The organism is Nesterenkonia haasae (genome assembly GCF_010119385.1).
GTDB lineage: Bacteria > Actinomycetota > Actinomycetes > Actinomycetales > Micrococcaceae > Nesterenkonia > Nesterenkonia haasae.
This window is the reverse complement of record NZ_VFIE01000024.1, coordinates 89,371-142,245: the sequence shown is the minus strand read 5'-3', so window position 1 is coordinate 142,245 and position 52,875 is coordinate 89,371. Positions and strand designations below refer to the sequence as shown.

Genomic DNA, 52,875 nt, shown 5'->3' with positions numbered 1-52,875 from the left:
TAGTGCCCGTCTACGATTCCATTCTCCAGCGCCTCACGTACTCGTTGGGATTCTGGCATCTGGGCCATGCGGCACCTCCTTGAGTGTCGAGCTTAGCTGTTCGGGGCGACCGCTTGCCGGCGTCTCAGCACAGGATGAGCATTTTTTGCCGCATGTGGCACAGGTCACTTGTATGCGTTAGGCTCGCTGTTGTATACATCACAAAAGTCCAGATATGTATCACGAGATGAGGATTTCAGTGGGACGAAACGACCGGTGGCTGTTGGCGGACCTCTTCCGCGTCCTTGGCGGCCAACGTCGGGAGGATGACCGAGTTCCAGAGGCGCAGGCGTCACCCGCCGAACAGTTGAGGGCCGCTTGCGAGGTGCTTGTGAGCGATATCGGTGAAGCCTCAATACGCGCAGTCGCCGAACGCGCTCTCGACAGCTACGCGCAGCTGTCAGATTCAGAGAAGTCCAGTTTCTTCCACCACCTGTTGGACGCCTACGGGGTGGATGCTGATCGGCTGCAGAGCGCCTACCGCACGTGGGAACAGCACCGCGGTCACCAAGATCTCACTGAGCTGTTCGTCGCAGTAGAACCCCGCCGGCAACAGTTGCTGCGCCGGATCAACCACGCGCCCAATGCCACGCTGGCACTGGTGAACATGCGCGCTGATTTGCGCAGACTCCTGAGGGCGCACCCTGAGCTCGCCCCCGTCGATGCGGATTTCCAGCATCTCCTGGCCTCCTGGTTCAATCGCGGCTTTTTGCGGATGGAAGAGATCACCTGGGACTCACCCAGAGAAATTCATGACCACCTCGTCAGGTATGAAAAGGTCCACCCAATGAGGCGCCGGCGCGATCTTCGGGACAGGCTCCAGCCCAAAGACCGCACCATGTACGCCTTCTTCCACCCCGCGACAGGTAACGTTCCCCTGATCTTCGTCGAGGTCGCCCTGGTCCGCGGGGTTCCCGCGCATATCAGCCCCCTTCTGCATCCGGATTCAGCAATCAATCCTGCCAGGGCAGACACCGCCGTTCTCTACTCCATCAACAATGCGCTGGACGGGCTGGCGGGAGTCTCGTTCGGAAACCTCCTTATCAAACAGGTGATCGACCACGTCCGAGACCAGCTTCCGCACCTGGAGAACTACGTGACGCTCTCCCCGATCCCCGGTTTTCGACAGTGGTTTGACGCTGAAGCAGAGCGGCGTGCCGACCTGGGTGACGCCAGCTACGCGCAGTTGAAGGAAGACATCGAGTCCCTCGGCGGCAAACTTGACAGCTCGCAGAACGACGACGCTAGGGCCCGGTTACTGGGGGAGAAGCCTAAACTGCCCAAGGACACGGTGGAGAGGCTACGCAGCCGACTCTTCCCAGTGGTCGCCACTTACATTGCTGAGAGCCGACGCAGCGACAGAAAGCCACTGGACCCGGTAGCACGCTTCCACCTTGGCAACGGCGCCATGGCATGGGAGCTGCAGTGGCCGGCGAATCCGGAATCTGCAGCCTGGAAGCAGTCCTATGGCGTGATGATCAATTATCGCTATCAACCCGAAAAGTTGGAGAGGCTCCATGAAGAGTTTGCCCGGCACCGGGCAATTGCACTCAGCCCGCAGATGTTGGGTCTGCTGAACGATGGCGAGACCACGCGGGAGGAACCCGAATACACCACAATGAAAGGACATTCGCCCATGTCAGAACCCTTCACCACCATTTACCAACAATTTCTTAGACGCGTGGAAGAGTCCCCGAGCAAGCCGCTCTTTCTGCTGCCTAATGACAGGACGATCAGCTACACCCAGACGTTGGAGACCGTGCAGCACATTGCAGCCACACTCATTGATGACGGGGTCGAACCTGGTGATCGGGTGGCAATGCAGGTGGAGAAATCACCGGAAGCCATTGCGCTGTACCTGGCTTCACTGCAGATCGGTGCAGTGTTTCTTCCGCTGAACACGGCATACACCAGTAAAGAGATGGACTACTTCATCGCCGATGCCACGCCACGGGTTCTCGTGTGCTCACCCGAGGCGGCGACGGAGCATGCACACCGCCAGGGTGTGGTTGTGGAGACCCTGGGCACCGACCAGGATGGCACATTGCTCAGGGCCAATCGACGGCATACAGGGATTTTCGAAGCAGGGCCGGATAACCTCGCCTCCATTCTCTACACCTCTGGGACCACAGGACGTTCCAAGGGTGCAATGCTCACTCACCAGAATCTGGCCTCCAACTGCCAAGCACTTCTGGAGACCTGGGAGTACACCGCTGAGGACGTCCTCATCCACGCCCTGCCCATCTTCCACATTCATGGACTTTTTGTAGCAGCGAATATGACTTTGGCGGCCGGTGCATCGATGCACTATCTGCCAAAGTTTGACGCAGAGGAGGTCATTGACCTTTTCTCACAGGCGACGGTCCTGATGGGTGTCCCCACCTTCTACACCAGGCTGCTGAAGAATCAGCGGCTTACAGCCGAGGCGTGTACCGCCATGCGGCTCTTTGTTTCTGGCTCCGCGCCCCTGTTGGCCAGTGACCACGAAGCTTTCCAGGAACGCACCGGTCACGCCATCGTGGAGCGCTACGGAATGACAGAGACCGGGATGAACGCCACCAACCCGTATTCGGGTGGACCTCGTAAGCCTGGCACTGTGGGCACCCCCTTCCCAGGAATCGACATTCGCGTGGTCGACCGCGAATCACACAGTCCAGTCCAAGACGGGGACGTCGGATTAGTAGAGGTGCGCGGCCCCAATGTCTTCAGCGGCTATTGGCAGATGCCAGAAAAAACCGTCGAAGAGTTTCGGGAAGACGGTTTCTTCATCACGGGAGATCTCGGACGCATAGACGAGGACGGGTACCTATGCATCGTGGGCAGGGATAAGGATCTGGTGATCTCGGGTGGTTACAACGTGTACCCCAAAGAGGTGGAAGAGCACCTCGACGCTCATCCCGACATTCAGGAATCAGCGGTGATTGGTGTGCCGCACCCTGACCTGGGTGAGGCAGTGGTGGCTGTGGTGGTGCCAGTCGCAGGCAAGGATCCGCAAGGTGATGACATCGTCGCGTTCATCGCAGATGACTTGGCGCGGTTCAAGCAACCCAAAGCTGTGCAAATCATCGACGTCCTGCCCCGCAACGTCATGGGCAAGGTTCAAAAAGTCGCTCTTCGTGAACGGTTTGCCGACCTTTTCAACTCAACCGGCGTCTGACCGACCGCAAATATCTGAAGGAGGCACATCATGGTGCTCTATGGAGTAGCAGCACTCGCGCTGTGCATGCTGGTAGGAATGATCATTGGAGATCTCATCGGGGTCTTCGTCGGCGTCGATGCGAATGTCGGCGGTGTCGGCTTCGCCATGATCATGCTCGTATTGGTCAGCGCATGGCTGCGCAGGAAGGGGCTATTCCCCAAACCGACCGAACAAGGTGTGCTCTTCTGGAGCGCCCTCTACATCCCCATCGTGATTGCCATGGCAGCTACACAGAACGTCGCGGAGGCCATCGAGGGTGGTCCCATGGCCATCCTTGCCGGAGTCGCCGCACTGGCCGCTGGAGCAGCCCTGGTGCCTGTCATCTCACGGATTGGTGAGCGATCTGAACCTCTGCCGCCGATGACCGAAGAAGAAAAGATGGAGGCCTGAGATGGATCTCATTGCAGGCGTTCTTGAACGCAACGGACTGCTCTTTGCCTTCGTCGTCGTCGGAGCCATGATGCTCGTCTCCGGCTGGCTTTCGAAGACCCTCACTCGAGGCCGACTCCAAGGCTCGGCCATCGCCATCATCCTGGGACTCGTCCTCGCCTATTTTGGAGGAATCCAAACAGGCGGCGAGGCTGGCATGGCCGATATTGCCATCTTCAGTGGCCTCGGCCTCATGGGTGGAGCCATGCTGCGGGACTTCGCGATCGTCGCCACGGCCTACGGCGTCGATCTTCAGGAAATCAAGAAGGCCGGAGCCGCGGGAGGGTTGGCCCTGATCCTTGGGGTGTTCGTCTCGTTTATCGCCGGTGCCGCTGTCGCCGCTGCCTTCGGTTACACGGACCCAGAGTCAATGGCTACCGTCGGCTCAGGGGCAGCCACCTACATCGTGGGCCCAGTGACGGGGACTGCTGTCGGGGCGAGCTCAGATGTGATTGCCCTATCCGTGGCGGCTGGTCTGGTGAAAGCCGTAATCGTGATGGTAGGTACGCCCATGATCGCGCCACTGATTGGCCTCAACAACCCTAAAGCGGCGATGGCCTATGGGGGTCTGATGGGCACCACATCCGGGGTAGCAGGAGGGTTGGCTGCCACTGATAAGCGCCTGGTGCCTTATGGAGCGATGACAGCAACTTTCTACACCGGCCTCGGGTGCCTCCTGGGGCCGAGCGTCTTCTACTTCGCGCTCAGGTTCCTGTTCGGCGGATAACGGATCTGACAGAATTCTTTGAGTCGCTCGGCGAACTCGGTCAATGTGCCGTGAGCGTGGTGTCCGGCTCTCCATGCGGCGTAGAGATGTATCTGGAGCGGTTGGCCCTGATGGTGGATCAGCAGTGGTTGAAGGCCGTAGCGGGCGTCGTCGGTCAGGATCGCAACACCGCGTCCGGCAGCTGCTAGCGCTTGCGCCACTTGGCTGTGTCGAGTCTCCAACGTCGTCACAGGTCTGAGCTCGGCATGATCGAGTGCCGCTTCAAAGACGCGTCTGGCCTTGAAACGCATGGTGGGCAGAATGAGAGTCTCGTCCACAAGGGCTTCCAGGTTCACGTGCTGCTGACCAGCCCACCGGTGGTGGGGCGGTACGTAAGCCCATACCGGAAGACTGGCCAAATGGGGCGCATGGGCGCTCTGCGGCCACCTCACCGGAGCAATGACCATGTCATAGCTGCCTAGGGTGCGGGCGGTTTCGGAATCGATCGCTATCTCGCTGACTGAGGGCACAGGGTCCTCGGGTCGGAATGTGGCCACGAAAGGGGCGACGATGTCAGTCAGTGTTGTGGTCGGTGCCGCCAGGGAGATCCTTGCCATACGACCATTCGCCAGCTGTGCAGCGTATTCGGCCGCCTCGCGATGCCGGTGCAGCAGATCCTTCGCCGTCTCGAGGAACTCGCGGCCTTCCGTGGTCAGATGCAGCCGACCACTTTGCCGGAGAAACAGCCTCAGGTTCAGCTCACGTTCCAGTTGCCGGACCTGTCGTGACAGTGAGGGTTGTGTCATATGAAGCTGCTGAGCGGCTGCTGACACCGTGCCGGATTCGACGACGGTGACGAAGTACCGCAGCAAACGAGTATCCATGCTTACCAAGCATACTATCCAGCACATCCAGGTATTGGACGGCATGAATACCAGGTGTGAAGCTGGAATCGCCCTCCTCCACGCCAAGCCCACATTGGAGCGTTGATGACCACTCGATCAACCTTTTCTGTCACCAATCCTGCAACTGGGAAGCTCCTCGAAGAGGTGGTGGACCTGACCGCCGAGCAAGCGCTCGCACAGGTACAGGAAGCGCATGAGGCGTTTCAGCACTGGAAGAACGTAGCCCCCCGGCACCGTGCTGACGTGCTGAACAAGGCTTACGACTTGATGATTGCCGATGTGCAGCGACTGCGGGACCTCATCGTTGCTGAAAACGGTAAGTCCCAGGCTGATGCCGAAGCCGAAGTTCGGTACGCTGCGGAATTCTTCCGCTGGTATGCCGAAGAGGCCGTGCGGCTTAGCGGTGAGTACACCACGGCTCCTGCGGGAGGGGTGCGCAACGTCGTCACCCACCATCCAGTCGGTGTGGCTCTGCTGATCACGCCATGGAACTTCCCTGCTGCCATGGCGACCCGAAAGATGGGGCCCGCCCTGGCGGCCGGCTGCACAGTCGTCCTCAAGCCGGCCCGCGAAACCCCCCTGACAGCGATCGCGATCGCCGAAATCCTCATTCAGGCCGGAGTGCCGGAGGGTGCGGTCCAGGTGGCAACCACCACCGCGACCCGCGAGGTCGTCACCGCGCTGCTGGGCGACGACCGAATCAAGAAACTCTCCTTCACCGGCTCGACCCCGGTAGGCCGCACTCTCCTGGCCCAGTGCGCAGAACGGGTGGTCAATGCCTCTATGGAGCTCGGCGGAAACGCTCCGTTCATCGTCACAGCTGACGCCGATGTGAAGGCTGCGGTCGAAGGCGCGATGGTGGCCAAGTTCCGCAACTCAGGTCAAGCCTGTACCGCCGCCAATCGCTTCTACGTCCACGCGGAGGTAGCTGAGGAGTTTATCGAGGCCTTCGGTACGCGGATAAGCCAGCTGAAAGTCGGTGATCCGGCCCAGGGTGCGCAGATTGGTCCGCTGATCCACGATCAGGCCGCCGTTGGAGTGCGGCAGCTGCTCGATTCAGCGCAGAACGACGGCGCCACAATCGCCTACCAGGCCCAGCTGCCTGAGGAGCTGGCAACTGAGGCCTTCGTTGCGCCCACCTTGCTGCGCGATGTGCCTGCCGATGCGGACATCCTCTCAGAGGAGATTTTCGGTCCCGTGGCCCCGGTGGTGGTCTGGGACGACACCGAGGAGATGCTTGCACAGGCCAACGCAGCAGAAGTCGGCCTTTCCTCCTACGTCTACGCCGGCAACCTCCAAGATGCTCTACGCATCGGGGAGCGCCTGGAGGCGGGCATGGTCGGAGTCAACCGCGGCATCGTCTCGGACCCCAGCGCGCCCTTCGGAGGAGTTAAACAGGCTGGCCTCGGGCGCGAAGGCGGCCACTGGGGCATTGAAGAGTTCACTGAACCCCAGTACCTGTCAGTGGATTGGCCGCAGTGATCAGCGTTGGCAAGCAGCTGAAGGGCGGGTCAAGACGATCGTGCTTCCCTCACGAATAGTGACTAGCATGGTGCTCGCTGGCTAGGGGGTGGCTGGCTACTTCTTCGTCCAGGGGGCCTCATCCGGCTGTGGTGAGTTCCGGCTAGTGGAAGGATGTCTATCCAATCTCATGCCTCGCAGGCAGGCTAGCGGTGTGATGCTAGTCACGCTGCTAGGAGGTACATCTCGTGACTCAACCTAGCCAGGCGAGTGCGAACCCCGGCTCCTCGGTCGCTGGTGATTTCCGGCCCTCACCTTCACGGGTGAAGATCTCGATTGACGGGGTCTCGAAGACTTTTCAGGTCAAGAAGCAGCGCACCGAGGCCCTAAAGGACATCAATCTGCAAATCGCCGAAGGGGAGACGGTTTCGTTAATCGGAAGGTCTGGCTGCGGTAAGTCCACCCTTTTGCGTGTTATGGCTGGCCTGTTACCTCCGAGTAGCGGAAATATCCTCGTAAATGGCAGTCCACTGTGGCGACGATCGCAGGTGGATACTAGTGTGATCGAGCAGCTCGGCGTCGTGTTCCAGGAAGCGAACCTCTTCCCGTGGTTCGACGTGACAGACAACATCGCTCTGCCGCTCAAGCTGCGCGGTGTGAATAAGACAGAGCGTCGCAAGCGCGCCCGCGAGCTTGCTGACCTGGTGGGTCTTGGAGGCTTCTTCAACTCCTATCCCCGGGAGCTCTCGGGCGGTATGCGTCAGCGTGTTGCGATCGCCCGAGCTCTTTCGCGGGGGCCAGAACTCCTGCTCATGGATGAGCCTTTCGGGGCCCTGGATGCGATGACGAGAGAAAAGATGAACCTCGAGCTGCAGCGTATCTCTCTGGCGACTCAAGTTACCGTCGTCTTCGTCACCCACGATATCTCCGAAGCGGTATTTCTCGGCGACAGGGTCATTCAACTCTCCCCGCGGCCAGGCCGTATCGAAGAAATTACTGATGTTGGCATCGCCCGCCCGCGCTCCGTCGATGTGCAGACGACGCCGGCCTTCGGCGAACGGATACGCAAGCTCCGTGACGCTTTGGAAGGGTAACTTTGAATATGCGGAATTCCACCCTGCAGAAGTACCTTTCCTGGATCGGCGCCCCCGCCGTCATTGTGCTGTTATGCCTGATCTGGGAGGTCTCAGTACGGGTGATGGAAGTGTCCACTCTTATCCTCCCGCCGCCTTCGATGATCGGTAACCGCCTGATCGAGCTCGTACAGGAGTCCGATACCTGGAACCACACGATGACCACGGTCACCGAGGTAGTCATCGGATTCACCTTGGCCGTACTCCTTGGTGTTTTCTTTGGTGTGCTGCTGGGCAAGATCGTGTGGTTGGAGTTGACTCTGCGGCCCGTATTTGTGCTGCTTTACATTATTCCCAACATCGCGTTCGTCCCGCTGTTCGTGATCTGGTTCGGCTTCGGGATGGGCTCCAAAATCGTGATAGCTACTGTGCTGGCCTTCTTTCCGATCATGCTCAACGTGCTCCTGGGTGTGAAATCGGTGGACCCGGGCCACCGGGACGTGATGAGCTCGCTCAACGCCACTAAGGCTCAGCGTTTCTCCAACCTCGAGGTCCGCTCCGTGATGCCCTATCTCTTGGCCGGAATGGAGACTGGCGTGGTGCTTGCCGTCATCGGCGCCATTGTAGGTGAGTACTTGGGAGGAAATGAGGGTCTCGGTTACCTCATTGTCCGGACGCTGAACCAGATGGACGCTCCTGGACTGTTCGCGGTAATCGTGATCCTTTCGGTAGTCGGCCTCATCTTCTACGGGATGGTCTTCCTGCTCAAGCGGTTCCTGATCCCGTGGCACGAGTCGGTCTATGCCTCACGGGGAGTCAGCGTATGAGTGCAGTGTCGCCAGAGCGAAGACAAGCTGATGCCCGGCAGGCGGTAGGCACCTCGCGCACACAGAGTGATATAGGACGTAGTTCTGCTATGAATGCCAACCAGCGTGGGCGGCGCAAGTCCGCAGATAAGCGTTCATCATTGGAGCGTCTGTACCGGCTGCTCTCGGCTTTCGACTACAAGCACACCAACCTGACGCTCTCCGAGCTTAGCCGTAGAGCTGGCCTCCCTCTATCGACCACGCATCGCATGGTGTCTGAACTTCTCGAGCTAGGGATGCTGGAACGTGATGAGGAGGCCAGGCTCTGCATGGGCGTCGACGTCTGGAAGTTTGGTCTTCTGACGCCGAAGACCCACGGCATCCAGCGAGCAGCCCTGCCCTTCATGCAGGATCTCTATTCGATCACCGGCTTCCCCATTCATTTGGGAGTTCCGCAAGGCAGCGAGGTCACAGTGGTCGAAAGCTTGCGTCCCAGGGAGGCCGGTCAAGAACGACCGCGTATCGGTCAGCGGGATCCGTATCACATCGTCGCTGTGGGGATGGCTTTGCTGGCTTTCCTCGAACCGGAATTCCAGGAGGAATATCTCCTTGGTCTAGAACTGAAAGGTGGGCTGGGACAAGAGTCCCCTGCTGAGGTGCGACGGGCGCTGGCCCGGGCGCGGGCGGACGGTTACAGCGTCAACAACAACAAGACATTTCCACGAGTCGGGGTTGGGGCTCCGATCCTAGACCAGTTCGGGCTGCCTCTTGCCTCGATCTCGGTAGTTGTGCCAGAAGGAGCAACCGAAACTCCCTATGGTCACATGATCCGCAGCGCAGCACGAGCCATCCAGCGCACCGCTTGGGAACAAGGGCTTGGAAGCCCAAGGAATTCGACTGCGCGGAAAAGTAGCTTGTCGCGTTTCTGAGACCTATGACACGGTTCAGTAACTCTCTTCGCAGAACCATGCTTGTCGCCGGCCATTCGGTGATGGGCCCTACATTCCGTCAATGATGATGGTGCAGAAGGAGAAGAATGGCGTTACGAAGCAACTTCGGCGCGAATAATGCACGAACGGTGATCCGCCGTGCACAGTGGGTGTCTCTGGGTATCAATCCTGAGGACATGGAACGCCCAAAGGTCGCCCTGGTCAATACCTCCAATGATCTTGCCGCCTGCTTCGCGCATCTCGACGAAATCGTAAATGTGCTCAAGACGCGCGCATATGAGACTGGGCTTCTTCCCTTTGAGATCCGCACCGCGGCACCCTCAGATTTCGTGACCAGCGCAGGCAAGGGAGGACGGTATATTCTTCCTTCTCGCGATCTCATCACCAACGACATCGAGGTGATGGTGGAGGGCGCCCAGCTCGACGCTATGATCTGCCTGAGCTCCTGCGACAAAACCACCCCCGGTCACCTCATGGCAGCAGGCCGGCTCAATATCCCCACCATCATCATCCCCTGCGGATACCAGCGCAGCGGGCTGGCCGAGGGCGGCGACTCCGATGTCGAAGAGGTCTTTTTCAAGTCTGCTGTGCAGGCGATGGACGGCAAGATCGAGGACGATGTTCTGCGTCAGGCCGATGATGCGATCCGGAGCCCGGGAGTCTGTTCAGGTCTAGCAACTGCCAATTCTATGCACATGGTCGCCGAAGCTCTAGGTATGACAGTGCCTCACGCCGCGCCAGTGCAAGCGAACTCGGAACATATGTGGGATGTGGTCGACCGCTCCGTGGACGCCATCGCAGTGGCCGTCGAGAAGAACCTTACGCCGAGGCGGATTATGACCAACGCCAGCGTCAATACTGCTGTCCGCACCATGCTTTCAGTGGGCGGCTCGAACAACACCATCAAGCACCTTCAGGCTGTTGCCGTCGAGACCGGTCTCGACATCGACGTCTGGGAGACCTATCGAAAGCTGGGGCGAGAGACCCCTACCCTGTGCTCAATCCGTCCGAACGGGGACCACCTAGTTGAGGATCTCGAAGCGTCCGGTGGTGCAGCCACCGTCCTGAAAGAGCTGTTGCCACTCATTGGTGGCGACCAGCTGACCATCACTGGGAAGACGCTGGTCGAGAACCTTGAAACAGCCAAACCAGCAGATGGAAAGGTAGTACGCCCGCTCGACGCACCCTTGTCCACCTCGCCAGCCATCGTGGTGGTCAAAGGTTCGCTGGTTCCCGAAGGGGCGGTGGTCAAACGTCCGATTCCGGATCCTGGACCATTCGAATTTACTGGACCAGCCAAGATTTTTCATTCACGGGAAGAAGGCATCGAGGCGGTGTCGCGCGGGGACATACAGCCTGGTGACGTCGCGGTGATACGCGGCCTCGGGGTTACCGGCGGCCCGGCCATGGGCATGGTCTCGGCCTTTATCTTCGCCCTGAACGGTCGCGGTCTGAGCGAGAAAGTCGCAGTGATCTCCGATGGCCAGCTCAGTGGACTTGTCAACCGTGGGATCGTCGTCGGGGAGGCTTCTCCCGAGGCCGCAGCTGACGGACCCCTGGGGAGAATGCAGAACGGCGATCAGGTCCACATTGACCTGATTACCGGCACTGTTGACCTTCTGGTGGATGAGGAAGTACTTGCGGCGCGGCCCCCCTACCAGGCGCCACCGGCAACTGAGGATTTCAGCGGCCTGCTCGACCAGTACCGTGCCACCGTACAACCGCTTGCTTGCGGAGCCGTGCTTTGCGGAAACGGACCTTGCTCTGCGCCGAAAGCCTGAATGTCACACCTTAAGCCAGCAACCGCGACCTGAGGAGCATAAGCATGAACACTGCGATTCGCGAACCCGCCCGTAGCACCCCCGTAGTCGGAGAATACGACGTCATCGTCGTCGGTGGAGGTCCAGCTGGACTGATGGCCGCTACTACAGCCTCGCGCACAGGGCGGTCCACATTGATGGTCGAACGTTACGGATTTCTTGGAGGTGCGGGGACGATGGGAGGGCTCAGCACCTTTTGCGGCTTGCATGCACGGGTGCATGGTGAACACAAGCGAGTAGTCCGTGGATACTGTGATGAGCTCATCGAGCGGCTTGAACATATGAACGCCATCAGTAAGCCGCACTTTAGCGTCCAGAACAGGATTCAGGCTCAGGCCTACGATATTTCCGCCTATAAGGTGGCCCTGGATGAGCTACTGCTCAAAGGCGGGACGGAAATCCTCTTCCATGCCTCCGTCGTTGGGCTAACGACGAACAATGAACAGCAGATTGACACAGTAATCGTGGAATCGAAATCTGGCCGGGAGGCCATTCGCGGAAGAGTCTTTATCGACGGCTCCGGTGACGCAGACCTAGCTCATCTGGCCGGCGCCCCCATAGAGAAGTCCCCAGATCTGCTGTATCCCTCACTGATGTTCCGGATAAATGGGGTTGATTACAACGAAGCCGGGGAGGCCTGGAGGACGGTCGCACGGCTCATGGAGGAGGCTGAAGCGCGCGGTGAGCAGAAGTTCCCACGGAAGAAGCCGATCGTTCGGCCCCAGCGTAATCCGTTGGAATGGCGCTCAAACCTCACCCAGCTCTCCAACGACGACGGTTCAGCTATTGATGGCACCGACGTCCGGCAACTGACCAAAGGGGAGCTCCAGGGACGCCAGCAGGTATGGGAAGTCTTCGACTTCGTCAAGCGCCGCACTCCTGGATTCGAGAACTCCTACATAGTCGACATTGCCCCGCAGGTGGGTATCCGCGAGACACGGCGGACAGTGGGGGTATATCAACTTAGCGAGGACGACATCCTCTCCTGCGTGAACTTCGATGACGCTATTGGTGTTCAGGGCTGGCCGGTGGAGGCACACGTTAAAGGAACGGTTGAGTTCCGTTTTCCGCATGCTGATGAGCAGTCTCGCGGCTTCAATCAGTTGCCCTACCGCATGCTGGTGCCGCAGCAGGTGGAGAATCTGTTGACGGTGGGTCGTTCGGCGTCAATGACGCAGGGGGGCCAGTCCTCAGCGCGGGTGACAGGTCCTTGTTTCGTCATGGGTCAAGCAGCCGGTATCGCCGCTGATATCGCCCTCTCTGAGGCGGCGGGTGTGGCCGACGTCGAGATTCCGGTATTGCAGCGCAGACTTCAGGAAACGGGTGCTTACCTCGGCGCAGACCTCGCCCCCGACACATTCAAAGAGTCGCCGCCTACTGTTCCGGCGGTCTGATGTGCAAGAGAAGTCGACTATCGCCCAAAAATCCAGCGCAAGGGAGGTAAACAGACCTGAGTAGCGATCGACCAGGGTCATGACTATAAACCGTGGTGAAATCCCTTTAATGCTGGACCTAGTCCAAGGAGAAATGATGCATCGGTCAATGACGCCCAACCTGTCAACTCTCGGAGACCCCCCTGCGGGAATGAGTCGTCGTAGTTTTTTCCGTGCTGGCGGGCTTGGGATTATCGCCGCAGCAGGTGCGAAGTCACTGGTGGCTTGCGATAACAACAGAGGCAGCGACACAAGTCTCGGTGAGGTGACCTATGTCAGCTTCTTACCGTTCGACACACTCTCATACGCTGCGGAGATGATGGCTATAGCCGGCGGATACGCCGCTGAGCACAGCATTGATCTTCAAGTGGAGGAGGCCAGGGGTACCGCGCCGGCGCTGCAGGCAGTCATCTCCGGCGTCGGGCTGATCGCCCGCTGCAACACCATTGACCTTGTACTGGCCCGGCAGGAGGGCCAACCTCTCGTTAACATCGGCACTATTGGACGAGGCCCCGCGCAGCGCATTAATTTTTCGCAGAGGAACCGGCTCTCCAGTCCGCAGGACTTCGTCGGAAAGACCATCGGCATCCCCTCGGAGGGCGGCAGCACTGAGAACAATCTGCGATTGACCCTGCAGCATGGCGGCATCGACCCCGATGACGTCACCATGCAGGTTGTTGCACCCACCCCAGCCTCTTGGGAAATGATTGGCCGAGGGCAGATCGACGGTTTCCTCACCAGCCCGGATCAGAGTTTCCTGCTGCAGGAGATGGAAGATGAAGCCGATGCTGTCGTTCTCGGAGACCTTGCCCCCGTGGTCTCAGACCGGCAGTATTTCGTGACCACCGAGGAGCACATCGAGAACAGCGCAGAGCAAGTAAGGGCCTACCTTGCTGCGCTCTCTGACGCGGTCGAGTCGATCGTGGATGACCCCCCTTCAGCCATCGCCACGCTGCGTGAGGAGTACTCCTTCTCGAGCTTAGACAGCGACAGTGTTGCCGCAGACGCCATCGATGTCCAAATAGAGAACTTCGTCAACAATGACGAGCCTGACCCTCTGTACACCGAAGCGGACATCTGGGCGGAGGGTTTGCAGGAGCTCGAAGGCGCAGGTTTCATCGACCCGGTGGAGGACCCCGATAGTTGGTTCAACAACAGTCTGCTTCAGAGTTGATCGGAAATGCCCACTGGGCGGAAAGCTACTTGACCCTTGATTCAGGCAACCTGATACTAAATGTGACACGGCACACATATTGGTTGTCTTTATTCAATGACCGGAGGGACCTATGCCTGACCAGGCCCAAAAAATCTTGACCGCACCGATAGGCAAGCTTCCAGAGTTAGCGGGGGCGCCATTTGGGCCCTCCGCCTGGCACACCATCACTCAAGAAGACATCCGCCTCTACGCCGAGGTTTCCGGAGATCACAATCCTATTCACGTGGACCCTGAGGCAGCCAAGAAGAGTCCATTCGGCACCGTGGTGGCACATGGATACTTGACTCTTAGCAGGGTGGTGCCGCTCATGAAGGAGATATTCAAGATCACTGAGGTCGGATCCGGCATCAACTACGGACTGGACAGGCTACGCTTCCCGGCTCCGGTGCCAGCCAATAGTCGTGTCCGGCTCCTTGGGGAGATCAGCGAGGTTAGAGAGATCGATGGCGGATATCAGGTCCACATCAGCCTGACGTGGGAACTGGAAGGAAGTCGTAAGCCCGCCGCTATTGCCAACCAGGTGTTGCGGTTCTACCGGTGAGGCGGCCAACGGGCCATCGCCTTACTTCTTTTGGTACCAGCTAGAGCTATAGAGGTTAGGGAGAACGTGTGCCATGACGACTCAAGAAAGCAGCCTGCAAAGTTACAGCGAACGAATTGATCCCAGAAGCCTCGCTGGCAAAGTCGCCATCGTCACAGGTGCAGGACGCGGTCTTGGCCGCGGTTACGCATTGGCGCTCGCGGCCGCAGGTGCCGCCGTCGTCGTCAACGACGCCGAAGAGAATTCCGCCTCGACGGTGGCCAGTGAGATCATTAACGGCGGGGGGAGCGCCATGGCTGCCACTGGAAGAATCGGGCCTGAGGCTGCCGCCGTGAAGTTGGTGGAGAAGGCCACGAAACAATACGGACGCCTCGACATTATGGTGACTAACGCCGGTGTCCTGCGAGACCGCGTCACGTGGAAGATGACAGAAGAGGACTTCGACACTGTCATTGAGACCCACCTCAAGGGCTCATGGACCTGCGGCAAGGCAGCCATCCAACAGATGAAGGCACAGGGAGAAGGCGGCCGTGTGATCCTCATCGGGTCCCCAGCAGGCCAGTTCGGCTCGTTCGGCCAGTCCAACTACGCATCCGCCAAAGCAGGCATCGTCGGTCTCGGGCGCACTTGGTCCATGGAGCTTGCACGGGACAAGATTAACGTCAATATTGTAGTCCCTACCGCGATGACCGCGATGACTGCGACCATTCCTGCCTACCACGAGTGGGCCGAAGCCTTCGAGCGGGGCATGCCGCTCCCTCCAGTTGCCCGCCGTGAACACGCACTCGGCGGCCCCGAAGATGTCACGCCCCTCGTTGTGTGGTTAGCCTCTGACGATTCTGCAGCGGTCACGGGCCAAGCCTTCGGTCTCGGCGGTGACCGCTTTGTCTTGTACTCTCACCCAGCTGAGCAGGTAACTGCGGATCACGACGGCGGGTGGACAGTTGCCGCCATCGGTCAATCCTGGCGGGACAAGTTCGCCGACCACGCCCAACCCTCAGGCCCGCGTCCCAAGCCGGATCCACGCGAGCACAGGGCGCTGTCCCAACCGAACGATTCCGGTGAGTGATCTCGGTGTATGAGAACCATGCGAATATCTGGGAGGCAGTAGCCCAGCGGCGGCCTCACTGGACTGCTCTGATAGCAGGCGAGAAGCGCTACGACTTCGATTCCTTTGACCGCGAAGCCAAGTGCTTCGCCGCCTCCCTGCAGGGAGCGGGGGTCCGCTCCGGAGACCGGGTGGCGTTCTATCTGCACAACACCGCCGAGTTTTTTATTGCCTTCTACGCATGCCTGAAGATCGAGGCCGTAGCCGTCTCGCTCAACTATCGGTACCAAGCTAACGAGATTGTTGAACTGGTGGAGGTGTCCAGGCCGAAAGCCCTCATCTACCGTGTCTCCAGCAAGGACGCCGTTCGACATGTGCAGCAGCAACTGGCCGGTGGAGAAGCTACCCCGGAGCTGTGGATTGAAGTCGATGACGGCGACTACGCCGAGATCCCGGAGGCCCCGGGGCCAGAGGGGGCACGGACCTTCGAGGCCATGGCGTCTGTGGAGTATGAGCTGACTGCGCCACGTCCTGAAGGGCATGCTGAGATGTACATGTTCACCGGTGGTACCACTGGCCGGCCCAAAGCCGTGGTTTGGGCTTTGGGAGATTTGCTGAAGATTCAGCGCACTTCCACTTACGCCCCTTTGAAAATTCGCCCGCCGGACAGCTTTGAAGAAGCTGCACGGATAGCCTGCGACGAAGCCACTCCGCAGGTCACCACACTGCCGTTGGCTCCTTTCATGCACGCCACGGCATTGTTCATGTCCATGAACACCCTCAACGTAGGCGGCACGGTAGTGATCAGCCCTTACCCAAGCCTGAATACCTCCGCAGCGGCGGATCTAGCGATCAGTAACAACGTCACGCAACTCATTGTGGCCGGTGACGCTGTTGCGCTACCGATGGTCGAGGCCCTGGAGAGCCATGCTAGACGGGACAAGCTCCAGATCAATTCCATCATGAGCTCGGGAATGCGGTTGAGCGACGAGACCAAAGAGCGCATCCACCGGCTAGGCGAGGTCCGAATCATGGACATTCTCGCCTCCAGTGAGGGTGGCCCTTTCGCCATGGGTATTAGCACCAATGCTGCTGCTCTACCCGCACATTTCAAGCTCACCCCAGAGGCCGTAGTCCTCGACGAGCAAAATCGGGAGGTCCAAGAGACTCCGGGGGCCAAAGGCTTGCTCGCCTATAGAGGTGCACTGCCCAAGGGATATCTTAACGAGCCGGAGAAAACGAAGGAAACCTACCCCGTCATAAACGGTGTGCGATATGTCCGTCCCGGCGACTATGTAGAGGTCCAGGCCGGAGGCTACATCGAGTTTCTCGGCAGAGGTTCGGCCGTGGTCAACACCGGTGGAGAGAAGGTGTACCCGGCAGAGGTCGAAGAGGCCCTGTTGGAAGTTGACGGCGTCAACGACGCAGTAGTCTTCGGTTTGCCGGACCAGCGCCTCGGAGAGCGCGTCTCCGCGATCGTCGCTGTCGACGACGGCGCCACTGTTACCGCAGAGAAGCTTCAGGAGTGGCTCGGACAGAAGCTTGCCGGTTTCAAGAAACCGCGAACCATCGTGATTCGTTCCTCACTGGATCGCACACCGGCCGGCAAACTTGACATGCGTAAGGTGAGACAGACTGCCACTCAGGCTGCGTCCGAAATCAAAGGAGAGACAGCCCTGTGACCCCTGGCCGAAAGGCTAGCCCGTCTTAGGAGTGGCTGACCTTTTCAAACTATTCGGGAATGATTACCGACGCTGAGAAAATTGCGCTGGCGCGGTTGCGAAAATTCCTGGAGGAACGGGCCGAGCGACTACGCGACTAGGAAACAACAGCTAGGGCGGCCAATTGGTGGCTTCCAACTGATCCAGGAGAAACTCGAACGCATGCTGGGTAGTCTCAATGCCGCACTTGCACTTGCGATCCGGTTGGCTGAGTTGTCCGAGACCCAGGCGGGAGTCAACGATGAACAAGCCGCCCTGGCCCAGGTTTGGGTATGTGCCCATATGTGAGAAACAGCTGCGCTGGGCCGGGAGATCTTAGGGGTAACGGGATCTTTGCTTGAAGAAGGTGGCGCACTTCCACGCAGACGCTGAATCGCTCTACACGTTCGAAGGGACCCATGAGGTCAACTCACTCATCATCGTTGGCCGGGCTGTTACCGGTCTCAGTGCCTTTGCGTGATGTTGCGCTCTGACCGAGCACGCGCCGAGGGGCCTCGTCTCTGGCTTAGTCATGTCAACAGCTCTCTGCCCGATGCAGTCAAGTCAGTCAGAGCGCTCCACGACGCTGTATGAGGAGGGCCGCTGCCGGGCGTGCAGGCCAAAGACTTCTACTAGAGCGGAGACGCCTGCATTGTTGGCACCTGCCACCATGATCTGTACCGCTTGAGGGTTGGTCAGGGCCGGCACCAAATCCGGGTTCTCAGATCCGCTGGCTGTATCTCCCACTGCGTCAGGGTGGTCGCTGGCCATCCGCCACCGAGAATGGTGGGACACCGCATCTTTGCCCACAGCAGCGAACTCTGTGCGTGACCGTACCGCGTGCTGGAAGATGAAGTTGCGCAGATCCTCCTTGTCCCAGCCTGCGGTGGCAAAGAGAGCGGCATGTTCGGGAGCTACCACCAATAGTGTGTGGGTGTATTCGTGGATGAAAGCACCAGTGCGTGTAATCGAATCGACAAAATCCAGAGCCAGCTGTTCTGGTAGCTGGGTGTGTCGGGCTTCGATGTGCATCACTGAGCGGATGACGAATGAGGTGACGACATCGTCTTCCGGATTGAATCCGTACTCAGTGTGGAGCGGGGACCATGGACTCTGTTCCTCATTTTCCCCGATGACTGCGGTGTATTTTGCCGGTGTGGCCTGAGTTGCCTGGTCGAGCTTATGCGGCTGCAATCCGAAGACATTGATCAAACCCAAGCGGATGGCGCGGCCGATAGTGGCATTGGCCCGGTGCCCGGAGCCGAAAATGTTTCCCTGAGAATTGATCTCGAGTCGATGACGGATCGGTCCGTTGACCACGGTGAAGGGCGCCGTGCCTGTTGTGGATTGCCATATACCGCCCTTTGGGTTGGGCTCTTGGGCGATTCCTTCCCAGGCGGCGACTACTACGGGAAAGTACTCGGGTTTGCACCCTGCTAGGGCGGCGTTGATCGCTGCATACCGCACGTTGAGTTGACGGTTCAGGTGCGGTTTTTCGAAGAGCACATCTTCCGGATGCTTTGGTGTCGTGGCCAGGAATTCCGCCACGATGGATTCGGTCACCGGGGCTACAGGCAGTCCATCGGTCCACTCCTGCTCTTGGTAATACTCCAGGACGTGACGGATTGAGTGTGCATCCACCTCGGGGTGGTTGACAGGGGTTGTTGGCTCAGAATGCGTAGCAGTCATCTAGATCTAACCTTCCACTCCGAAAATCCGTTCGATACCGGGCACTAAATCCTTGGCTCGTTGCTTGAGTTCCTGTGCGTTCAGGCTTGAGATTGGGTGTGCTGCGGCGAGGAAGTCATAGCCGCTAAAGCCTTGGACCTTGGCCATGGCCTGCCCAGACATGAGAAAAGACTCGCTGCAGATGCTGACTGCAGGGATTCCGGCTCGTTCGAAGAGGATGCCATCGGTGACGGTGGCTGCGCTGCATGATCCGCAGTCGCCGACGGCGGTGACAACGACGTCACATTCATCGGTGATCTGTTGGAGCAACTCATCCTTGACCGGGGTCCCGAAGTAGTCCTTGGTATACATCCTCGTTTCAGCGATGTCATAGCGACCTTTGAGTTCAGCGGCGATGTTCTCCAGCAGTGCGGTGGCGTTGGGCTTGGTGTTGTCCAAAAGGGCAACTCTGATGCCTTGGAGTGTGCCCGTGCGGGGAGCCAGCGTGCTGTCGTCTGAGCGTGCGTCGGCCCCGGTGGGGTCCAGGATCATCTCTGTAGTCGTAGTGGTCATTGGTCCACCCCTTCTGATAATGCGTTCCACATCACACACAACCACGTGACACTGAGTGTCTAAACCTATGTTTCCGCAAATTGGAAGGCCTCCCGCCGGGTGGAAGGCCTCCGCGAAAACAGGTCGCTCCGTGAAAAGGATGGCAAGCGCCTGGTCACGTGGGCCGGGGGATCCCCTGGCGTCGCCACGGTGACTATTCGCTTCAACTGCCATTGACGATTCTCGCTGTTCTGTTGCCGCAGGTACTGTTCGCCGGCAATACGGTGATCGTTAAGCTGCTGCCGACTGCGCCTCTGGCCGCCACGCGATTGGTCTGGCGAGTGCCAGAAAATCTTCCGCCGGGCTTAACTCAATATTGTCACCGGCCGCAATGAGGTGGTCACCGAGCTGATCACAAACGACGACATCGCGAAGCTGACATTGACTGGTTCTGTGGGCGGCTGGATGAAGCTGCACGAATTGGCCTCTCAATGGATGAATCGAGTCACCCTCGAGCTCGGCGGCAATGACCCTGCACTGATTCTTGAGGACCCGACCCTGTATGACCTTCATCTGGACCGGCTCTATGTGCAACGAGCACGTGTCAATGAAGTGGTGAGTGGACTCTCTACCCAACTGGATCGCCGCGGCGGGATCCACTGGATCACGTTCAAGGTCCCGCCCCGGTCGGTCTCCGCCTTCTACTCCTCACGCGGGCGCAGATCAGTCCAGTCTTGCCCGTTTAGGCCCGATGAAAAGTCATGACCTTCCCAGGTGGTGATGTTGTAGGCGTTGATCTGAGAAACGAATACAATCGGGGCCGTGATCATCGCCTCGGATGCCGCCTCTTCAAGCTGGGCCAAGTGATCTCCGCGATCGTCTTGCCCAGCTGTGAGGATGGCGCTTCGTGCTGCTTCGTCGATCGCGTCGTCACAGACGCCGGAGGGATTGCGTGCAGCCACCCGGTCCGGATTGCAGGTGTACCAACGGGTGATGCCGATGCTGGGATCCGTAGAGAGCGTGGCAATCTGAATTGCAGTGTCGAAATCTCGTTGTTCGTAGACCTTCTCCGTATAGACGTTGGTCTCTAGAGCCACAAGCTCCACTCGGATGCCGACCTCAGCTAAGGAAGACTGCATGACTTCTGCAACAGCGGCGGCATCGGCCAGGGAACTCATGTAATGGACGTCCATGGCGAATCGGTACCCGTCGCTGCCGGGTGTGAGCCCGAGTTCGTCGAGCGCCTCGTTGATGCCGTCAACGTCGTAAGCGAAGTCTTCGGCGAAGTCCACGTTCTGGCTCCGCGCCCAGTCCAGGGATTCAGGGAAGATGCCGTGGGGGACCTCGGAGGTATTCGGTAGGGCGGTCTCGACTACCTGTTCCTTATCGACGGCTGCGTACACGAGTTGCCGGACTGCCGGGTCGGTGAGCTCCTCGGCGTCGGCGTTGAACATTAGAACGATCTGCTGAGGAAGGTTTCCTCGAAGCGTGAGTTCAATATCAGGGTCGGCTTCGAAATCCTCCACACGGGTGGCTACTATTCCGCCGCGCTGATGTATCTCGCCCGATAGCATCGCCAAATCGCTGGCGTTAGGATCAGTCATTATAGGAAAGATAACTCGGTCTACATTGACCTCCTCTTTCCAGTAATTCTCGTTCCCCACAACTTCTACCCGGTCGGACTCGATGAACTCATCGAAGACTAGTGGGCCGGTTCCCACAGGCGCACTATTGGCTTGGTTTTCTAGGTACTCGGTACCTTCGTAAATGTGCTTAGGCAGAAGAAACTGCAGCGACAATGACTCTAGGAGGGCACCATACGGCTCGTTCATCTGAAGGATCACGGTGTGATCATCGGGAGTCTGGACCTCCTCGATCGCGTCGACAAAGTCCGCGCCCAGGGAATCCAGCGGCATGATTTCCTCGAAGTTGAACTGCACATCCTCGGCAGTGAACGGTTCACCGTCGTGCCATTGGACGCCCTCTTCAAGGTGGAAGGTGACCTCGAGGCCATCATCGCTGATCTCCCAATCATGTGCCAGCCAGGGAACGATTTCGAATTCATCGGTAATACGTACCAGTGGTTCCAGCATTGAAGAGCCAACCTGCTGGACCGCTGGAGAGGTGACGAACTGCGGATTGAGCATGGGTAGGGTACCGGTCGATGAGACGAAGAGGCGCTCTTCCCCGTCGTCACTGGTGGCCTCGCCACCACAGGCGCTGAGTGTCAGAGCGGCAATGGCCGCGGTGGTGAGTATGGTCCGTAAGGTGGAATTCATCGTCACATCGGTCCTTTCTGGAGCAGACGATTAGTTGTTTGCCGGAGTGACGTCAAGCCAGTCGCCAGCAACCAGGCCGTCAGCAAAGTCATGTCCCTGCCAACGTTCTGTGTTGTAGACAGTGACTTGGTCAAGGTGCGCTAGGGGCGCTGAAATCATGATCTCGGCGGCACGCTCCTCGAATTGGCGCAGGTGCTCGGTGCGTTCCTGTTGCTCGAAGCTGAGGAGCGATTGGCGGGCGGCTGAGTCAATTGAGTCGTCGCAGACCCCCGAGGGGTTTCGTGCCGCGATGTTGTTCTCGTTGCACGTGTACCACAGTCCAAGGCCAAGACTCGGGTCGGATGAGGCCGTGGTGATCTGGATCGCTAGATCGAACTCTCTGTCGTGATAGACCAACTCGGTGTAGACGTTGGGGTCGTATCCCTCCAGATTGAGGCGGATGCCGACGTCCTCCAGAGAGGACTGCATAACCTCTGCCACATTGTGAGCGTCGGCGAGAACGCTGAGGTAGTAGATGTCTAGAGTGAACCGGTGACCGTCGGCTTGTCGTGGGTGGCCGGCATCGTCCAGGGCGTCATTAATGGCATCAACGTCACGTGGAAAGTCCTCCACCAGGTCCACATTGGGGCTGGAGGCCCATTCCATGGCCGGGGGATAGATACTGTGAGGAAGGTGCGAGGTGCCCGGCAGAGCGGTTTCAACGAGAACCTCTTTGTCGATAGCGGCGTATACCAACTGCCGCAGCGCAGGATCCGAGAGTTCCTCGCGGTCTGCGTTGAAGTTGAACATCACTTGCTGGGGGAGATTCCCTCGAGTTGTGGTGTGTAGTTGGGGGTGGTTTTCGATTTCTCCGAGTCGGGTGCGGCCAAAAGAACCCACCCGGTCGATGTCACCTGCCAGCAGTGACAAGTCTCGAGCGTTGGCGTCGGTGGTGTTGGTGAAGATGACCCGGTCAACCTGGACATCTCCCTTCCAGTAGTCACCGTTGGCGATGACTTCGATTCGATCACCATCCTCGTGAAGATCGAAAGTGAAAGGGCCCGTTCCCACTGGCTCCATGTTGGCGGGGTTTTGTAGGTACTCGGTGCCTTCATAGAGGTGCTGGGGAAGAATGAACTGCAGAGCCAGTGCTTCCAGAAGCGCCCCATAGGGCTCAATAAGCGTGATCTGAACAGTGGCCTCGTCGAGAGTCTCAACTGAGCCGATGGCGTCGATGAACTCGACCCCGAGCGTATTCAGCTCGAACAATTCATCAAAGTTGAACTTCACATCGCTCGCCGTGAATGGTTCACCGTCGTGCCATTGGACGCCCTCCTCGAGATGTAGCGTCACCTCAAGCCCGTCATCGCTGATGTCCCAATCCCGGGCGAGCCAGGGTATTACCTCGTAGTCGTCGGTGATACGGACCAGTGGTTCCAACATTGACTGACCCACAAGGGTGACCGCGGGGGATTGAATAAACTGTGGATTCAGGATGTTGGTGGTCCCTGTGGGAGCGACAAAGACGCGCTCCTCGTCGGAGTCTTCAGCTGCCGCGCTGTCGTCGTCGCCACAGGAACTGAGCAGCAGAGCGGCAATGACCGCCGCAGAGGCACCCAGTGGCCAGCAAGGCTGGGAGGGCCTCTGTGGCCGTTCTCGATACGCGAATGTCATATGGGTGCCTCATTATCCGGAGCTGGGTGATAGTGGTTCTGCGGCAACGGTCGGGTCCCGTTGCGCCCTCTCGCCCAGCTTGCTCGTGGGATGTGATGTGTGCCACATCTATTTCCAATTGGTGGAAGGCAAAACCCCCTGATGCCTAGATCTCGCTTTGGCACTCACGACGAAGTTCCTTGCGGCACCATCGTCTGAGCGTTTAAGCAGCACAGACCTCGTCAGCCGAGGGGGCAGTCGTCCCAGGAAGGTGCCTTTGGCGACGGTCGTGATTGACCTTGTGCGCACCCAAGATTTTTCGAATCTCGTGCTCATCGGTGATCATCACCGGTGGCTCCATCATTGGTCCACCTACCCCGGGCACTGTGGGGGAGACGAAGAACTCCCGCCTCCACATGAGGTCAGGATCAATGAGGCAACACTTGCCACCGCAGCGCATGTGAGTAGATGGCCGGGAATCAAATGTTTCTTCAGGGCATCCTTTTCCATTCATCGCGGAGTCATGGGTCTGCAGCGCCGGCAAAACCTCATGTCGCCGATGCACCCGGAGCGGTGGGCGCAGCACCGTCTAAGGCGTCCAAGGACGGGGTCGCATCAAGCAGTGTGGCGGTGTACTCGTGCTGAGGGCTCTGGAAAATTTCCTGAGCTGGACCATGTTCGACTATCTCGCCCCGGTACATGACGTGGACGTAGTCAGCGACCTTCTTGACCACTGGCAAGTCGTGGGTAATGAAGACATATCCCACGTTGAGGCGCTCCTGGAGGTCAGCCATTACACGCAGCACGCCGGCCTTCACCGAGGCATCGAGGGCTGAGACGGCTTCGTCGGCGATAATGATTTGCGGATTCAGTGCCACCGCGCGGGCAATCAGCACGCGCTGGCGCTGCCCGCCGGAGAGTTCGTGGGGAAAGCGGTCGAGGTAGTGGGATGCTGGGTCTAGGCCAACCAGCTCCAGCGCCGTGAGTGTTTTCTGCCGAATGTCGCGTTTGGTGTTCGCGGCCTTGTGCAACCGAATAACCTCGCCAATGGACTGTGAGACAGATTTTCGTGGGTTGAGGGAGCCGGCGGGATCTTGGAGAACAGCTTGCACTGTTCTACGAAAGTCGCGGCGTTGGTTCTTGCTCATGCTCTTTACATCAACTCCCCTGAGAAAGATAGTTCCCTCACTGGCCGGGTGCAGATCTAAGAGCATGCGAGCCAAAGTTGATTTGCCGGAGCCTGATTCCCCCACGATGGCGACAAACTCGCCACGCGCAGCGGTGAGATTGGCACTCTTAACAGCATGAACAGCTAGGCCGCCTCGTCCGCCGCTGCGGAAGGTTTTCGACACGTTCTTGGCTTCCAAGATCATTAGGCGACATCCTCCATTTCGAGCTTCCGGCGCAGTTCAAGTGGGATTGAATACAGGTCCACGTCCGGTTCTGAGAGACTTCGTACACTGCGAAGAAGGGCCTGTGTGTAGGGATGGTTCGGGGCCGAGAGGATTTGTGAGGTGCTGCCCGACTCCACGACCCGACCGCGGTACATGACGTAGATGCGCTCGGTCATGCTGGCGACCACCCCAATATCATGACTGATCAGAATGAGGCTGGTTTGGGTTTCTGAGACGGTGGTGGCCAGGGTCTCCAGCACGCGCTTCTGCACGGTGGTGTCGAGCGCAGTCGTGGGTTCGTCAGCGATGAGAAGTCTCGGGCGCTTAGCGATGGCGATGGCGATCAAAACGCGCTGGCGCATCCCGCCTGAGAGCTCGTGGGGGTATTTTCGCGAGACTTCCGTCGGCGAGGGAAACCCCGCAAGTCGGAGGAAGTTTAATGATTTCTCCTGCACGACAGGGTCGCGATTTTTCCACTTAGAGGGCGCAATGGATTCTTCCACCTGTCGGCCCACCCGTATCACCGGATTGAGGTATGTAAGGGGGTCCTGGAAGATCATGCCAACCTTGTGGGTGCGCACTTGCTGCCACGCCGCGGCGTCGGCTCCTATCATCTCTTCACCGTCCACAATGATGGAGCCCTCTAATTTCACTCGCGGAGAGGTGGGTAGCAGCCCGGCGATCGAGCGGCCGGTCACGGATTTACCTGAACCGGACTCACCGATAATGCCAATCTTCTCGCCCGCGAAGACCTCCAGATTTACGTGGCGCACGGCGTCGACGCTCTGTTTGCGTCCCGTGGGCAGGTTTACCGCAAGGTCGGTGACTTTGGCCAGCGGTGTGGTCTCGGGTTCTGCACTCATTACTTCACTTTGCCTATATTGGGGTTCAGCACATCGTTGAGGGCGTCGCCAAGCATGTTGACGGCCAGGACCACAATGAAGATGCATAGCCCCGGAATTGCCGCCAGCCACCAGGCGGAGGTGATGTAGGGCTGGGCGAGGTTGAGTAGCGCACCCCAGCTGGGTCGGTTGGCATCGCCGATGCCCAGGAAGGCGAGGCCTGACTCCAGGAGAATTGCCAAGCCCACGGTCATCGTGGTCGCCACCAGGACCGGGGGCATCGCGTTCGGCACCGCATCGGACCAGAAGATCCGAAAGCGGGAGAAGCCCGCGGCGCGAGCGGATTCCACATACCCTAGTTCTGCGATGCGCATGGCTTCTGCTCGGGCGATGCGAGCTACTACAGGCCACATGGTGACTGCCAAGATGCCGATAATGATCGTGACATTGGAACCCAGGAGAGCGGCAGCCACCAGAGCGAGAAGCAGCCCTGGAATGACCTGGAAGAACTCTGCAACTTTGACCAGCAGCGTGTCCACCACGCCTCCATAGAACCCAGCCAGGCCGCCGACCAGCAACCCAACGGTCATGCACAGGAGTGCCACTGTGAAGCCCACTAGTAGGGAAGTTCGGCCCCCGTAGACCACCCGGGCGAGGTAGTCCCGGCCCAAGTGATCCGTCCCAAGGGGGTTCGCACCACCAGGGGCTTGCAGTGGGGCGTGGGCCGTGGAGAAAGGGCTGCCCACAAAGTTTGGTCCGATGAAGGAGACCAAGACCATGATCACCAGGAGAGTTAGGAAGATTACGACGGCCGGTTTTCGGAGGTAGACCTTCCATGTCTGTTGCTTCGGCCGGTTTCCGCCAGTTTGAGTAATTTTGGGGACTGCGCCGTGGCTCATGATTCGCTCCCTTTCGGGCGGAATCGGGCGCGGAGACGCGGGTCCGCCAGCCCGTAGACGATGTCGGTGAGAATATTGGCGATGAGGATGCAGACGGTAATCACAATCGCGACGCCCAGCACCACAAGCGTGTCGTTGTTGTTGATGGACTCCACGAGTAGCAATCCCATGCCCGGCCAACCAAAGACGCGTTCCACCAGGACTGAACCAGCAAGGATCAGGCCCACCCCGTAGCCGGTAATGGTAATCATGGGAAGCATGGCGTTGGGCATGCCATGACGCCAGACAATTTGCCGGTAAGAGAGCCCTTTGGAACGAGCAGTGTCGACGAAGTCTTGGCCTAGGGACTCGATCATTGACGAACGCATCACTCGGATGTTGTAGGCGAACTGACTGGTCACCAGAGTGATGAGCGGCAGGACCATATGCTCGAGTGCGATTCCTGACTGCCCGTAGCTGGCTGTGCCCTGTGCCGGAAGCCAGCCCAGCTGCACGGAGAATATCGCGATCAGCATTAGCCCAAGCCAGAAATTCGGGATGGAGAACATTCCTACTGCGCCGCCGGAGATCCCAGTGTCTAGCAGAGGATTGCGAGTGCGGGCCGCGATTACGCCGAGAATAATCCCGCCCAATGTTGAAATCACTGTCGCCGGAATGGCCAGGGCGAGAGTGTTGCCCAAGCGGCCCAGGATCCGATCCAGGACCGGGGTTTGCGTAGTAAACGAGGTGCCGAGATCTCCAGTGAGGACACTTCCCATGTATATGAAATAGCGTTCGACGACGGAGCGGTCCAGCCCATAGGCCGCTACCAGTTGTTCACGGAACTGCTCTGATACTGGGGCGTCGCCCACCAGGGATTGCACCGGATCACCCGGTGCCGCCTCCAGCAGGGCGAAGAGTATTGTGATGACCACCAGCAGTAGCAGGAATGATGACCCCAGTAATTTCCCGTAGTGGATCAATACTGCTTTCATTGCCGCCTCTGTCGTGATTGGAGTAGGACCGACTTGCGCCTGATCGATGTCAGGCTTCCTTAAAGTGATACTGCTCACATTCTGGCGATGAAACAATCCTGATTCCATTCACTGGAAGTGTGGAGGGGCGCATTACATGCTTCGGCGTTCAGGGTGGCGGCAGGCCAGAGACGTGAGTCGAGATAAGACGTGCCGGGTGACGAGGAGGCTCGGTTATTCTGGCGTGGCGGCGGTTGAAGTCGATGGTGCGGAGGTCGCTGATGGTGTGGTCTGTGCAGCGTTTTATTGGCTGATTCAGGTATCCGTGGAGCAATTCTTCGTGTTCGTGTTCGTGGGCGGGGAGGATCAGGCCTGTGGCGGTGACGTTGTGTTGGAGGTGGCCGCCCATTTTGATTCGCCCGGTGTAGTTGGGGTGCGCACGTAGAGCTTCTATGTACATGACTTCGTGTTTATCGCGGACTGCTAAGTTGGGCGCTCATGTCTGTTCTGTTGTGGAGTTCCATCAGCTGGGGAAGTACGCGTTCGCGCAGATTCATGCCTTCGGAAGTGGACGCGAGGCCGAGGGTTTTTTGAGCTCAGCCGGTAGCGGTCAGTTTCGTCGGGTTCTAGCCCACTCCATTGAAGGACTTGGTTGACGAGTCAGTGGGTGGTGGTCGGTGCCAGGCCGGCTTGACGGTTGATTTTGGAGAGGGTCAGGGGGGCGGCTTTAGGTGAAGGGGTTGAGGGGTGCGAGGACCCGGGCTGATGCGGTGCGTTTGGGCTCGTCGGCGGTGCACTCCTGGTGCTGAGCGCTTTGAGTAGTGCTGGTTAGGTGGGGTCGAGCCCGAGAAGTTTCGCGGCATTGTCACGGTAGATGAGTTTTCTGGTGGCGTCGTCGTATCCGAGGGCGTCGAAGTCCTGCATCCACCGTTGGGGGGTCAGGAGGGGGAAGTCTGTGCCGAAGAGCATTTTATGTTTCAGGAGTGTGCGAGCGTATTGGACGAGATTGGGTGGGAAGTACTTCGGTGACCACCCGGAGAGGTCGATGTGCACGTGCGGTTTGTGTAGTGCTACCGAGAGAGCTTCGTCTTGCCAAGGAAACGAGGGGTGGGCGAGGATGATTTTTAGGTCGGGGAAGTCCACAGCGATGTCATCGACGTGCATCGGGTTGGAGAACTTCAGCCGAATCCCTCCTCCGGCGGGTCGTCCGGCGCCGGCGCCGGTGTGGCCGCTGTGGAATAGGGCTATCTTGCCGCTTTCTTCGATGGCTTGAAGGATGGGGTAGAAGTAGCGTTCGTTGGGATAGAAGGCTTGGGCGCTGGGGTGGAATTTGAAGCCTTGAGTTCCGGCCTCGGCGAGTCGGTGTACTTCTTTAGCCGCGCGCATGCCTCCGTGGGGGTCTACGGCGGAGAAAGGGATGATGGTGCGGGGGTATTGAGCGGAGAGTTCAAGGATTTCATTGTTGTTCACCGCATTGGGTTCACCGGTGGCCCAGCTGGAGTCTACTGAGAAGACCACGCACATCATGTGTTGTTCGCGGTAGATGGCAGCTAGGTCGTGCACGGTGGGTTTTTTGAAGGTGCGTCCGAAGTATTTTTGCATCGCTTCGTTGTGCTGGGCGTTTTCTTCGGTGTCTTGTGGGTCATCGACCGAAGCCAGTACGTGGGTGTGAACATCGATTGCGATGATGTCCTCTCTGAGTTCGATAGTCATCATGCCTCCTGCATTACGTCGGTGTTTTCAGTGGTGTTGATGTCCACTGTTGTGAGTTTGAGGTTTTCTTCCACTGGGAACCCCGCAGCGATCTCTTCTAGGGTGAATCGGCCTTGATCGTTGTGGCGTCGTAGGGCGAGGTCGGTGATGACCTGAGTGGTGCATTCGGCGGCGGCGATGGGGTAGGAGCATTCTTGGACTAGTTTTGGACGGCCTTTGGAGTCAACGTGATCCGTGCTCACGATGACGGATTTGCCTCCGACCGCGAGGTCCATGGCTCCTCCGGGGCGGCCTTGGTGGTCCCCGTTGCTGCCGACTTGGTAGGCGCCTAGTGCGACCGCATCGAGGTCTTTCCCTCGGGCGATTTCGAAAGAGGCCACTGAGTCGAAGAAACTCACTCCGGGTAGGACGTCGATGGAGTTACCACCAGCATCGTGGAAGTCTGGGTCCACTCGGTCGATATCGACGAACCCACCGCAATTGAGCATCCCATTCTCCGAGTGGAACACGACATCTCGCCCATCGAGATAGTTGACTACTTGGTTTGGTGGACCAGCGCCAAGATTGATCACACTGCTGGTGTCCAGTATTGCTGCCGCCCGGCGGCTGATCTCTGCCCGGGATAGTGGGGGTTTGCCGTTGCACTCTTGATGGGACCCAGCTGGCCGGGATGAGCGTTGGGGAAGTGAAGAGACATTGACTGCGGTGGTGGTTTTCACCACCCGGGTCACGATAACTTCTGGGAGGTGAATCTCCTCCGGCCTTAATTGCCCGACCTCGAGGATTTCTTTGACCTCGATGATGGCGGTGCGGGCCGCTTCAGCGAAGCTGTTTTTGGAGTTGCGGCTACCGCCACGGAATTGGACGTTGCCGTATCGGTCTGCACGGTAGCCACGCAGGATAGCGAAATAGGTGGTGATGCCGCGCTCTAGAATATATGTTCGCCCATCGAAGTGCCGGACATCTTTGCCTTGGGCGACCCTGGTACCAGCCCCGCCAGCGCGCATGCGTTCCACCAGGATCCAGTGCGGGACGACCTCGAAGTCCAGTGTGCCGGCCAGGATCTGTTCCTCCGCCAGAGTCGGCGGACCAGGACGGGAAGACAAACTCGCCACAAGCGTGGAGATCTGTTCATTCTCGACCAGTAACTGAGCGGTCGAGGTTCCCTGACTGCCTAACCCGTTGCAGTAAACCGTCAGGTTTTTAGCCCCCGGATCACGCGATGCTTTAAGCAACGTCGAAGGAAAACGATGCGAGTTGCCGAAGCCGGCGATGGCTACTGAGGCGCCGTGGGGAATATCTGCGAAGGCTTCGGCAGCAGATAAGACGACTTTGTCTTCCATTAGGGCCTCCAATAGTAGTGGTGAGGAATCTCAGGTAGCCGAACTGTTTAGCGGCGCGTGACAGCACCTTGCCGTTCACTACCGAGTAGGTTGCTACTGAAGTGAAATAAGCCCTTGTGTCACAGTGCCTTCTTCTGCTGCGCCGGTGTGACAAAGCGTGAAGCCGCCACCGTCGACTGAGAGGACCTGGCCAGTAATCCATCGGGCTTGGTCGGTGGAAAGGAAGAAGGCTGGTGAGGCGATCTCCCGGGTGTCCCCTTCACTCTGCAGAGCAACATTCTTACGTCGAATTTCGCGTATGTTTGCTATATCGTGGACCGTGACTTTGCGGCCTAGTTGCGGTAGCTTCGCGATGGCTTCATCAGGATTCCGAGACGTATGATCGAGAAAGAGTTACACATTTTCTGCGATGGCAGGAAGTACCCGAAGCCCATCTGACCAAACATGCTCACAGAAGTACGCCCAGACCGGTGGGCGTTCTGCGGATCCGGCTCCGTGACCTCTGCTGCGTTGATTTCTTCTGGCTCCCCTCTCTTGCGTTCACCAGGCCTCCTTGCAACCTTTGCGCGCGAGAGGCCAACGCCTCATCTCGCTCAAACCATGTGGCGGATATCACTATTCATTCAACTCAGTAGCAATGTCATGGAGAATTCCACGCTGCGGAATGTCAGCAAGGAGGCAGCGTTAGTGCTCGTTGGGTAATACCACGTGATTGAGGCTGTACGGCGTGCTCGATAGTGCTTGATTCATTATTGCTTCCATTACGGGTGTGGGTGAGAGGCAGTCGGCGCAGGCTTGTGATCCGGCTTCGATTTCTATGGTGACTTTGTTTTCCTCGTTCAAAGACCATTTCAGGTGGTAGTCATCTTTTTCCATCATCTGGCGAAAATTCTCGAGTGCGTCATTGATGGACGAGGTGTCAGTCGAGTTGCGATTAGTCATGGTGGTCCTCCTTTTCCCAATGTCACGGTGGCATTAGCGTGTGTGGTTATGGGTGGCACTTCTAATCTTGACCCTTAACCCCGTCTGAGGGCAGAGCGTGTACCGCGTGCTGGAAGAGGATGTCGCTTTGTTGTGGGACTGTTGTGCTGGTCTGGGTGTGTTTCGATTTTTCATCAATTCTGAGGAAGTCACCGTTGTCGATGATGGCTTAGGCGAACTAAGTCCAAGTAAAGCCGCGGTAACTGAGCAACACCGGGCGCGTCTTATCGCCTATCGGGAGAATCGCGGTCCAGACGTCGCGCGCAACGTGCGCTTGGCTCAGGTCCGCACCTGATACGTCTTGTTTGTGGACACGGATGTGGGTGCTTCGGACGGCAAGTATCGATTTGCTGTTACGACAATTCGTAGACGAGCAGCTGACAGCCATCGTGCCCCGGGTGGTAGCCATGCCGTAGTTCTCAGCAGAACATGGGTGCTGCGCTATAAACAGGCCCATTCCTCCGTCAGTCACGGCCAGCATCCCAGCTTGGTGCGTCCCCATGCCCCGCAGTCGTGGCAGTCCACGACTTGCCTGCTCACCCGTAATGGCGCCATGGGCGAAGGCGGAGACGCGTGTAGCGGAAGACGTCGATTTGGTGGGGCGCCTGAGTCTCTGCGTATGGCGCATCCGCTACGAACTCCGGGCAGCGGCAGCAGCCATAGTGATCGTGACGACCGGGACCAAGATGGGCAAGCTGCTCGCCAGCTAGCCTGATTTGCTTGGGCGGAGGGTGTTGGCCTTGAGGCTGACAAAGTTCGGGCTCACCGCCGTTGGTCAGGGTTCCGCGCTGGTCATCCGTCACACGTGGTCGGCCACAGTAGCCGCAAGTTTCTTTTCGTCTCGCATTCGATGGCTTCTCGTGGTGGCCGGAATCGTGGAGGCAGTCTGGAAACATTCCCGGCTCAAGCCTACGATGGACCCCGTGCGCTTTGCCCTGGCCCGCCGGCCGGACGACTTCGCCTTCGGTCTGAGTGCCCTCGAGTGTGGTGGGCGCCAGGGCGTGCAACGAAGACTATTTCAGCCACCTAAGCCCTGGAGATTGAGGCGCAAGGTGCGCAGGGCCGTGGCTAGGTGAGATCGCGAGGATTCGCTGAGTCCCTTGAGGACAGCTTCCTCGGCCTGAGCTACAGGACGCTCCACAGCCTTGAGGTGAGAGTGTCCGTGCTCTGTGAGCTGCAATAGCAGGCGCCGGGCATGTGCCGGGTCACGCTCGCGCTGCACCAGCCCCCGGGCCTGCAGGCTGGCTACAGTCTCTGCCATGGATTGAGCCTTCACGAACGAACGCCGCGCCAACTCTGATGACGTGATTCCCGGGCGCACCCGCAGCACCGACAATGCAGTGTACTGCGCTGTCGTGAAGCTGTGAGCAGATAGCGCCGCTTCCAGGGACGGACGCATCCCGGTCTCCACCAATTTGAGCATGTACATGTACCAGCCTCCAGGCATGGGCGAATCCTGGGGGTCGTCGGACGGCTCGGTCATACGCTCACCTCCGCATGGTCAGGGCACATGATGCTGCTTAGCATAACTCTGCCCTGCGGGGAGAACCTCTGATCGGCCTTTTTGCTGTAGCTGCGGATGTTTCGAATGAGAATCAACAGCTCTTTCCGAGCTCGCTCACGGAGGATAGTGCTGGCCCGACAAGGCCTTCCGATCAATCTCCTCTTGGTTCTCCGCGTATGGGGTGCCGTGAGTGTGAAACGCGGCAACTGTTTGGCGGGTACTCCGCAGGCGTTAGAGGCTCGGACTTGCGAAGACTCGTCCATCATCGAAGACCTTGCGAGTAGTGTGAAGTGTGAACTGAGGTGGACGTGCCGCGCCTTGACCAGTCGGGGGCGCTTGAGACCTGAACGTGCACGGTTAACGCGCCACCAGGGTGCCCGGTCTCATATGCAACGGAGTCGGGGAGCCGCGACGTGTCCGAGCCGACTGTGTCTGGGAGCCTTACGCCTGCCGCGACGGAGGCCGCAATATGCACGCCTGCTCGATCACCTCGCGCAGTTCTGAGCCTGCCTCAAGTTCGGCTGGTGGCTCGTCACCCGTGACACCGATTCGGTGGGACGTAGCAGATCGACCGGCATGCCGTTGTCGACGAGGGTGGCAGAGTGGCCCGCGACGGTGTCTGAGGTGTGACCCGTGGGAGAAAGTGAACGATGGCCGTCGAATTTCAGCTCGACGCCCGCTGCAGTGCCGGGGTCACTATCGATCTCAGTGTCACGGTCGTACTCGGGGAGTCCATCCCTGGGCAGACAAAACCGTGCCGTCGCGAGGTCACCGGTGTTGTACAGGCGGATGCGAACGGTTGCGGTTTTCCCGTGCATCTTCACAAATCCACAGCTGCCTGGAAGAACAGGTAGTTGACATCGATACCAGCCTCGGCGGAGGTGGAGACGACTGCTATCTTGCTCGTCGGTGGGTGACCGCCGCCGATCCCATCGATTTGAGGTGGATCCGGGCTTCTCATGATCCAAGAATTCACTCTCGGTGCCCGAGGCCGCTGCCGCGGCTTCTGCCTCTTGACGAAGTGTCGTCGCACCGGTAGCGCCACCGCGCGCCAGACATGTCGGCTGCGTGGGTGCTGATACCTAGAAGAGTATTGACGGTGTCTGCCGTGGAATTCCTGTTCGCCCACCAGGGACGCATTGGATAGATCTGTGAACCGCGACATCCAAGCACTACCACTTTTTTCGCACAGGGGCCAGCGCGGCACCTCCGAATGGAGGGCGGTGAAAGCAGCGACCGCCGGCGGCGGTTGGACGCTGCCGGATGTGAGCGAGAGTCTGTTTCGGCCCAATGAATAAGGGAGGCTCCATAGCGGGCTGCGCCAGCAGTCGCAGGTAGAGTTGGGGCCATGCCTGCCATCTCACCTGCACTGTTGGAGGCCGCAGAGTCGCGGCTGGACCAGATCGTCGCTGATATTCAAACACTCGTCGAGGTCGAAACGCCGTCCGATGACAAGGACGCCGTCGCCGAGGGCGCGGCAGTAGTCGCAGACCTTATGGTCGAGCGTCTCGGTCTCGAGCCTGAGCCGATCGTGGTCGACGATGTCACTCACCTGCGGCTTCGAGTCGGCACAGATAAGCCAAAAGTCGTGTTGGTCAACCACCAGGACACCGTGTGGCCTACAGGAACCTTGGCACGCAAACCCTTCAGCAATGATGGCCACGCGCTGCGTGGCCCCGGCGTGTTCGATATGCTCACCGGCCTGGTGATGTCTATCCACGCCGCCAAACTGCTCCAGGAGATGGGGCACAGCCTCTACGGCTTGAGCATCATGGTCACCGGAGACGAAGAACTGGGTTCCGTCACCTCCAGAGACCTCCTGCTGGACGAGTCTTCAGCGGCACGCGCCGCATTCGTCATGGAAGGTGCGCTCGACACCTCGCTCAAAGTCGCCCGCAAAGGCACATCCAACTACACGGTGTCTGTCACCGGCGTCGCTGCTCATGCTGGGCTGGACCCGGAGAAGGGTATCAACGCGGGCATCGCCCTCGGCTTGCTGCTGCCTGACATCGCCGCCCTGGGTGACCACACCCTAGGCACCACCGTGACACCTACCGTGATGCGGGCAGGCACGACGACGAACACTGTGCCTGACTACGCTGAAGTGGTGGTTGACGCCCGCGCGACCACCAGCGCTGAGCAGGAGCGGGTCGACGAGCAGATTCGGGCGTTGACCTCCCAGATGAACGGAGCTCACGTAGAGGTCACCGGTGGAGTCAATCGCCCACCGATGGAACGCAGCTCAGCCGATGTGCTTTTCGAGCGCGCTCAAAAGGTGGCTGCGGCGCTGAACATCGGAGAACTCAGCGGCGAAGAGGTCGGAGGCGCCTCCGACGGCAACTTCACCGCCGCGGCGGGAATTCCCACTCTCGACGGAATGGGTGCCTGTGGATCGGGAGCGCATGCCGAACACGAACACGCTCTCGTGGACTACATCGCTCCGCGCACAGCGCTGCTGGCCGGACTGATCGCCGCGCACCTGGACCCACCGGCTGCCGGCTGACCCGACTGGGACAGTGACCGTGGAACAGGCACAGCAAGAGGCAGCGCGGGCAGCGGCCTCCGCCGGCGTCGTCGTGCGGTGCCTGCACAGCCCCGAGCAGATGCAGCGGGCTGTGGAAGTACTGGCCGAGATCTGGGCCCCTGGCGGACGCGGAGAGCCCCCAGTTGAAGCAGGACTGTTAGTCGCTCTGGAACACGCGGGAAACTACGTGTCCGGTGCCTACTCAGCTGATGAGCTCATCGGGGTCACCGTCGGATTCTTCGGGGCGCCGGATGCGAATACCGGACGCTTGCAGGTGATGCACTCCCATATCGCCGGGGTCCTGCCGTCCCATGCGCGCGGGGGAGTCGGAGCCGCGATGAAACTCCACCAGCGCGCATGGTGCCTTGAGCAGGGGGTCACCACGATGGAGTGGACCTTCGATCCGCTCATAGTGCGAAACGCCCGGTTCAACCTTCATAAGCTCGGGGCTCGGCTCGCCGAATACCTTCCGCAGTTCTACGGAGAAATGCGTGACGGCATCAACGCCGGACAGGGCAGTGATCGAGTCCTGGTCAGGTGGCAGCTTAGCGATCCTGAACGACCCACTGAGCGGGAGCCGGAGCGGATCCTGCTGGAACCTGACGGCAGCAACGCCGCCTGTTTAGCTGTTGAGCCTGGTCAGGTTGTGACTGCAGCGGGGGAGGTCGGCGTCGTCGGACTCAGGGTTCCCCAGGACATTGCCGCCTTGCGGGCCGAACGGCCCGAAGTGGCTGCCCAGTGGCGAACCGCTCTGCGCGAGGTCATGCACCCACTGATGAGATCAGGATGGTCGGTCAGTAACGTGCGGCCCGACGGTCTTTACCTCCTCAGTCGCTGATTCGTCCGAAGTTGACCGCCCGAGAGAAAGGACCAAGTCATGCCAGAGACTCCCTCATTTGTGCTGGAAAAAGCCAATGAGCCCCTTCATGCCGACACGATCAGCGTGGCCGCGCCCCGCGCGGAAGAAGTGTTGATCGAAGTGGCCGCCTGCGGTGTGTGCCACACCGACCTCCACGTGATCAAAGATGAGGTGGCTTTCCCGACGCCTGCCGTCCTGGGTCACGAAGTGTCAGGGATCGTCCGTGAGGTGGGGGAAGGGGTGACTCACGTGAAGCCCGGGGACCGTGTAGCCTGCAGCTTCATCATGCCCTGCGGGACGTGCCGGCACTGCGAGAAGGGTTTGGAGGACATCTGTGAGAACTTCTTCAACTTCAACCGGCTGGCCGGTCAGCTCTACGACGGCAGCACCAGGCTCAGCCGGAACGGACAAGACATCGCCATGTATTCAATGGCCGGACATGCCCAGCACTGCGTAGTGCCTTCTCGAGCAGTTTTCGCTCTTCCCGAGACCGTGAATCTGCTCGACGCCGCCGTGCTCGGGTGCAGCCTATTTACCGGGTATGGCGCGGTGAGGGCCGTCGCAGATCTTAAACCCGGGGAGACTGTGGCCGTGATCGCCGCCGGCGGCGTGGGATTAAGCATTGTCCATCTCGCGCAAGCTGCCGGGGCCGAGCGCGTGATCGCCATCGACATTGACGATGACAAGCTGGCGCTCGCCCGCGAACTGGGGGCCACTGATGTGATCAATTCGGCCGAGACTGACCCGGTGGCCTCGGTCACCGAGATGCTGGGTCATGGGGTCGACGTAGCGTTTGAGGCTCTCGGATCGGTGCCGACGGTGCGACTGGCTGTCGACATACTTGATGACGGGGGGCGTGCGGTGCTCGCAGGCATTGCGCCAGCCGGTCACACCATGGATGTCGACATCACGAAGGTCGTGCGCCGGAAACTGCAGATTCTAGGATCCTTCGGCGCTCCGGCCTCGACCGCGATGCCGGAGGTCATCAAGCTGGCTTCTCTGGGGAAAATAGCCCTCGAGAAGCTCATCACCCACCGGTTCAGGTTCGAGCAGACGGCCGAGGCCTACCAGCTGCTCAATGAACGGAAGATCCTCGGCCGGGGCCTGATTGAAACTAATCCTCACGTCGCCTGAGCCTGCTGTGGCATCTCAGGCTCGGTTTTGTCGCAGAATCGCGACGAAGGGAACTGTGGAGACCGCGGCCAGCGCAACAATGGCCGCTCCGAGCCACACGGGTGGGTGGGCCAGCACCTCGTACCAGCCGCCCACAGCGTTAGCGAGTACGTGGTCGACAGAGAATCCACCGCCTCCGGTAAAGCCCAGCACCCCGGCGCAAGCAGCAAGCACATAGGGGTACTCGCCACCACCAGCCACATTCCAGAATCGTCCAGAGTTCATGTGCATTGTCATCCCTGCAACGGCCATCGTGCCAGCTGCCAGCAGAGCGCCCAGCGGGGTGAGGAACCCGGTGACCAGAAGCGTGGCCGCGGTGAGTTCGGCGACTCCTGCCGCGGCCACCAAGGGCCTCCCGGGTCGCAGCCCAAGACTCGAGAAGACCTCTCCCTGCTTGGTGAGACCGTTGCCTCCGAACCAGCCGGTGAGCTTCTGCATTGCGTGTGTGAAGAGGATGGTCGCTAGGACCAGCCGCAGGATCAGCAGTCCGATTTCCACGCCCTAACCTTCCGTCCAGGTTCCACATGTGAATACAGCGTGCGTCATTCAGGTCGTCCTCCACCCTGCGCCGTATGTGTGGTGTCGGTGCGGTACTCAGTGTAAGTGTATGGGTTGTCCAGAATCTTGGTTTCAGGAACCTCCGGGTACATACCGGCCTCCCACTCCTGCTGCCCCAACTCAGCGCGGATGTAGTCCACGGTTTCCTCCACGGCACGGCGCACTTTCGCCAAATCGACATCCACCAGTTTGTGCTGGTGCTTGACGATTTTCCCGCCCACCAGCACAGTATGTACGTCCCCGCGATGGGCCTGGAACACTACATGTCCGTGCGGGTTGAGAATGGGGAACATGGCAGGCGATTCATCGTTCTTGATGAGCACCACATCGGCTTTCTTGCCCGCCTCCAGGGAGCCGAGGGTGTCCTCCAGCCCCAGGGCCTTGGCGCCACCACGGGTTGCCCATTCCACGACCTCATCGGTGCGAAGCCCCAGGTTGGTGCACGTGTCCCCGGCGGCATGGTGCTCGAAATGCTCGCGCGCGCGGTCTGCGCTCAGGGTGGCGCGCATTGAGGCGAAAGCATCGGCGCTCCACCACACGGAGGTGTCCACTGAAAGTGAGACTGGCACACCGTGTTTCCGCAGTGCCCAGGAGCTGGGGTAGCCCTGGCCGCACGAGGACTCAGACTCTGAGGAGACTGAAGCGGAGCCACCGGTTGCGGCAATGCGTTGGTAAGAGTCCGCTGAGAGGGTGGCGGCGTGTACGTAGACGTTCTTCTCGTTCATGAATCCGTGCTCGTGCATCAGCCGGATGCCGTCGTCATTGGTGGCTCCCCACACCCCCGCATGAGTTGTCACGGCCACATCCAGTTCCCGCGCAACTTCGAAGGCGGTTTTCTCTGGAAACTCAGGGTCTCCGGTGACGTCGAAAGCCAGTTGGAACCCGAGCATTTCATCGCCCAGCTGTCCGCCGGAGCGGGGAATACGACGCTCCACGAAATCACGGAATTCGGGTGTCGTCGTCCATTCCCAAGGGCCGCCGTGGATGTTGCCGTAGGCGAAGATGAATCGACCGTCTACCTCTTGGAGGGCGTCTACCGCAGCATCGGCATGTTCCACGGTGGAGAGTCCGTGTGACCAGTCCACCGAGGTAGTGACTCCGGCGTCGATCGCCTCCACTGCCGAGAGCAGGTTACCCGCGTAGATGTCCTGGGGGCGGAATTTCTTGCCGTGCTCCAGGTAGTTCCATACGAAGTACTGGGTCAGAGTCCAGTCCGCGCCGTAGCCACGCATGGCGGTCTGCCACATATGCCGGTGCGTGTCGATGAAGCCGGGCACGATGATGCCGCCGGAAGCGTCGATGACCTGGGTGCCCTCGGGAGGCTCAAGCGCCACGCCGATGCGCTCGATGGTGTCACCAACCACCAAGACGTCTGCTCCCTCAAGGACAGAGCGCTCAGCGTCCATAGTGAGTACAGTTCCGTTGCTGAACAGCACCGGCGCACCTTGGCGGGAATTAACAACGACGGGATGCTCAGCTGCAGTCCCCATAACGGCCTCCTAAGGATGAAAATAAATGATGTGACTCGGGTCACGATAACACTGCGTCCGCACAGTGGACAAGAGTCCGTTCATGAATTGTGAAGCTCACTCTGCGGACAACGGGAGCTTCAAAGATCACTGGATTACATCCAATGACGCCTCTTGACACGACGCTAGGCGTGATGTGAAGCTACTCACATAGAGAGACGGACATAAGTCCGCTAAGCGGTCAGTACTTCTGAAAGGCATCGACATGGGCTCAAGCAGTGATTCTCACGACAGCCGGGCAGGATTGCCCCTCGAGGGCATCGTCATCGCCGACTTTTCCCGAGTGCTGGCTGGTCCCTACGCGACTATGCTGCTGGGCGACCTCGGTGCTGAGGTCATTAAAGTCGAGGGTCCCCAGGGAGACGACACCAGAAGCTGGGTACCCCCAAAGCGGCCGGACGGGGTCTCGACCTACTACGCATCGATCAACCGAAACAAGAAGTCGATCGCTCTAGACTTCAAAGATGCAGAAGATCTGCAAACGGCCCAAGAGTTGGCATTCAGTGCGGATGTCATCATCGAGAACTTCAAGCCGGGGGGCCTTGAGAAGTTCGGCCTCGATTATGACTCGGTGATCGCGCAGAACCCGACAGTGATCTACTCCTCCATCACCGGATTCGGCACTCGCGGAGAGGGAGCCAAGTATCCGGGGTATGACCTGATCGTCCAAGCAATGTCCGGCTTGATGAGCCTCACTGGTGACCCTGAAGGCACCCCTTACCGCGCCGGGATCAGTGTCTTCGACGTCATGGCCGGATTGCACTCCACGATCGGCATCCTGGCAGCCCTACGGCTCAAAGACCAGACGGGTGAAGGCACACACGTTGAAGCCAGTCTGATGGCCTCGGCGCTGTCGGGACTGGTGAACCAGACACATGCCTATGTAGGCGGCGGAGTCACGCCGATGCGTATGGGCAACGCCCACCCCTCGTTATACCCGTACGAGGCCATGCCCACTGCAGACGACGACGTGATCATCGCCTGCGGCAACAATTCTCAGTTCAAACGGCTCTGCGAAGTTCTCGGCATCCCCGAGATCGCTGAAGACGAACGCTTCGCCGACGTAGGGGACAGGACCGACCGCAGGAGCGAGCTTCATCCGATCCTCGTCGCGGAACTCTCCAAAAAAACAGCAGCCGATCTCTTTACGGAGCTCAACGCAGTAGGCGTGCCGTGCGGCCCCATCAACACCATCAGTCAGGGCGTGGAGTACGCACAGGATCTTGGCCTCGAACCCATCGTCGACGTGGGCAGTGGAGAGGGAACCGTCCCAGGCGTCCGCCACCCGCTGAGCTTCAATACCCTCCAACCCCGCTATGAGCTGCCACCACCGACACTCGGAGAGCACACGGACGAGATCAAGAACTGGCTCAAATCTCTCAGAAACAACAGGAGCTCATCATGAGTGAATCTTCCCGTTACCCCACCTCACTGGGGACCTCGACCCGCGATGAAATCAACCTCATGGGTCACTCTTTGGCTGAGGATTTGATGGGCACAGTGGGATTCGCCGAACTAGCGTTCTGGATGACCGCCAACCGGCGCCCTACATCGGGCGAGCTGAGGACCTTCGAAGCCGTCCTTGTGGCGCTGGCGGACCACGGATTCACCCCCACCGCTATCGCCGCCCGACTGACCTACCTCTCAGCTCCTGAATCTATCCAGGGAGCGATCGCCTCGGGACTGCTCGGCGGCGGCTCCCGGTTCCTTGGAGTCACCGAGGATACCGGCAAGTTCCTGAACCAGGCACTCGCGGATGCAGAATGTCCGGTGCCGCAGACGGATGCCGAGTTCGACGACCTTGCACGGAAGGTGATCCTAGAGGCGCGTGCCGAGAAAGCTGTCATCCCCGGCTTAGGTCACCCCGTCCACAAGGACGGGGATCCACGAACTCCCCGGTTACTTCAGATCGCTGAGGAGGGCGGCACCCGTGGAGCGCATCTGCGGCTATTCGAGGCCATCGGCAGAGTCAGCGAAGAGGTGCTGGGAAAGAAACTTCCCCTCAACGGCGCTGGTGTTTGCGGCGCGGCGCTCGCTGACATCGGTCTGCCGGTGGACTTTCTCCGCGGCTTCGCCCTGCTGGCCCGGACAGCCGGGCTGTTGGGGCAGATCGCCGAAGAGCGCAGGAACCCAGTGGCCAACAAGATTTACATGCATGTCGACCGTAATGCCGAATACACGCCTTGCAGCACGGAAGAAGAGGTCTGACGATGGCAGAACTGACCGCCGTCCTGGCGAGCACTCACCACCCTTTCTACTACAAGGCGACAACCTCACCCGAAGAGCAACGCCCTCCCTATGCCGGAGCCTGGCAGCGAAAGGTCGAAGCGTACCGGGCGACTCTCACGGCGGCAGAGCCGGATATTCTGGTGATGGTGGGGGCCGACCACTTCCATCAGTTGTGGTTGGACAATTACCCGCAGTTTCTCATCGGCCAGCAGGAAGTCTACGACGCGACCTTCTACAACGAAGAGCGTGAATTCGGGATACCTACCTTCAGGCTCGACGGAGAAGTCGAATTCTCGAGGTTCATGCATCGGGAACTCATGGGTGCCGATTTCGACTTTGCGGTGAGCCACGAGCTCAAGATTGACCACTCCATCATCTGTCCGATCATCACGGTGAGGCCTGATGCGGATCTTCCCATCGTTCCCATCTACACGAACATCTTTGTGCCCCCGCTGCCCTCACCCAAGCGTTTCTACGACCTGGGGCGGGCTATCCGGCGCGTCATCGATGCCTACCCGACAGATAAGAAGGTCGCAGCCATCGGAACCGGGCACCTGTCGCTCGAATTGGGCGGGCCCCGTCAATTCGGGGAGCACGGCCCTGATCCGCTTTTCGACGCCGCAGCCATCGAATGGTTATCCACAGGGAACGCCGAGACGATCCTTGCCAATGTGACGCACGAAACCATGTCTCAGGCCGGCAACGCCACCCACGGTTTCATGGACCTTCTGTTGATGATGGGCATCGCTGGAGAGGGAGAGCACGCTGACTACGTTGACCAGCTGGACCTCTTTCACACACGGGAGATGTACATGACCTGGTATCCGAACAGGAATCAGCAGCAGAAGGAGGCAGCCGAACGCGCAGCCCGCGTCTCAGGTGCGAGTCTCGGGCCCATTTATGCTCATGATCCTGTGTGGGACCAATTCAGGGAAGGTGCCACCGCATGAGCATCTACTTCGTGAACAAGTTTCTCTACACCATTGACCGTTCACCTGAATGGGTCGCTGCCTATAAGAACGACCCGAGGGGGAGTGTGGATCGGTGGGAAGAGGAGGTCGGGCAGTGGCTGCAGCCAGCGGAGAGGACCACATGGCTGAGCTTCACCCCCGATGAGCGTGAAGCACTGGCGACCCATGACTACGTGTGGTTGTTTGAGCATGGGGCACACTTTTTCCTCAACCTGACGCTCTTCATTGCACTTTACGACGAGGAATACGCTGAGCGGTCCGGTCCCCTCTCATTCCAGCGTGAGATGGCGGACAAGTTGAGTCCTTGGCTCGGACAGGAGTATCCCAGCGTCGGACTCTGAGCTCAATCAGACCGGCGCTGCCAGTTACCCTAGAGCGCAAGAGTCGCCCGGGTCCTGGTAGGGCGTTCTGTGTGGTGGACCTCGATAGGAAGAGATTCCCAGCCGCTCCAATCCCGTTCCACCGCCTCCGCTGTTTTCATCAGGCGCGGCAAGTGCTCCTGCACAAGAGTCTGCACTGAGGTCTCAGCAGCGTGGACAGTAGTGTTCATGGCTGCTCGCACTGCCCCAGAGGCGTCCCGGACAGGTACGGCGATTGACCGGATGCCTCTGGCAAGCTCCTCGTCGGCCAGCGCCCACCCTTGGGATCGAACCTGATCCAATTCCTCGAAGAACGACTTCCGATCCCATTGGACGACCGGAACGACAGCCGACGCCGAGGGTTGCGTCAACCGGTCCAGGACATCTCGCCGTTCCATTTCGGCCAGGAGGACTTTGCCCTGCGAGGTGGGAGGGGCCGGGAACTTTGTTCCTATATCTACGCGCATACCAATGAGCTTGGGTACGGCGACGCGAGTGACGTAGACGATGTCCGGACCGTCTAGCTGACTCATAGACGAGGATTCCCCAGTTTCAGCCACAAGTGTCTTCTGGTGGGGCCTCGCAACCTCCCAAAGTCCCAGCGAGCTGACGTAGCTCATCCCCAGCTCAATGACCTTCGGAGTGAGCTCGAACCGTCCGTCATCGGCGCGCACGTAGCCCAGTTCCTGCAGCGTCATCAGAATCCGGCGCGCAGTCGGCCGGGCTAGATGGGTGCGCTGGGCCACCTGGCTCAGTGTCAGTTGCGGATACTCAGCCGAGAACGCCTTGATGACATTGAGCCCACGTGAGATGGCCTCAATGAATTCTGGAGCTCGTTCTGGCATCAGCCACCCCTACTTTCTAACGGACACGTGGACGGTTCGCACATTTCCCTGAGTGTAGGCGCTGGCGTGGGAGATCGCTACGGTTCCGCTTCGCAACTGGTCAGATGCGAGCTTTCGGGCCCAGGGTCAGGATTGTCCGGCGAGCTGCTTCTGATGGGCGCGCGCGTGGTGTTCGAGTTTGACCGTCCACACCTCGCCGGGCTCCATCAGCTTGTGTTTGCCCTCTACGTTGATGTCGATCGGTTCAGCTGAGCCCTGGGAGAGGTTCAGGGTGACGTCATCGTGGTTGATCCGCACCAGGATCGGCTGGTTGCGATAACGCATCCGGAATGTCACCTCAGGGACATCATCGGGCAGCAGCGGGCGAAGCCACAGGGCGTCTGCGCGAGTCTCAATGCCGCCGTAGCACCGGATCACCATATCGACGGTCCCGGCCATCGCCCCGAGGTGAACGCCTTCGCGAGTGGTGCCGCCCTGAGTATCGGACAGATCGGCCTCCAGTGCCTCCCGGAAGAGGTTCCATGACCCCGCTCGGTCGAACCGAGCAGCCACCCAGCCGTGCACCACCCGGGACAGCGTAGACCCATGGGACGACCTGGCCAGGTAGTACTCGATTGTTCGCCCGAAGTCCGTCATGGTGAGCTCGTATCCCATATGCTGCAACGTGCCGATCAACTCATCAGAGCTGAACAGGTAGCACAGCATGAGCACATCGGCCTGCTTGGAGAGCTTGTATCGGTTAGTTGCGTCCCCTTCGGCCTGGAGAATCAGGTCCAGCCGGCCAATATTGCCGTACTTTGCCTTATACCCAGTCCAGTCGAACTCCAGCAGATCCTCGTAGCCCTCAAATTGGCTGATCACCCCGTCTTCGTGGAACGGCACCCGAAGCCGTTGCGAGATGTGCTCCCACTGAACCAACTCATCTTCGAAGATGTCCAACCATTCGCTCAGCGGATCGTCGCGCGAGTCCAACTCGCGCACCAGATGCGCGGTATGCCGCAGCATCCAGGATGTCAGCACATTGGTATAGGCATTGTTCTTCAGCCCTGAGCCTGGGGTGTCCGGGTACCCGTCGTGATACTCGTCGGGGCCCATCACTCCGCTGATGTCATATCGGTCCGCGGCGGCGTCGTAGTCGGTCATGGACACGAAGAAGCGTGAGACCTCAACGAGGATCTCTGCCCCGTAGTCGGAGAGGAAGGTGTAGTCCTGGGTCGCCTCAAAATACTGGAGCACCGAATAGGCCACTGCGAGGGACACATGCCGCTGCCGGTGTGAGTGGTCCGGCATCCACATCTGGGACCGGGGGTTCCACAACTCTGAGGGGGTTTCCTCGCGACCGTCAGAACCAGCCTGCCAGGGGAACATCGCGCCAGCGTAACCGGCGGCCCGGGCGGCGGCGCGCGCCTCCCCCAGGCGCCGGAACCGGTACATCAGGATTCCGCGGGTCAGCTCCGGGCGGCGCAGCGTGAGCATGGGGTACATGAACAGCTCGTCCCAGAACAGGTGGCCGCGGTAGCCCTCTCCAGAGAGCCCGCGCGCCGGCAAGGACGCATCCAGGTCCCTGCGAGCGCCGAAAGCGGTCTGCAGCATGTGGAAGGTATGGAGGTTCAGTGCAAGTTGCTGCCGGGAATGACCGGGGCCGATCGACACTGCGAAACGATGCCACAGGGTGCCCCACATCTCTTCGTGATACGTGAGCATTTCCCGGAAACACGTAGCGCGCTGTACCCGCTTGACTGCGTTGTGCCACACAGTTGAGATCGCGTGATCATGAGTGTTGGAGGCCGCTGCGATCTTCTCAATGATGACGGGTTCGCCCTCTGTCAGGCTCACGGAGATGTCATGACCTGCCACCAGGTCTGACTCCATCACGGGCCGGCGCATCGGAGCAGTCTTGGTGTTGACTGAGGTCCGTGTCGCCACAGCGATCTGGACCCGTGACTGATTTGTCTCTGTCTCCAGGAGAACGGTCTGGCCGTCAACCTCTCGTGAATCCACCGGATTCAAGTGGTTGCCTGCGAGCTCCCGATCCGCGGCCACGTTCCTATTGGCGACCCGTCCTTCGATCATGGAGCGCACGTTGACGTTGCCCGACCAGTTTTCAGCCTCGATCTTGACCTCCATAGCCGCCAGGTGCACTCCGGCCAGGGTCTGGAACTGGCGGAAGGTGACTTTTGTCCGGCGTCCGTGCAGGTCCTGATAGCGGGCGACGCGAGTCAGAAGACCCCGGCGCATATCGAGTTCCTGGCAGTAGTCCACAAGTTCAGGCGAACCAGGAAGCAGAGGATTGCCGGCCTCCGGCGTGATCTGCACATAGGTCCAGTCGGGGATATTGACCATATGCTCGGTCTCGACCGTCTTGCCCATGATGTCTGTCTTGAGTCTGTTGAAGACACCGGCGAGGTAATTCCCCGGGTAGTGAGTCGCATCAGCGCTGGTTCCGGGGTAGGAGGCGCGGGTTCCCCAGTACCCATTGGCCATATGGCACAAGACCTCGCGGGTGGGCTCTTCCAAGGGTTCGAAGGAGTCGTAGGTGAGCACCCAGTTCGGGTCGTAGGGCCTCGTGGTGCGCGTGTGCAGACGCGCCACGGAGAGGTCTGACACCACAATGTCGGCTCCGCCGTCCTTGAGTCGGCGCGGGTCCCCGCCCCGATTGAGCCCCACAACCATGCCGAAGTTTCCCGCCCTGCCGGCCTGGACCCCAGAGACCGCATCTTCCACGACAATCGCATCCTCAGGCTCCACCTCGAGCTGAGCCGAGGCGTGCAGGAACATATGCGGATTCGGCTTGCCCGGCAGTTTCAACTCCAGGGCGTCGGTGCCGTCCACAATAGTGTCGAAGATCTCCATAAGGTCGGCCCGTCGGAGCACTTCGCGGCCATTGCGGGAGGACGTGACGAGGGCTGTGGGGATTCCATCCTCGCGGAGCCGCTGAATCAGCTCAACAGTGGTTTCAAAGACATCGACGCCGTCCCTATCCATCACTGCCTGGAAGAACCCCTGTTTGCGGGCGGCGAGACCGTGGATGCTCAACGTTTCGGCGGGATCGTCCGGTGAACCCTCGGGTGCTTTGACGCCGCGGGCGCGCAGGAGGGTCCGCACGCCCTCCTCGCGGGGACGCCCGTCCACGTAGTTCAGGTAGTCCTCCTGGGTGAACTCGGGCTGCTTGGTGCCGGTGAGCTCAGTCAGGGAAGCGTCGAACAGCTCTTTCCATGCCGTAAAGTGCACCCCTGCGGTATCTGTGACCACACCATCCATGTCAAAGAGCACGGCACGGAAGTGCCGGAGCGCGTGGCGCTTCGCTTCGGCACTGTGGCGGAAGGGGTTTTCGAACGGGTGCATTGCCACCTCAAGGTCATGGCTGGGTCGAGGACTGACACTTCGTCGTGCACGCGAAACCATACTATGGTGGCTCCGCTTCACCACCATAGAGTGTCGCGGATTTCGCCTGTGTGTCATTCCGCACCTTCAGGTGCATGTGGTGCCTCCTAGGGCTCCTGCCCATCGGCCGCGGAGGACAATGCCTCATTGGGTTCCATAAAGGGCCGCCCATGGGCATCGCTGACCGACTGGTGGGTGACATTGCCCGCCATGGTGTTGAGCCCCCCGGTCAACGCTGGATTCGCGGCTAATGCGGCAGTGACTCCCCGGTCAGCCAGTGCGGTGATATAAGGCAGGGTGACGTTGGTTAAGGCGTACGTGGAGGTACTCGGAACGGCTCCCGGCATATTGCTGACGCAGTAAAACACTGTGTCATGAACGGTGAACGTGGGGTCATTGTGTGTGGTTGGCCGGGAGTGCTCAAAGCAACCCCCTTGGTCCACAGCGATGTCCACCAACACGCTGCCGGGTCGCATGGAGCGCACCATGGCGTCGGTCACCAGTTTAGGCGCCTTGGCACCGGGGATGAGGACTGAGCCGATGACCAGATCGGAGTCGTGGACCGCGCGCTCAACCTCGAGGGCATTGGAGGCGATGGTCTTCAGGCGGCCGGAGTACTGGGCATCCAGCTGGCGGAGTCGATCGACGTTGATGTCCAGGATGCTCACCTCCGCTCCCAGTCCGACGGCCATGGCTGCGGCGTTGGTTCCGGCGATGCCTGCTCCGAGCACTGTGACCTTGGCGGGGGGAACCCCAGGCACACCACCCAGCAGTACGCCCCTGCCCCCGACTGGGGCGGTGAGGGCATGAGCACCGGCCTGCACTGACAGGCGCCCCGCAACCTCACTCATCGGGGCGAGCAGCGGCAAGCGGTGGTCAGCGGTTTGCACAGTCTCGTAGGCAATTGCCGTCACACCGGCGTCCAGTAGTGCTTGAGTCAGCGCTGGTTCAGCAGCAAGGTGCAGGTAGGTGAAGAGCACCAGTCCGTGGCGGAAGCGATGATATTCGGACTCCAACGGTTCTTTGACTTTGAGCACGATGTCCGCCCGAGCCCACAGGTCATCGGCGTCGGTGACGATGGTTGCGCCAGCGGCACGGTAGTCGTCATTGGTAATGGCGGAGCCGATGCCGGCGCTGTCTTCCACGAGCACCTGGTGGCCCCGCTTGGTCAGCTCATGGACACCGGAGACGGTGATCGCCACACGGTGCTCGAAGTTCTTGACTTCGCGGGGTACGGAGATGATCATGCATTTCCCTTCGAAGAAACAATGATGAGTTGTGTCAATCATCTCGAAAAAAGCCACAAGATGCGATAGTTTCGAAGAATATTCGGCAAATGGCCAATAATGGCAGAAGGATGGAAGTTATGCCCCCGAAACGGGCCCGTGCATCGAAGGAACTGCAAGGAAGCTATGACCTAGATCACATCGATCGTCAGCTGCTCGAATTGCTGCGTGACGATGCGCGCATGACGAACCAGGCGCTCAGTGACGCCCTAGGTGTCGCGCCTTCCACCTGTCTGGCTCGAATGAAGGCACTGCAGCAAGCAGGGGTGATCCGGCGGTTCACCATCGACGTCAATCCGAGGGCTCTCGGGCGGGGAATAGAGGCGCTGATCAGCGTAAGGCTGCGCCCAGGGGCCCGGCAGCAGATGGCGGCCTTCGGAGAAAACCTCAAGAAGGTCCCGGAGGTCACTCAGTACTTCTTTGTCGGCGGGATGGATGACTTCCTCATCCATGTCACTGCTCGCGACACGGACCACATCAGACAGTTCGTTTTGGAGCACCTATCAGCGGATCCTGTCGTGGCTACAACCCAGACCAGCCTGGTGTTCGACCACGTCGCCGGACCTGCCTCCCTATGATCTCCTGGTCAGCCAGTGCTACCGTCAACTCATGCCTCGCCGGTCAAGCATCGAACTGACTTTCCGCGAAGTCACTGGCTCCTCGCGGGACTCCACCGTGCCTGCCGGCGTCGTCGTCGACTGGATCGATAAGACGGCCTACGCCTGCGCCGCCAGTTGGTCCCGGTCGCAGTGCGTGACCGCCTATGTGGGAAATATGCACTTCACGGTACCGGTGCCTCGCGACACCCCGGTTACGGTGCAGGCCCGCGTGGTGCACACGGGTCGGGCGAGCGTGCACATTCAGACCCGCGTGCTGATCAAAAAGGAGTCCGGTGGATGGCAGACATGCACTGAGTGCTTCATGATCTACGTGGCAGTGGGCCCGGACGGAGAAGTAGAGCCCGTTCCCAGTTTCGAGCCCACCACTGACCTGGAATGCCGCCGGGATGTCGACGCCGCCCGGCGGATGATATACCGCAAGCGGGTTGAGGAGACGATTCAGTCGCTGCCGAAAACCTTCAGCTCCTCTGAGGCTCTGACACTGCGATTTCTCGTCAGCACGGAGGAACGGTACCCGGATGGGAAAGTTCGCGGTGGGGTCGTGATGAAGTGGATCGATCAGGCTGCTGAGATCTGCGCGGAAAGGTACTGCGACTATGACGTAGTGACCGTGCTCTCCGGAGGGGTGCGGTTCTACCGGCCCATTACGATCGGAGACTTGGTGGAGGTCGATGCGCGCCTTGTCCTCACCGGTTCCAAATCAATGCATGTGTTGGTTCGAGTCCGGGCCGGAGACCGGTGGGACCGCAACCCGGAAGACGTGGCATATGGGTTACCGGTCATGGTCGCTCCCGATGGCACTGGTTCAGCGCGGCGAATCGTCCGCTGGGAGCCAATCAGCGAAGAGGACCACGAGGTTGCGGAGAAAGCCCGCCGCATTCGCGATCTGCGCAATGCAACACTGCTCACCCCTTCCCCGTACTCCGGCCCCAATGAGGGAGCGGTGGATCCGACCACCATCACCGAGGCTGCTCCAGGGTGACCACGCAGCCTCCAGCAGCTTGTATGCCGTCATCCCTGAGGCGGATGCTCAGCTGCCCTGACGTTCATTAGGCTGGGGTCAATGAGTCAGCAGCCACCACCAGTCCCCAACCCGTATGGGCCACCTCCCGCCGGCTGGAGTCCCCAGTCGGGGCCTCCGCCTGGCTGGCGGCCAGGGTTACCTCCGCAAGCCGCAGGACCCCCTCCCGGGTGGAGACCAGCGCAACGGAAGCAGCAGAAAGACTCCGAACCCGGATCATTCACCTGGTGGGATCTCGGCGCCACGCTTTTCTATGTGGTGGGTTTCCTCACAGGATTGGTGGGCCTGGTTGCGCTGCTGCCCCCCGTCAACGCGCTGCTCACCGGGGATGAGATTCAGGCTCAGCAGGGGACCTTCCTGATCAATGCTGTTGGCTACGGAATTCTGGCCGCGATCGCCGTGGCACTCTCAGGAGCCGCCCTGTGGCGCTCGATCAAGGCCTTCAGCTATCTCTGGTGGCTGAAGCTGCTTCTCGTCCCCTTTGCCTGGTTCGCCTCGATTCTGCTGAATCTGATCATCATTGTGTTAATTCTCGGATCAGATGGCGAAACATCCGAGAACCAGGCAGCCATTGACGCTATGCTCCAAGCGATCCCGCTGCTGGCGGCAGTGGCAGTCATCGGCATCCTGGGTCCTTATGTGGAGGAATACTTCTTCCGGCACCTGCTGATCGGCAAGCTTTCCAAATACATCAATGTGTGGATATGCGGGGCGATCTCGGTGGTCGCGTTCCCACTGATCCACTTCATCCCCGCGCTCTTGGGAATGGCCGATGACCTCACATTCGTTGCCGTTGTCCCCTACCTGACAATGGGCATCATCATCACCGTCGGATACATCGTCACGGGTCGCAACCTGTTCTATGCGTGGCTGCTGCACGCGTTCAACAATGTGATGTCGTTGCTGCTGAGCTATTTCCTAGTGCCCTGGTTGGGTGATCATGCCGGGGAACTTCAGAGCACCTTCTGGCTGGCTAGCGTCATCGGGTGACTCAGAAGCACGACGACGCCAGCTCCCCAGAAGCCAGCGACCCCCGCCCGCTGCCCAGGCAGATTTTGGCACTCGCAGTGCCCGCTCTGGGGGCTCTGGTCGCGGAACCGCTGTTCCTGATGGCAGATACCGCCATCATCGGGTGGCTGGGCACAGCTCAGCTTGCCGGTGCCGCATTGGGTGTGACTGTGATGCACACCGTGGTGGGGCTCATGATTTTCCTGGCTTACTCCACCACTCCAGCGGTAGCGCGCTTTGTCGGCGCGGGGAAGACCTCCAAGGCGCTGGCCGCGGGCCGTGACGGACTGTGGTTAGCGCTGGGGTTAGGGGTGGTGCTCGCCCTGGCTGGACTGGCAGCTGGGGAAAGTGTGCTGCAGGCTATGGGCAGTGCCGGCGCGATCCATCCGCACGCGATCGACTACTTGCTGTGGTCCCTGCCCGGGCTGCCCGCGATGCTCCTGGTCTTTGCGGGAGTGGGGGCGCTGCGGGGTTTTCAAGACACTAAGACCCCCTTAGTAGTGGCCGGATGTGGCTTCGCCGCCAACGCCCTGCTGAACCTCCTTCTCGTCCACCCTGTCGGGCTAGGTGTGGCAGGTGCGGCGATAGGTACGTCCATTGCCCAATGGGGAATGGCGATCGCGTACCTGGTGATCCTGGTTCCGCGGATGCGAGCTGAAGGGGTGACGTTGGGCGTTGATCCGATAGCGCTCCGCTCCGCCGCGCAGGTGGGTGGGTGGATGTTCCTGCGGACCCTTACTTTGCGGGCTGCGTTGGTGGCTACTGTCATCGTCGCCACGGACTTAGGGCCAGAAACGCTTGCGGCCCACCAAGTTGCCTTTACTTTCTTCTCCACGCTGGCGTTCGTCCTGGACGCACTGGCCATTGCCGCGCAGGCTCTCATTGGACGTGAGCTGGGCGCCAGCAAGCCTGTCTCCGCCCGGCGCATGACTCGTCTCATGACCTGGTGGGGAATCGGGTTGGGGGCGTTGACGGGCGCTCTGACCGCCCTGGCAGCACCATGGGTGCCTCTGCTGTTCACCCCTGACGACCAGGTGGCGCAGATGATCACGTTGGCACTGTTCGTCCTGGCCGCAGCTCAGCCAGTGGCGGGTTACGTGTTTGTCCTGGACGGTGTGCTCATGGGAGCCGGAGACGTGCGGTACCTAGCCCTGGCGGGAGTGGTCAACCTCGGCGTGTACCTTCCCATCCTGTGGTGGGTCGCGCAATCAGTGGGTCGGGAAGGTTCGCGGTTGAGTGGTGAACCGATCCTGTGGTTGTGGCTCGCATTCGGTGTGCTCTTCCTCGGTGCTCGTGCCCTGACACTGGGTGCCCGTGCCGTCACGGACCGGTGGATGGTTCTCGGAGAGACGCGGTGAAGTAAACTTGCGGCCGTGCCAGTGACCCGCATTGATCCTCAGACCGCCGCTGCTCTTGTCCGTCC

50 protein-coding genes and 1 pseudogene are annotated in these 52,875 nt (G+C 59.6%); 29 read left to right on the top strand and 22 right to left on the bottom strand.

All coding sequences use genetic code 11. From position 1 onward, the window contains the following. The first annotated feature begins 238 nt into the window (after positions 1-238). Genes FH975_RS12610 through madM form a run of 3 tightly spaced genes read left to right on the top strand, consistent with a single transcriptional unit; the run spans position 239 to position 4,394 of the window. Positions 239-3,196, top strand: a complete 2,958-nt coding sequence (locus FH975_RS12610) for an AMP-binding protein (RefSeq protein WP_328821881.1) — start codon at positions 239-241, stop codon at positions 3,194-3,196. A gap of 30 nt (positions 3,197-3,226) precedes the next feature. After that, complete coding sequence (gene madL / locus FH975_RS12605) at positions 3,227-3,628, top strand: malonate transporter subunit MadL (RefSeq protein WP_162321652.1); 402 nt, start codon at positions 3,227-3,229, stop codon at positions 3,626-3,628. 1 nt (position 3,629) lies between these two features. Then, entirely contained in the window at positions 3,630-4,394 is a 765-nt protein-coding gene (gene madM / locus FH975_RS12600; protein ID WP_153077885.1) for a malonate transporter subunit MadM, read from the top strand. Here the strand turns inward: madM and FH975_RS12595 are convergent. Continuing rightward, positions 4,361-5,257, bottom strand: coding sequence for a LysR family transcriptional regulator (locus FH975_RS12595; protein ID WP_162321651.1), 897 nt, complete (start codon positions 5,255-5,257; stop codon positions 4,361-4,363). The genes madM and FH975_RS12595 overlap by 34 nt on opposite strands. Before the next feature lie 105 nt (positions 5,258-5,362). Between FH975_RS12595 and FH975_RS12590 the strand changes: the two genes are divergently transcribed. The 12 genes from FH975_RS12590 (at position 5,363) to FH975_RS16810 (ending at position 17,807) form a co-directional block, all read left to right on the top strand. Beyond that, entirely contained in the window at positions 5,363-6,760 is a 1,398-nt protein-coding gene (locus tag FH975_RS12590) for an NAD-dependent succinate-semialdehyde dehydrogenase (RefSeq protein ID WP_162321650.1), read from the top strand. A gap of 227 nt (positions 6,761-6,987) precedes the next feature. Beyond that, positions 6,988-7,833, top strand: a complete 846-nt coding sequence (locus FH975_RS12585) for an ABC transporter ATP-binding protein (protein ID WP_202923230.1) — start codon at positions 6,988-6,990, stop codon at positions 7,831-7,833. A gap of 8 nt (positions 7,834-7,841) precedes the next feature. Then, positions 7,842-8,639: an ABC transporter permease gene (locus FH975_RS12580; protein WP_162321649.1), complete on the top strand. Its 798-nt coding sequence runs from the start codon at positions 7,842-7,844 to the stop codon at positions 8,637-8,639. A gap of 89 nt (positions 8,640-8,728) precedes the next feature. Next, a complete protein-coding gene (locus FH975_RS12575) occupies positions 8,729-9,547 on the top strand; it encodes an IclR family transcriptional regulator (RefSeq protein ID WP_162321648.1) in 819 nt (272 codons plus the stop codon). 107 nt (positions 9,548-9,654) lie between these two features. Continuing rightward, positions 9,655-11,349 carry a dihydroxy-acid dehydratase domain-containing protein gene (locus FH975_RS12570; RefSeq protein WP_162321647.1) on the top strand — a complete coding sequence of 565 codons (1,695 nt, stop codon included), beginning with the start codon at positions 9,655-9,657 and terminating at the stop codon, positions 11,347-11,349. A gap of 44 nt (positions 11,350-11,393) precedes the next feature. Beyond that, on the top strand, positions 11,394-12,782 hold the full coding sequence (locus FH975_RS12565) for an FAD-dependent oxidoreductase (RefSeq protein WP_162321646.1): 1,389 nt from the start codon (positions 11,394-11,396) through the stop codon (positions 12,780-12,782). Positions 12,783-12,930: 148 nt separating this feature from the next. Continuing rightward, positions 12,931-13,995, top strand: a complete 1,065-nt coding sequence (locus tag FH975_RS12560) for an ABC transporter substrate-binding protein (RefSeq protein WP_235928712.1) — start codon at positions 12,931-12,933, stop codon at positions 13,993-13,995. 112 nt (positions 13,996-14,107) lie between these two features. Further along, positions 14,108-14,578 carry a MaoC family dehydratase gene (locus FH975_RS12555; RefSeq protein WP_162321644.1) on the top strand — a complete coding sequence of 157 codons (471 nt, stop codon included), beginning with the start codon at positions 14,108-14,110 and terminating at the stop codon, positions 14,576-14,578. A gap of 73 nt (positions 14,579-14,651) precedes the next feature. After that, positions 14,652-15,647, top strand: coding sequence for an SDR family NAD(P)-dependent oxidoreductase (locus FH975_RS12550; protein ID WP_162321643.1), 996 nt, complete (start codon positions 14,652-14,654; stop codon positions 15,645-15,647). A 5-nt stretch (positions 15,648-15,652) separates the two neighbouring features. Beyond that, positions 15,653-17,308, top strand: a complete 1,656-nt coding sequence (locus FH975_RS12545; RefSeq protein WP_162321642.1) for an AMP-binding protein — start codon at positions 15,653-15,655, stop codon at positions 17,306-17,308. 81 nt (positions 17,309-17,389) lie between these two features. Continuing rightward, a complete protein-coding gene (locus FH975_RS12540; RefSeq protein ID WP_162321641.1) occupies positions 17,390-17,635 on the top strand; it encodes an acyl-CoA dehydrogenase family protein in 246 nt (81 codons plus the stop codon). 49 nt (positions 17,636-17,684) lie between these two features. Beyond that, positions 17,685-17,807 carry a hypothetical protein gene (locus tag FH975_RS16810; protein WP_268896738.1) on the top strand — a complete coding sequence of 41 codons (123 nt, stop codon included), beginning with the start codon at positions 17,685-17,687 and terminating at the stop codon, positions 17,805-17,807. A gap of 83 nt (positions 17,808-17,890) precedes the next feature. Here FH975_RS16810 and FH975_RS12535 read toward each other — a convergent pair whose 3' ends face one another. Both FH975_RS12535 and FH975_RS12530 read right to left on the bottom strand, forming a co-directional pair. Then, positions 17,891-19,015 (bottom strand): hypothetical protein, encoded by a 1,125-nt coding sequence (locus tag FH975_RS12535; protein ID WP_162321640.1) that lies wholly within the window; start codon positions 19,013-19,015, stop codon positions 17,891-17,893. Positions 19,016-19,021: 6 nt separating this feature from the next. Further along, a complete protein-coding gene (locus FH975_RS12530; RefSeq protein WP_162321639.1) occupies positions 19,022-19,567 on the bottom strand; it encodes a UGSC family (seleno)protein in 546 nt (181 codons plus the stop codon). A gap of 354 nt (positions 19,568-19,921) precedes the next feature. Between FH975_RS12530 and FH975_RS17100 the strand changes: the two genes are divergently transcribed. Continuing rightward, positions 19,922-20,311, top strand: coding sequence for an aldehyde dehydrogenase family protein (locus FH975_RS17100; RefSeq protein WP_407938634.1), 390 nt, complete (start codon positions 19,922-19,924; stop codon positions 20,309-20,311). Here FH975_RS17100 and FH975_RS12520 read toward each other — a convergent pair. The 11 genes and pseudogenes from FH975_RS12520 to FH975_RS12470 all read right to left on the bottom strand — a co-directional run bounded on the left by FH975_RS12520 (position 20,248) and on the right by FH975_RS12470 (position 31,543). Further along, positions 20,248-21,825, bottom strand: coding sequence for an ABC transporter substrate-binding protein (locus FH975_RS12520; protein WP_162321637.1), 1,578 nt, complete (start codon positions 21,823-21,825; stop codon positions 20,248-20,250). The genes FH975_RS17100 and FH975_RS12520 overlap by 64 nt on opposite strands. A 30-nt stretch (positions 21,826-21,855) precedes the next feature. Continuing rightward, the gene (locus FH975_RS12515) at positions 21,856-23,478 is read right to left on the bottom strand and encodes an ABC transporter substrate-binding protein (protein WP_162321636.1); all 1,623 of its coding nucleotides are present in this window, start codon (positions 23,476-23,478) and stop codon (positions 21,856-21,858) included. A gap of 527 nt (positions 23,479-24,005) precedes the next feature. Next, a complete protein-coding gene (locus FH975_RS12510) occupies positions 24,006-24,830 on the bottom strand; it encodes an ABC transporter ATP-binding protein (protein ID WP_162321635.1) in 825 nt (274 codons plus the stop codon). Next, positions 24,830-25,714 carry an ABC transporter ATP-binding protein gene (locus FH975_RS12505; RefSeq protein WP_162321634.1) on the bottom strand — a complete coding sequence of 295 codons (885 nt, stop codon included), beginning with the start codon at positions 25,712-25,714 and terminating at the stop codon, positions 24,830-24,832. Before FH975_RS12505 ends, FH975_RS12510 begins: the two co-directional genes overlap by 1 nt. Further along, positions 25,714-26,592, bottom strand: a complete 879-nt coding sequence (locus FH975_RS12500) for an ABC transporter permease (RefSeq protein ID WP_162321633.1) — start codon at positions 26,590-26,592, stop codon at positions 25,714-25,716. Before FH975_RS12500 ends, FH975_RS12505 begins: the two co-directional genes overlap by 1 nt. After that, entirely contained in the window at positions 26,589-27,566 is a 978-nt protein-coding gene (locus FH975_RS12495) for an ABC transporter permease (RefSeq protein ID WP_162321632.1), read from the bottom strand. The genes FH975_RS12500 and FH975_RS12495 overlap by 4 nt, the downstream gene beginning before the upstream one ends. A 148-nt stretch (positions 27,567-27,714) precedes the next feature. Beyond that, positions 27,715-28,023 (bottom strand): annotated as a pseudogene (locus tag FH975_RS12490) (hypothetical protein); the annotation flags it as partial. A 350-nt stretch (positions 28,024-28,373) separates the two neighbouring features. Next, a complete protein-coding gene (locus FH975_RS12485) occupies positions 28,374-29,261 on the bottom strand; it encodes an amidohydrolase family protein (RefSeq protein WP_235928711.1) in 888 nt (295 codons plus the stop codon). Beyond that, positions 29,258-30,601: a 3-oxoacid CoA-transferase subunit A gene (locus FH975_RS12480; protein ID WP_162321630.1), complete on the bottom strand. Its 1,344-nt coding sequence runs from the start codon at positions 30,599-30,601 to the stop codon at positions 29,258-29,260. Before FH975_RS12480 ends, FH975_RS12485 begins: the two co-directional genes overlap by 4 nt. A gap of 93 nt (positions 30,602-30,694) precedes the next feature. Further along, the gene (locus FH975_RS17095; RefSeq protein WP_407938633.1) at positions 30,695-30,901 is read right to left on the bottom strand and encodes an SDR family oxidoreductase; all 207 of its coding nucleotides are present in this window, start codon (positions 30,899-30,901) and stop codon (positions 30,695-30,697) included. A 384-nt stretch (positions 30,902-31,285) separates the two neighbouring features. Then, the gene (locus FH975_RS12470; protein WP_162321629.1) at positions 31,286-31,543 is read right to left on the bottom strand and encodes a hypothetical protein; all 258 of its coding nucleotides are present in this window, start codon (positions 31,541-31,543) and stop codon (positions 31,286-31,288) included. Positions 31,544-31,649: 106 nt separating this feature from the next. On the opposite strand from FH975_RS12470, the gene FH975_RS12465 reads away from it, so the two are divergent. Both FH975_RS12465 and FH975_RS12460 read left to right on the top strand, forming a co-directional pair. Beyond that, on the top strand, positions 31,650-31,877 hold the full coding sequence (locus FH975_RS12465; protein ID WP_162321628.1) for a hypothetical protein: 228 nt from the start codon (positions 31,650-31,652) through the stop codon (positions 31,875-31,877). A 205-nt stretch (positions 31,878-32,082) separates the two neighbouring features. Further along, positions 32,083-32,292, top strand: coding sequence for a hypothetical protein (locus tag FH975_RS12460; protein WP_162321627.1), 210 nt, complete (start codon positions 32,083-32,085; stop codon positions 32,290-32,292). Positions 32,293-32,600: 308 nt separating this feature from the next. Here FH975_RS12460 and FH975_RS12455 read toward each other — a convergent pair whose 3' ends face one another. From FH975_RS12455 to FH975_RS12445, 3 genes are all read right to left on the bottom strand, one after another. Then, positions 32,601-33,065, bottom strand: coding sequence for a MarR family winged helix-turn-helix transcriptional regulator (locus FH975_RS12455; RefSeq protein ID WP_162321626.1), 465 nt, complete (start codon positions 33,063-33,065; stop codon positions 32,601-32,603). A 506-nt stretch (positions 33,066-33,571) separates the two neighbouring features. Beyond that, on the bottom strand, positions 33,572-33,904 hold the full coding sequence (locus tag FH975_RS12450; RefSeq protein WP_162321625.1) for a 2-methylaconitate cis-trans isomerase PrpF family protein: 333 nt from the start codon (positions 33,902-33,904) through the stop codon (positions 33,572-33,574). Between the two features lie 2 nt (positions 33,905-33,906). Then, complete coding sequence (locus FH975_RS12445; RefSeq protein ID WP_162321624.1) at positions 33,907-34,047, bottom strand: PrpF domain-containing protein; 141 nt, start codon at positions 34,045-34,047, stop codon at positions 33,907-33,909. Between the two features lie 387 nt (positions 34,048-34,434). Between FH975_RS12445 and FH975_RS12440 the strand changes: the two genes are divergently transcribed. The 3 genes from FH975_RS12440 to FH975_RS12430 are packed head-to-tail and all read left to right on the top strand — an operon-like array spanning position 34,435 to position 37,603. Beyond that, the gene (locus FH975_RS12440) at positions 34,435-35,589 is read left to right on the top strand and encodes a M20 family metallopeptidase (protein WP_162321623.1); all 1,155 of its coding nucleotides are present in this window, start codon (positions 34,435-34,437) and stop codon (positions 35,587-35,589) included. 19 nt (positions 35,590-35,608) lie between these two features. Further along, positions 35,609-36,448 carry a hypothetical protein gene (locus FH975_RS12435; RefSeq protein WP_235928710.1) on the top strand — a complete coding sequence of 280 codons (840 nt, stop codon included), beginning with the start codon at positions 35,609-35,611 and terminating at the stop codon, positions 36,446-36,448. Positions 36,449-36,487: 39 nt separating this feature from the next. Then, on the top strand, positions 36,488-37,603 hold the full coding sequence (locus FH975_RS12430) for a zinc-binding dehydrogenase (RefSeq protein ID WP_162321622.1): 1,116 nt from the start codon (positions 36,488-36,490) through the stop codon (positions 37,601-37,603). Positions 37,604-37,618: 15 nt separating this feature from the next. Here FH975_RS12430 and FH975_RS12425 read toward each other — a convergent pair whose 3' ends face one another. Continuing rightward, positions 37,619-38,140 (bottom strand): DoxX family protein, encoded by a 522-nt coding sequence (locus FH975_RS12425; protein WP_162321621.1) that lies wholly within the window; start codon positions 38,138-38,140, stop codon positions 37,619-37,621. A 44-nt stretch (positions 38,141-38,184) separates the two neighbouring features. Beyond that, positions 38,185-39,690 (bottom strand): amidohydrolase family protein, encoded by a 1,506-nt coding sequence (locus FH975_RS12420; protein WP_162321620.1) that lies wholly within the window; start codon positions 39,688-39,690, stop codon positions 38,185-38,187. A 244-nt stretch (positions 39,691-39,934) separates the two neighbouring features. Here FH975_RS12420 and FH975_RS12415 point away from each other — a divergent pair, with 244 nt between their 5' ends. Genes FH975_RS12415 through FH975_RS12400 form a run of 4 tightly spaced genes read left to right on the top strand, consistent with a single transcriptional unit; the run spans position 39,935 to position 43,270 of the window. Continuing rightward, positions 39,935-41,134: a CaiB/BaiF CoA transferase family protein gene (locus FH975_RS12415; protein ID WP_162321619.1), complete on the top strand. Its 1,200-nt coding sequence runs from the start codon at positions 39,935-39,937 to the stop codon at positions 41,132-41,134. Continuing rightward, positions 41,131-41,937 carry a citryl-CoA lyase gene (locus FH975_RS12410; protein ID WP_162321618.1) on the top strand — a complete coding sequence of 269 codons (807 nt, stop codon included), beginning with the start codon at positions 41,131-41,133 and terminating at the stop codon, positions 41,935-41,937. Before FH975_RS12415 ends, FH975_RS12410 begins: the two co-directional genes overlap by 4 nt. A 2-nt stretch (positions 41,938-41,939) precedes the next feature. Further along, on the top strand, positions 41,940-42,908 hold the full coding sequence (locus FH975_RS12405) for a DODA-type extradiol aromatic ring-opening family dioxygenase (protein ID WP_162321617.1): 969 nt from the start codon (positions 41,940-41,942) through the stop codon (positions 42,906-42,908). After that, positions 42,905-43,270: a hypothetical protein gene (locus tag FH975_RS12400; RefSeq protein ID WP_162321616.1), complete on the top strand. Its 366-nt coding sequence runs from the start codon at positions 42,905-42,907 to the stop codon at positions 43,268-43,270. The genes FH975_RS12405 and FH975_RS12400 overlap by 4 nt, the downstream gene beginning before the upstream one ends. A gap of 29 nt (positions 43,271-43,299) precedes the next feature. Here the strand turns inward: FH975_RS12400 and FH975_RS12395 are convergent, their stop codons facing one another. The 3 genes from FH975_RS12395 to ald form a co-directional block, all read right to left on the bottom strand. After that, on the bottom strand, positions 43,300-44,133 hold the full coding sequence (locus FH975_RS12395) for an IclR family transcriptional regulator domain-containing protein (protein ID WP_162321615.1): 834 nt from the start codon (positions 44,131-44,133) through the stop codon (positions 43,300-43,302). A gap of 126 nt (positions 44,134-44,259) precedes the next feature. Further along, a complete protein-coding gene (locus FH975_RS12390; protein ID WP_162321614.1) occupies positions 44,260-47,478 on the bottom strand; it encodes a beta-phosphoglucomutase family hydrolase in 3,219 nt (1,072 codons plus the stop codon). Between the two features lie 146 nt (positions 47,479-47,624). After that, positions 47,625-48,764, bottom strand: coding sequence for an alanine dehydrogenase (ald, locus tag FH975_RS12385; RefSeq protein ID WP_162321613.1), 1,140 nt, complete (start codon positions 48,762-48,764; stop codon positions 47,625-47,627). Between the two features lie 119 nt (positions 48,765-48,883). Here ald and FH975_RS12380 point away from each other — a divergent pair, with 119 nt between their 5' ends. From FH975_RS12380 to FH975_RS12365, 4 genes are all read left to right on the top strand, one after another. Beyond that, positions 48,884-49,381: an Lrp/AsnC family transcriptional regulator gene (locus tag FH975_RS12380; RefSeq protein ID WP_162321612.1), complete on the top strand. Its 498-nt coding sequence runs from the start codon at positions 48,884-48,886 to the stop codon at positions 49,379-49,381. 31 nt (positions 49,382-49,412) lie between these two features. Next, a complete protein-coding gene (locus tag FH975_RS12375; protein WP_162321611.1) occupies positions 49,413-50,405 on the top strand; it encodes an acyl-CoA thioesterase in 993 nt (330 codons plus the stop codon). Between the two features lie 81 nt (positions 50,406-50,486). Then, positions 50,487-51,434 carry a CPBP family intramembrane glutamic endopeptidase gene (locus tag FH975_RS12370; RefSeq protein WP_162321610.1) on the top strand — a complete coding sequence of 316 codons (948 nt, stop codon included), beginning with the start codon at positions 50,487-50,489 and terminating at the stop codon, positions 51,432-51,434. Beyond that, complete coding sequence (locus tag FH975_RS12365; protein ID WP_162321609.1) at positions 51,431-52,810, top strand: MATE family efflux transporter; 1,380 nt, start codon at positions 51,431-51,433, stop codon at positions 52,808-52,810. The genes FH975_RS12370 and FH975_RS12365 overlap by 4 nt, the downstream gene beginning before the upstream one ends. The last annotated feature ends 65 nt before the right edge of the window (positions 52,811-52,875 follow it).

What these genes read in the sequence shown, in the direction of transcription:
- madL (WP_162321652.1), top strand. Translation starts at nt 3,227, where the DNA reads ATGGTGCTCTATGGAGTAGCAGCACTCGCGCTGTGCATGCTGGTAGGA.
- madM (WP_153077885.1), top strand. Translation starts at nt 3,630, where the DNA reads ATGGATCTCATTGCAGGCGTTCTTGAACGCAACGGACTGCTCTTTGCC.
- FH975_RS12595 (WP_162321651.1), bottom strand. Translation starts at nt 5,257, where the DNA reads ATGGATACTCGTTTGCTGCGGTACTTCGTCACCGTCGTCGAATCCGGC.
- FH975_RS12590 (WP_162321650.1), top strand. Translation starts at nt 5,363, where the DNA reads ATGACCACTCGATCAACCTTTTCTGTCACCAATCCTGCAACTGGGAAG.
- FH975_RS12580 (WP_162321649.1), top strand. Translation starts at nt 7,842, where the DNA reads ATGCGGAATTCCACCCTGCAGAAGTACCTTTCCTGGATCGGCGCCCCC.
- FH975_RS12575 (WP_162321648.1), top strand. Translation starts at nt 8,729, where the DNA reads ATGAATGCCAACCAGCGTGGGCGGCGCAAGTCCGCAGATAAGCGTTCA.
- FH975_RS12570 (WP_162321647.1), top strand. Translation starts at nt 9,655, where the DNA reads ATGGCGTTACGAAGCAACTTCGGCGCGAATAATGCACGAACGGTGATC.
- FH975_RS12565 (WP_162321646.1), top strand. Translation starts at nt 11,394, where the DNA reads ATGAACACTGCGATTCGCGAACCCGCCCGTAGCACCCCCGTAGTCGGA.
- FH975_RS12560 (WP_235928712.1), top strand. Translation starts at nt 12,931, where the DNA reads ATGACGCCCAACCTGTCAACTCTCGGAGACCCCCCTGCGGGAATGAGT.
- FH975_RS12555 (WP_162321644.1), top strand. Translation starts at nt 14,108, where the DNA reads ATGCCTGACCAGGCCCAAAAAATCTTGACCGCACCGATAGGCAAGCTT.
- FH975_RS12550 (WP_162321643.1), top strand. Translation starts at nt 14,652, where the DNA reads ATGACGACTCAAGAAAGCAGCCTGCAAAGTTACAGCGAACGAATTGAT.
- FH975_RS12535 (WP_162321640.1), bottom strand. Translation starts at nt 19,015, where the DNA reads ATGACTGCTACGCATTCTGAGCCAACAACCCCTGTCAACCACCCCGAG.
- FH975_RS12530 (WP_162321639.1), bottom strand. Translation starts at nt 19,567, where the DNA reads ATGACCACTACGACTACAGAGATGATCCTGGACCCCACCGGGGCCGAC.
- FH975_RS12520 (WP_162321637.1), bottom strand. Translation starts at nt 21,825, where the DNA reads ATGAATTCCACCTTACGGACCATACTCACCACCGCGGCCATTGCCGCT.
- FH975_RS12515 (WP_162321636.1), bottom strand. Translation starts at nt 23,478, where the DNA reads ATGACATTCGCGTATCGAGAACGGCCACAGAGGCCCTCCCAGCCTTGC.
- FH975_RS12510 (WP_162321635.1), bottom strand. Translation starts at nt 24,830, where the DNA reads ATGATCTTGGAAGCCAAGAACGTGTCGAAAACCTTCCGCAGCGGCGGA.
- FH975_RS12505 (WP_162321634.1), bottom strand. Translation starts at nt 25,714, where the DNA reads ATGAGTGCAGAACCCGAGACCACACCGCTGGCCAAAGTCACCGACCTT.
- FH975_RS12500 (WP_162321633.1), bottom strand. Translation starts at nt 26,592, where the DNA reads ATGAGCCACGGCGCAGTCCCCAAAATTACTCAAACTGGCGGAAACCGG.
- FH975_RS12495 (WP_162321632.1), bottom strand. Translation starts at nt 27,566, where the DNA reads ATGAAAGCAGTATTGATCCACTACGGGAAATTACTGGGGTCATCATTC.
- FH975_RS12485 (WP_235928711.1), bottom strand. Translation starts at nt 29,261, where the DNA reads ATGATGACTATCGAACTCAGAGAGGACATCATCGCAATCGATGTTCAC.
- FH975_RS12480 (WP_162321630.1), bottom strand. Translation starts at nt 30,601, where the DNA reads ATGGAAGACAAAGTCGTCTTATCTGCTGCCGAAGCCTTCGCAGATATT.
- FH975_RS12470 (WP_162321629.1), bottom strand. Translation starts at nt 31,543, where the DNA reads ATGACTAATCGCAACTCGACTGACACCTCGTCCATCAATGACGCACTC.
- FH975_RS12460 (WP_162321627.1), top strand. Translation starts at nt 32,083, where the DNA reads ATGCCCCGCAGTCGTGGCAGTCCACGACTTGCCTGCTCACCCGTAATG.
- FH975_RS12455 (WP_162321626.1), bottom strand. Translation starts at nt 33,065, where the DNA reads ATGACCGAGCCGTCCGACGACCCCCAGGATTCGCCCATGCCTGGAGGC.
- FH975_RS12450 (WP_162321625.1), bottom strand. Translation starts at nt 33,904, where the DNA reads ATGCACGGGAAAACCGCAACCGTTCGCATCCGCCTGTACAACACCGGT.
- FH975_RS12445 (WP_162321624.1), bottom strand. Translation starts at nt 34,047, where the DNA reads ATGAGAAGCCCGGATCCACCTCAAATCGATGGGATCGGCGGCGGTCAC.
- FH975_RS12440 (WP_162321623.1), top strand. Translation starts at nt 34,435, where the DNA reads ATGCCTGCCATCTCACCTGCACTGTTGGAGGCCGCAGAGTCGCGGCTG.
- FH975_RS12430 (WP_162321622.1), top strand. Translation starts at nt 36,488, where the DNA reads ATGCCAGAGACTCCCTCATTTGTGCTGGAAAAAGCCAATGAGCCCCTT.
- FH975_RS12420 (WP_162321620.1), bottom strand. Translation starts at nt 39,690, where the DNA reads ATGGGGACTGCAGCTGAGCATCCCGTCGTTGTTAATTCCCGCCAAGGT.
- FH975_RS12415 (WP_162321619.1), top strand. Translation starts at nt 39,935, where the DNA reads ATGGGCTCAAGCAGTGATTCTCACGACAGCCGGGCAGGATTGCCCCTC.
- FH975_RS12410 (WP_162321618.1), top strand. Translation starts at nt 41,131, where the DNA reads ATGAGTGAATCTTCCCGTTACCCCACCTCACTGGGGACCTCGACCCGC.
- FH975_RS12405 (WP_162321617.1), top strand. Translation starts at nt 41,940, where the DNA reads ATGGCAGAACTGACCGCCGTCCTGGCGAGCACTCACCACCCTTTCTAC.
- FH975_RS12400 (WP_162321616.1), top strand. Translation starts at nt 42,905, where the DNA reads ATGAGCATCTACTTCGTGAACAAGTTTCTCTACACCATTGACCGTTCA.
- FH975_RS12395 (WP_162321615.1), bottom strand. Translation starts at nt 44,133, where the DNA reads ATGCCAGAACGAGCTCCAGAATTCATTGAGGCCATCTCACGTGGGCTC.
- FH975_RS12390 (WP_162321614.1), bottom strand. Translation starts at nt 47,478, where the DNA reads ATGCACCCGTTCGAAAACCCCTTCCGCCACAGTGCCGAAGCGAAGCGC.
- ald (WP_162321613.1), bottom strand. Translation starts at nt 48,764, where the DNA reads ATGATCATCTCCGTACCCCGCGAAGTCAAGAACTTCGAGCACCGTGTG.
- FH975_RS12380 (WP_162321612.1), top strand. Translation starts at nt 48,884, where the DNA reads ATGCCCCCGAAACGGGCCCGTGCATCGAAGGAACTGCAAGGAAGCTAT.
- FH975_RS12375 (WP_162321611.1), top strand. Translation starts at nt 49,413, where the DNA reads ATGCCTCGCCGGTCAAGCATCGAACTGACTTTCCGCGAAGTCACTGGC.
- FH975_RS12370 (WP_162321610.1), top strand. Translation starts at nt 50,487, where the DNA reads ATGAGTCAGCAGCCACCACCAGTCCCCAACCCGTATGGGCCACCTCCC.